Annotated in this window: 50 protein-coding genes and 1 riboswitch (2 of these 51 running past the window's edge); of the genes, 22 read left to right on the top strand and 28 right to left on the bottom strand. The window is 71.4% G+C overall.

Translation table 11 applies throughout. The features are described 5' to 3' along the window. The 3 genes in view from egtB to egtD are tightly spaced (at most 19 nt apart) and all read left to right on the top strand, a layout consistent with a single transcriptional unit that may run on beyond the window. Positions 1-455: the 3' end of an ergothioneine biosynthesis protein EgtB gene (egtB, locus tag ACFXJ8_RS13795; protein WP_379644211.1), read on the top strand. It extends 838 nt beyond the left edge of the window; only the last 455 of its 1,293 coding nucleotides appear in the window; its start codon lies beyond the left edge, outside the window; it ends in the stop codon at positions 453-455. After that, a complete protein-coding gene (gene egtC / locus ACFXJ8_RS13800) occupies positions 455-1,186 on the top strand; it encodes an ergothioneine biosynthesis protein EgtC (protein WP_379644212.1) in 732 nt (243 codons plus the stop codon). The genes egtB and egtC overlap by 1 nt, the downstream gene beginning before the upstream one ends. Positions 1,187-1,205: 19 nt before the next feature. Next, entirely contained in the window at positions 1,206-2,186 is a 981-nt protein-coding gene (egtD, locus tag ACFXJ8_RS13805; protein ID WP_379644213.1) for an L-histidine N(alpha)-methyltransferase, read from the top strand. A 78-nt stretch (positions 2,187-2,264) separates the two neighbouring features. Here the strand turns inward: egtD and ACFXJ8_RS13810 are convergent, their stop codons facing one another. Next, positions 2,265-2,972 carry a CHAP domain-containing protein gene (locus ACFXJ8_RS13810; RefSeq protein ID WP_379644214.1) on the bottom strand — a complete coding sequence of 236 codons (708 nt, stop codon included), beginning with the start codon at positions 2,970-2,972 and terminating at the stop codon, positions 2,265-2,267. A gap of 15 nt (positions 2,973-2,987) precedes the next feature. Continuing rightward, positions 2,988-3,122: riboswitch (cyclic di-AMP (ydaO/yuaA leader) on the bottom strand. A gap of 131 nt (positions 3,123-3,253) precedes the next feature. On the opposite strand from ACFXJ8_RS13810, the gene ACFXJ8_RS13815 reads away from it, so the two are divergent. Beyond that, positions 3,254-3,694 carry a tetratricopeptide repeat protein gene (locus tag ACFXJ8_RS13815; RefSeq protein ID WP_379644215.1) on the top strand — a complete coding sequence of 147 codons (441 nt, stop codon included), beginning with the start codon at positions 3,254-3,256 and terminating at the stop codon, positions 3,692-3,694. Here ACFXJ8_RS13815 and ACFXJ8_RS13820 read toward each other — a convergent pair. Together ACFXJ8_RS13820 and ACFXJ8_RS13825 are read right to left on the bottom strand one after the other, a co-directional pair. Next, positions 3,675-4,634 (bottom strand): Gfo/Idh/MocA family protein, encoded by a 960-nt coding sequence (locus tag ACFXJ8_RS13820; RefSeq protein WP_379644216.1) that lies wholly within the window; start codon positions 4,632-4,634, stop codon positions 3,675-3,677. The genes ACFXJ8_RS13815 and ACFXJ8_RS13820 overlap by 20 nt on opposite strands. 30 nt (positions 4,635-4,664) lie before the next feature. Then, on the bottom strand, positions 4,665-5,489 hold the full coding sequence (locus ACFXJ8_RS13825) for an aldo/keto reductase (protein ID WP_379644272.1): 825 nt from the start codon (positions 5,487-5,489) through the stop codon (positions 4,665-4,667). 69 nt (positions 5,490-5,558) lie between these two features. Here ACFXJ8_RS13825 and ACFXJ8_RS13830 point away from each other — a divergent pair, with 69 nt between their 5' ends. Together ACFXJ8_RS13830 and ACFXJ8_RS13835 are read left to right on the top strand one after the other, a co-directional pair. Further along, complete coding sequence (locus ACFXJ8_RS13830; RefSeq protein ID WP_379644217.1) at positions 5,559-6,527, top strand: hypothetical protein; 969 nt, start codon at positions 5,559-5,561, stop codon at positions 6,525-6,527. Positions 6,528-6,538: 11 nt separating this feature from the next. Continuing rightward, positions 6,539-7,693: a DUF6716 putative glycosyltransferase gene (locus ACFXJ8_RS13835; protein ID WP_379644218.1), complete on the top strand. Its 1,155-nt coding sequence runs from the start codon at positions 6,539-6,541 to the stop codon at positions 7,691-7,693. Positions 7,694-7,718: 25 nt separating this feature from the next. Here the strand turns inward: ACFXJ8_RS13835 and ACFXJ8_RS13840 are convergent, their stop codons facing one another. From ACFXJ8_RS13840 to ACFXJ8_RS13860, 5 genes are all read right to left on the bottom strand, one after another. Then, positions 7,719-8,987, bottom strand: coding sequence for an alpha-2,8-polysialyltransferase family protein (locus ACFXJ8_RS13840; protein ID WP_379644219.1), 1,269 nt, complete (start codon positions 8,985-8,987; stop codon positions 7,719-7,721). After that, positions 8,984-9,946, bottom strand: coding sequence for a glycosyltransferase family 2 protein (locus tag ACFXJ8_RS13845; RefSeq protein ID WP_379644220.1), 963 nt, complete (start codon positions 9,944-9,946; stop codon positions 8,984-8,986). The genes ACFXJ8_RS13840 and ACFXJ8_RS13845 overlap by 4 nt, the downstream gene beginning before the upstream one ends. A 6-nt stretch (positions 9,947-9,952) precedes the next feature. Next, positions 9,953-12,016, bottom strand: a complete 2,064-nt coding sequence (locus ACFXJ8_RS13850; RefSeq protein ID WP_379644221.1) for an N-acetylneuraminate synthase family protein — start codon at positions 12,014-12,016, stop codon at positions 9,953-9,955. An 82-nt stretch (positions 12,017-12,098) separates the two neighbouring features. Beyond that, positions 12,099-12,764, bottom strand: coding sequence for a response regulator (locus tag ACFXJ8_RS13855; protein ID WP_379644222.1), 666 nt, complete (start codon positions 12,762-12,764; stop codon positions 12,099-12,101). Continuing rightward, positions 12,761-14,485 carry an ATP-binding protein gene (locus ACFXJ8_RS13860; protein ID WP_379644223.1) on the bottom strand — a complete coding sequence of 575 codons (1,725 nt, stop codon included), beginning with the start codon at positions 14,483-14,485 and terminating at the stop codon, positions 12,761-12,763. Before ACFXJ8_RS13860 ends, ACFXJ8_RS13855 begins: the two co-directional genes overlap by 4 nt. Positions 14,486-14,591: 106 nt before the next feature. Here ACFXJ8_RS13860 and ACFXJ8_RS13865 point away from each other — a divergent pair, with 106 nt between their 5' ends. Then, positions 14,592-15,923 (top strand): cation:dicarboxylate symporter family transporter, encoded by a 1,332-nt coding sequence (locus tag ACFXJ8_RS13865; RefSeq protein ID WP_379644224.1) that lies wholly within the window; start codon positions 14,592-14,594, stop codon positions 15,921-15,923. Positions 15,924-15,952: 29 nt separating this feature from the next. On the opposite strand, the gene ACFXJ8_RS13870 is transcribed toward ACFXJ8_RS13865, so the two are convergent. The 3 genes from ACFXJ8_RS13870 to ACFXJ8_RS13880 form a co-directional block, all read right to left on the bottom strand. Next, positions 15,953-17,239, bottom strand: coding sequence for a sensor histidine kinase (locus ACFXJ8_RS13870; protein WP_379644225.1), 1,287 nt, complete (start codon positions 17,237-17,239; stop codon positions 15,953-15,955). Positions 17,240-17,582: 343 nt separating this feature from the next. Next, complete coding sequence (locus tag ACFXJ8_RS13875; protein WP_379644226.1) at positions 17,583-18,719, bottom strand: FAD-dependent oxidoreductase; 1,137 nt, start codon at positions 18,717-18,719, stop codon at positions 17,583-17,585. An 88-nt stretch (positions 18,720-18,807) separates the two neighbouring features. Then, positions 18,808-20,313 carry a glycoside hydrolase family 13 protein gene (locus ACFXJ8_RS13880; protein WP_379644227.1) on the bottom strand — a complete coding sequence of 502 codons (1,506 nt, stop codon included), beginning with the start codon at positions 20,311-20,313 and terminating at the stop codon, positions 18,808-18,810. Positions 20,314-20,590: 277 nt separating this feature from the next. Between ACFXJ8_RS13880 and ACFXJ8_RS13885 the strand changes: the two genes are divergently transcribed. The 5 genes from ACFXJ8_RS13885 to ACFXJ8_RS13905 are packed head-to-tail and all read left to right on the top strand — an operon-like array spanning position 20,591 to position 27,380. Continuing rightward, positions 20,591-21,871, top strand: coding sequence for an extracellular solute-binding protein (locus tag ACFXJ8_RS13885; protein WP_379644228.1), 1,281 nt, complete (start codon positions 20,591-20,593; stop codon positions 21,869-21,871). Between the two features lie 3 nt (positions 21,872-21,874). Next, positions 21,875-23,443 (top strand): ABC transporter permease subunit, encoded by a 1,569-nt coding sequence (locus ACFXJ8_RS13890; protein WP_379644229.1) that lies wholly within the window; start codon positions 21,875-21,877, stop codon positions 23,441-23,443. Beyond that, entirely contained in the window at positions 23,440-24,279 is an 840-nt protein-coding gene (locus ACFXJ8_RS13895; protein WP_379644230.1) for a sugar ABC transporter permease, read from the top strand. Before ACFXJ8_RS13890 ends, ACFXJ8_RS13895 begins: the two co-directional genes overlap by 4 nt. Before the next feature lie 9 nt (positions 24,280-24,288). Then, the gene (locus tag ACFXJ8_RS13900) at positions 24,289-26,079 is read left to right on the top strand and encodes a glycoside hydrolase family 13 protein (protein WP_379644231.1); all 1,791 of its coding nucleotides are present in this window, start codon (positions 24,289-24,291) and stop codon (positions 26,077-26,079) included. Positions 26,080-26,138: 59 nt separating this feature from the next. Then, positions 26,139-27,380, top strand: a complete 1,242-nt coding sequence (locus ACFXJ8_RS13905) for a hypothetical protein (protein ID WP_379644232.1) — start codon at positions 26,139-26,141, stop codon at positions 27,378-27,380. A gap of 6 nt (positions 27,381-27,386) precedes the next feature. Here ACFXJ8_RS13905 and ACFXJ8_RS13910 read toward each other — a convergent pair whose 3' ends face one another. Continuing rightward, a complete protein-coding gene (locus tag ACFXJ8_RS13910) occupies positions 27,387-28,037 on the bottom strand; it encodes an SDR family oxidoreductase (RefSeq protein ID WP_379644233.1) in 651 nt (216 codons plus the stop codon). Beyond that, positions 28,034-28,264 (bottom strand): hypothetical protein, encoded by a 231-nt coding sequence (locus ACFXJ8_RS13915; RefSeq protein WP_379644234.1) that lies wholly within the window; start codon positions 28,262-28,264, stop codon positions 28,034-28,036. The genes ACFXJ8_RS13910 and ACFXJ8_RS13915 overlap by 4 nt, the downstream gene beginning before the upstream one ends. Before the next feature lie 239 nt (positions 28,265-28,503). On the opposite strand from ACFXJ8_RS13915, the gene ACFXJ8_RS13920 reads away from it, so the two are divergent. Beyond that, positions 28,504-29,067: an amino acid-binding protein gene (locus ACFXJ8_RS13920; protein WP_379644235.1), complete on the top strand. Its 564-nt coding sequence runs from the start codon at positions 28,504-28,506 to the stop codon at positions 29,065-29,067. A 76-nt stretch (positions 29,068-29,143) separates the two neighbouring features. Here the strand turns inward: ACFXJ8_RS13920 and ACFXJ8_RS13925 are convergent, their stop codons facing one another. Then, on the bottom strand, positions 29,144-30,427 hold the full coding sequence (locus tag ACFXJ8_RS13925; RefSeq protein WP_379644236.1) for an ABC transporter ATP-binding protein: 1,284 nt from the start codon (positions 30,425-30,427) through the stop codon (positions 29,144-29,146). 369 nt (positions 30,428-30,796) lie between these two features. Between ACFXJ8_RS13925 and ACFXJ8_RS13930 the strand changes: the two genes are divergently transcribed. From ACFXJ8_RS13930 to ACFXJ8_RS13940, 3 genes are read left to right on the top strand one after another with little or no spacing between them, the layout of a single operon-like run. After that, complete coding sequence (locus ACFXJ8_RS13930; protein WP_379644237.1) at positions 30,797-32,302, top strand: glycoside hydrolase family 13 protein; 1,506 nt, start codon at positions 30,797-30,799, stop codon at positions 32,300-32,302. A 10-nt stretch (positions 32,303-32,312) separates the two neighbouring features. Next, complete coding sequence (locus ACFXJ8_RS13935; RefSeq protein ID WP_379644238.1) at positions 32,313-33,338, top strand: LacI family DNA-binding transcriptional regulator; 1,026 nt, start codon at positions 32,313-32,315, stop codon at positions 33,336-33,338. Between the two features lie 26 nt (positions 33,339-33,364). Further along, a complete protein-coding gene (locus ACFXJ8_RS13940) occupies positions 33,365-34,243 on the top strand; it encodes a carbohydrate kinase family protein (protein ID WP_379644239.1) in 879 nt (292 codons plus the stop codon). On the opposite strand, the gene ACFXJ8_RS13945 is transcribed toward ACFXJ8_RS13940, so the two are convergent. Continuing rightward, the gene (locus ACFXJ8_RS13945; RefSeq protein WP_379644240.1) at positions 34,240-36,021 is read right to left on the bottom strand and encodes a serine/threonine-protein kinase; all 1,782 of its coding nucleotides are present in this window, start codon (positions 36,019-36,021) and stop codon (positions 34,240-34,242) included. The two genes, ACFXJ8_RS13940 and ACFXJ8_RS13945, sit on opposite strands and share 4 nt — an antisense overlap. Before the next feature lie 81 nt (positions 36,022-36,102). Then, complete coding sequence (locus ACFXJ8_RS13950) at positions 36,103-36,606, bottom strand: winged helix-turn-helix transcriptional regulator (protein ID WP_379644241.1); 504 nt, start codon at positions 36,604-36,606, stop codon at positions 36,103-36,105. Positions 36,607-36,739: 133 nt separating this feature from the next. Between ACFXJ8_RS13950 and ACFXJ8_RS13955 the strand changes: the two genes are divergently transcribed. Beyond that, a complete protein-coding gene (locus ACFXJ8_RS13955) occupies positions 36,740-37,765 on the top strand; it encodes a hypothetical protein (RefSeq protein WP_379644242.1) in 1,026 nt (341 codons plus the stop codon). A gap of 12 nt (positions 37,766-37,777) precedes the next feature. On the opposite strand, the gene ACFXJ8_RS13960 is transcribed toward ACFXJ8_RS13955, so the two are convergent. Further along, on the bottom strand, positions 37,778-39,109 hold the full coding sequence (locus ACFXJ8_RS13960) for a Cpe/LpqF family protein (protein ID WP_379644243.1): 1,332 nt from the start codon (positions 39,107-39,109) through the stop codon (positions 37,778-37,780). A 110-nt stretch (positions 39,110-39,219) separates the two neighbouring features. Between ACFXJ8_RS13960 and ACFXJ8_RS13965 the strand changes: the two genes are divergently transcribed. Further along, positions 39,220-40,947 carry a sensor histidine kinase gene (locus ACFXJ8_RS13965; RefSeq protein WP_379644244.1) on the top strand — a complete coding sequence of 576 codons (1,728 nt, stop codon included), beginning with the start codon at positions 39,220-39,222 and terminating at the stop codon, positions 40,945-40,947. Further along, entirely contained in the window at positions 40,940-41,608 is a 669-nt protein-coding gene (locus tag ACFXJ8_RS13970) for a response regulator (RefSeq protein ID WP_379644245.1), read from the top strand. The genes ACFXJ8_RS13965 and ACFXJ8_RS13970 overlap by 8 nt, the downstream gene beginning before the upstream one ends. A 4-nt stretch (positions 41,609-41,612) precedes the next feature. Here the strand turns inward: ACFXJ8_RS13970 and lepB are convergent, their stop codons facing one another. The 5 genes from lepB to zwf all read right to left on the bottom strand — a co-directional run bounded on the left by lepB (position 41,613) and on the right by zwf (position 47,673). After that, positions 41,613-42,365, bottom strand: coding sequence for a signal peptidase I (lepB, locus tag ACFXJ8_RS13975; RefSeq protein ID WP_379644246.1), 753 nt, complete (start codon positions 42,363-42,365; stop codon positions 41,613-41,615). Between the two features lie 271 nt (positions 42,366-42,636). Next, positions 42,637-43,248, bottom strand: coding sequence for a bifunctional 4-hydroxy-2-oxoglutarate aldolase/2-dehydro-3-deoxy-phosphogluconate aldolase (gene eda, locus ACFXJ8_RS13980; RefSeq protein ID WP_379644247.1), 612 nt, complete (start codon positions 43,246-43,248; stop codon positions 42,637-42,639). Next, on the bottom strand, positions 43,245-44,210 hold the full coding sequence (locus tag ACFXJ8_RS13985) for a glucokinase (RefSeq protein ID WP_379644248.1): 966 nt from the start codon (positions 44,208-44,210) through the stop codon (positions 43,245-43,247). The genes eda and ACFXJ8_RS13985 overlap by 4 nt, the downstream gene beginning before the upstream one ends. A 97-nt stretch (positions 44,211-44,307) precedes the next feature. Next, positions 44,308-46,209: a phosphogluconate dehydratase gene (edd, locus tag ACFXJ8_RS13990; RefSeq protein ID WP_379644249.1), complete on the bottom strand. Its 1,902-nt coding sequence runs from the start codon at positions 46,207-46,209 to the stop codon at positions 44,308-44,310. Positions 46,210-46,212: 3 nt separating this feature from the next. Beyond that, positions 46,213-47,673, bottom strand: coding sequence for a glucose-6-phosphate dehydrogenase (gene zwf, locus ACFXJ8_RS13995; RefSeq protein ID WP_379644250.1), 1,461 nt, complete (start codon positions 47,671-47,673; stop codon positions 46,213-46,215). Positions 47,674-47,825: 152 nt separating this feature from the next. On the opposite strand from zwf, the gene ACFXJ8_RS14000 reads away from it, so the two are divergent. Further along, a complete protein-coding gene (locus ACFXJ8_RS14000) occupies positions 47,826-49,016 on the top strand; it encodes an ROK family transcriptional regulator (RefSeq protein WP_379644251.1) in 1,191 nt (396 codons plus the stop codon). Positions 49,017-49,028: 12 nt separating this feature from the next. On the opposite strand, the gene ACFXJ8_RS14005 is transcribed toward ACFXJ8_RS14000, so the two are convergent. Continuing rightward, complete coding sequence (locus ACFXJ8_RS14005) at positions 49,029-49,571, bottom strand: hypothetical protein (RefSeq protein ID WP_379644252.1); 543 nt, start codon at positions 49,569-49,571, stop codon at positions 49,029-49,031. A 60-nt stretch (positions 49,572-49,631) separates the two neighbouring features. Further along, the gene (locus ACFXJ8_RS14010) at positions 49,632-50,354 is read right to left on the bottom strand and encodes a DUF2470 domain-containing protein (protein WP_379644253.1); all 723 of its coding nucleotides are present in this window, start codon (positions 50,352-50,354) and stop codon (positions 49,632-49,634) included. A gap of 77 nt (positions 50,355-50,431) precedes the next feature. Here ACFXJ8_RS14010 and rpsD point away from each other — a divergent pair, with 77 nt between their 5' ends. Beyond that, positions 50,432-51,046 (top strand): 30S ribosomal protein S4, encoded by a 615-nt coding sequence (gene rpsD, locus ACFXJ8_RS14015; RefSeq protein WP_379644273.1) that lies wholly within the window; start codon positions 50,432-50,434, stop codon positions 51,044-51,046. A gap of 51 nt (positions 51,047-51,097) precedes the next feature. Here rpsD and ACFXJ8_RS14020 read toward each other — a convergent pair whose 3' ends face one another. The 4 genes from ACFXJ8_RS14020 to ACFXJ8_RS14035 are packed head-to-tail and all read right to left on the bottom strand — an operon-like array spanning position 51,098 to position 56,170. Next, on the bottom strand, positions 51,098-52,402 hold the full coding sequence (locus ACFXJ8_RS14020) for a cytosine permease (RefSeq protein ID WP_379644254.1): 1,305 nt from the start codon (positions 52,400-52,402) through the stop codon (positions 51,098-51,100). Beyond that, positions 52,399-53,799: a DUF1116 domain-containing protein gene (locus tag ACFXJ8_RS14025; protein ID WP_379644255.1), complete on the bottom strand. Its 1,401-nt coding sequence runs from the start codon at positions 53,797-53,799 to the stop codon at positions 52,399-52,401. Before ACFXJ8_RS14025 ends, ACFXJ8_RS14020 begins: the two co-directional genes overlap by 4 nt. After that, on the bottom strand, positions 53,796-55,322 hold the full coding sequence (gene fdrA / locus ACFXJ8_RS14030; RefSeq protein ID WP_379644256.1) for an acyl-CoA synthetase FdrA: 1,527 nt from the start codon (positions 55,320-55,322) through the stop codon (positions 53,796-53,798). The genes ACFXJ8_RS14025 and fdrA overlap by 4 nt, the downstream gene beginning before the upstream one ends. Continuing rightward, positions 55,319-56,170, bottom strand: a complete 852-nt coding sequence (locus ACFXJ8_RS14035; protein WP_379644257.1) for a DUF2877 domain-containing protein — start codon at positions 56,168-56,170, stop codon at positions 55,319-55,321. The genes fdrA and ACFXJ8_RS14035 overlap by 4 nt, the downstream gene beginning before the upstream one ends. Positions 56,171-56,242: 72 nt before the next feature. Between ACFXJ8_RS14035 and ACFXJ8_RS14040 the strand changes: the two genes are divergently transcribed. Further along, positions 56,243-56,511, top strand: partial view of a carbamate kinase gene (locus ACFXJ8_RS14040; protein ID WP_379644258.1) — the 5' end (the start) only. Its footprint extends 661 nt past the window's final position; the window shows 269 of its 930 coding nt (coding positions 1-269); its start codon is at positions 56,243-56,245; its stop codon lies beyond the right edge, outside the window.

A 56,511-nucleotide genomic window follows, 5' to 3' on the forward strand; every position in this document is an offset into this window, starting at 1 on the left:
AGGCCGACGCCTACGCCCGATGGGCGGGTAAGCGGCTGCCCACCGAGGCCGAGTGGGAGAAGGCCTGCGGCTGGGACCCCGAGGCCGGGAGGGCGCGCCGCTACCCGTGGGGCGAGCAGGCTCCCGGCCCCGATCGGGCGAACCTCGGCCACCGCGCCGCCCACCCCGCGCCGCTGGGCGCCTTCCCGGCCGGGGCCAGCGCGTACGGGGCCGAGCAGATGGTCGGAGACGTGTGGGAGTGGACCGCCTCCTGGTTCCAGCCCTACCCCGGCTTCCGCAGCTTCCCGTACAAGGAGTACAGCGAGGTGTTCTTCGGCCAGGACTACCGCGTGCTGCGCGGCGGCTCGTGGGCGGCCGACCCGGCGGCGGTGCGGACCACGTTCAGGAACTGGGACTACCCGATCCGCCGGCAGATCTTCACCGGCTTCCGCTGCGCCCGCTCGGAGCCGGTCTGATGTGCAGGCACGCGGCCTGGCTGGGCGCCGCGCGCCCGCTCACCTGGCTCATCCACGAGCCCGAGCACGGCCTGCTCAAGCAGTCGTACGCGCCGCGGCGCCAGCGCTACGGCCTGATCAACGCCGACGGGTACGGCATGGGCTGGTACGACCCCGGGCGGGCCGAGCCGGTCCGGTATCGGCGTGCCGTACCCATCTGGACCGATGCCAATCTGCCCGCGCTCGCGCAGGTCGCTCGCTCGACCTGCCTGCTGGCGGCCGTGCGCTCGGCCACCGTGGGCATGCCGATCGAGGAGAGCGCCACCGCGCCGTTCGCCGATCGGGGCTGGCTCCTCAGCCACAACGGGCGCGTCGTCAGAGACGCGCTGCGCGATCTTGTCGACGATCTGACCCACGATCTGGCCGATCGCGCGGAGAGCGCGTGCGACGCCGCCTGGGTGGCCGCCGCCGTGTTCCTGCGCGGGCGCGCCGGGCTCGGCCTGGGCGAGGCGCTGACCGAGGTCGTCGTCCGGGCGGGGGAGAAGGACCCCGCCGCCCGCCTGAACCTGCTCGCCTGCGACGGCGCGTCGATCGCCGCGACCGTCTGGGGCGACACGCTCTTCCACCACCGGCTTCACGACGGCGTGCGCGTGGCCAGCGAGCCGCTCGACGACCTGCCCGGCTGGCAGGCCGTTCCCGAGCGCAGCCTGCTGACCGTCACCCGCGACGACGTCCGCGTCCAGCCGTTGTGATCTCACCCCAGGAGGCCCTGTGTTCGTCAGCCACCCGACCGTGCATGTGATCAACCATCTCGACCGCGACTACCTGCGCCAGGCGCTCGAACACGACGTCAGGACCGGGCTGACGGCCTCGCCCAAGTGGCTGCCGCCCAAGTGGTTCTACGACGCCGAGGGCAGCGCGTTGTTCTCCCGCATCACCCGGCTGCCCGAGTACTACCCGACGCGGCGCGAACTGGCCATCCTGCGGGCCCGCGCCGCGGAAGTGGCGGCGACCTGCGGTGCGGACACGCTGGTCGAGCTGGGCTCGGGCACCAGCGAGAAGACCGTGCTGCTGCTGGACGCGCTCGCGGCGGCGGGCACGCTGCGCGCCTACACGCCGGTGGACGTGGACGCGGTCACCCTCGCGGCTGCGGCGCGGCGGCTGGCCGGCCGGTTCCCCGGGCTGGCCGTGCGGGCGGTGTGCGCCGACTTCGAGCGCCACCTGGCGTTGCTGCCGCGTGCCGGGCGGCGGATGGTGGCCTTCCTCGGCGGCACCATCGGCAACCTCGAACCGGCCGCCAGGGAGGTGTTCATGAAGGAACTGCGGGCCACGCTCCGGCCTGGGGACACCTTCCTGCTCGGGGCCGACCTGGTGAAGGACACCGGGCGGCTGGTGGCGGCATACGACGACGCGGCGGGGGTGACGGCCGCCTTCAACAGGAACGTGCTGCGGGTGATCAACCGGGAGCTGGACGCCGACTTCGAGCCGGAGGCGTTCACGCACGTGGCGCTGTACGACGCGCGCCACGACTGGATCGAGATGCGGCTGCGGGCGAGCAGGGACATGCGGGTGCGGATCGGGGGACTCGGGCTGTCGGTGGACTTCGTCCGGGGGGAGGAGATGCGTACCGAGATCAGCGCCAAGTTCCGGCCGGAGGGACTGCGGGACGAGCTCGCCGCCGCCGGGTTCGAGGTGCGCCGCCGCTACACCGACCCCGCGGGAGACTTCACCCTGGTCCTGGCCGAGGCATAAGAACCAGGACCCGGAAACGACCGCGGCCGCGCGGGGCGCGCGGCCGCTGTCGTACGCCGGGGGAAGGCGAGCGAGTCGTCAGGCGCCGTAGCTGGGGTAGCCGTAGCCGACGACCTGCGACTTCGGACGGACGCGCTGCTCGACCACGCCGTTGCCGGTGTTGCCCTCGATCGTGCTGATCGTGCCGTCGCCGTTGTCCTTCTCGACGAAACCGACGTGCCGGATGTCGTCGAGGTCCTTGCCGCCCTTCCAGGAGAAGAAGACGACCGCGCCGGGCTTGGGCTCGCTGCCCCAGCGCTTGTTGGCCTTGAACCACCTGGCGTGGGTGACGGTGTAGGCGTCCCAGCCGACCTGGGTGCGGGCGCCGGTCTGCTCACCGACCCAGGAGACGAACATCGCGCACCAGGCGGCGTTGGCGTAGGCGCGGACGTTGCCGCCGTCCCTGGCGACGGTCTCCCTGGCGCGCTGGGAGTTGACGTACCAGTCCTGGAACTTGGTGCCGCCGCCGCGGGAGTTCTCCCTGACGCCGATCTGCTTCTTGGCCTCGGCGAGGACCACGGCGGCGCTCGGCATCGCCTTGGTCTGGGCCTTGCTGGCGGTGTCGACCCTGCTGGTGTCCTCCTTGGGAGGGCTGGCGAGGGCGGCTACCCGCGGGCCGTCGGCAAGGGGGAGCTTGTCGGCCTGGGCGGCGTGGGTGGGAAGAAGGGCGCCTGCGAAGACGAGTGCGCCCAGCGCGGCATTCGCGTAGGTGAGCTTCGGGGCACGGCTACGACGGTGCTTTGCCATGAAAAGGGGGACTCCTTGCTAGCTTCCTGCCGCTTACCGGGTTAGCTGACGGGTTCGGACGTGAAGCTGCCCTACGGCACGATGTGCCGATTCACCCCAGAGAGATTGGGTCCCCGGTTCCGCGTGGTGCGGATTCAGCGGTCACAGGCGATCCTGTGATGATTGCAATGTCTGGCAATGTCCGGATTGCCCGGTTTTTGCCTCGAGTGGAGCCTAAGGTAATACACGGGGCAAGTACCTTACAAATTGATAAAGGTACGGCGATCATCTACGGTCAGGTCATGTCGCCACAGGACCTGTTCAACAGGGGGCTGCGGGAAGACGGACACCGTCCGGACGAAGCCCGGCGATGGTATCTCCTGGCGATCGAAACCGGTCATCCCGTGGCCGCCCAGCGGGCGGCCTTCAACCTGGCGCTGATCGAGGACGAGCGCGGCCGCCTCGACGAGGCCCGCCACTGGTACGGCAGAGCCGCCACCCCCAGGGCGATGTTCAACCTGGGCGTCCTGGAAGACTGCTGCGGCGACACCCAGGCGGCGCGCCGCTGCTACACCCTGGCCATCGAGTCGGGCCACACCGAGGCGGGCCCGCGCGCCATGTTCAACCTGGGCCTGCTGGAGGACAGGGAAGGCCGCCCCGAGCAGGCCCGCGCGCACTTCCTCCAGGCCGTGCGATCCGGGCACGAGGAGGCCAGCGCCCGCGCTATCTCGCGCCTAGCCTGATCCTGGCCTCCTCCAGCATCCGCATCATCGCCAGGCTCTCCTCCAGCGGCATGATCGGGCTCTCCGTCCTGCCCTCGGCCAGCGCCGCGCGCACCTCGCGCACCTCCTCGGCATAGCCGTTCATGGCCGGGTCAAGGACGATCTCCTCCGGCTCCACGCCCGGCCCCGACAGCAGGATCCGCTGCGGCGCCCAGAACGGCGCGGCGATGTCGGCCCGCAGCCCCGTGCCCACCACGGTCGCGGTGTTGGCCAGCGGGCTGAGCAGGGAGGTGTCCAGCAGCGCCCGCGCCCCGCCCTCGTAGGTCAGCAGCGCCCCCACCTCGGCGTCCACGCCCGAGGGCCCCAGCGATCCGGTGAGATAGGTCTCGGCGGGCTCGCCGAGCAGCAGCTGCGCCAGCCCGAACGGGTAGATCCCCAGATCGAGCAGGACTCCGCCGCCCAGCGCCGGATCCCACAGCCGATGCCGCTCCTCGTACGGCATGACGAACCCGAACGAGGCCTGCACCGAGCGCAGCGCCCCGAAGCGCTCCTCGGTCAGCAACCCCCTGATCAGGGGGTTGAAGCGCATCCACATCGCTTCCATCAGGAAGACGCCTGCCTGCCTGGCCAGCTCGACCATCCGCTCGGCGTCGGCCAGGCTCGCGGTGAGAGGTTTCTCGCACAGCACGGCCTTGCCCGCCGCGATGGCCGCCTCGGCCACCTCCAGATGCTGGGCGTGCGGGGTGGCCACGTAGACCACGTCGACGTTCGGATCCTCGCACAGCCGCGCGTAGGAGCCGTAGGCCGCCTCCGCGCCGAGCGTGGCCGCGAGCTCGGCCGCCCTGCCCTGGTCGCGGGAGCCCACGGCGGCCACCCGCATGCCGGGCTCGGCGGCGATCACCGCGCCGACCGTCCTGGCGATCCCGCCCGTGGCGGCGATGCCCCAACCCAAGTCACGCATGACTCGATCTTCCCATCACCGCGGGGCTGATCAGCCCATCCAGTTGAAGGTGGCGGGGTCGGGGCCGAGGCGGGTGCCGTTGTTCAGCGCGCCGATCGCCGCCATGTCCTCGGTGTCGAGGGTGAAGCCGAACACGTCGATGTTCTCCTTGATCCGCGACGGGGTGGCGGACTTGGGGATCACCACGTTGCCGACCTGGATGTGCCAGCGCAGCACGATCTGGGCGGGCGACTTGCCGTGCTTGTGGCCCAGCGTGGCCAGCGCGGGCTCGTCGAGCAGGCCCCTGCCCTGGCCGAGCGGGCTCCAGGCCTCGGTCAGGATGCCGTTGGCCTCGTGGAAGGCGCGCAGCTTGGCCTGCGGGAAGTGGGGGTGCAGCTCGATCTGGTTGATCGACGGGACGATGTCGGTCTCGTTCATGAGCCGGGTGAGGGTCTCGATCGTGAAGTTCGAGACGCCGATCGCGCGGACCCTGCCGTCCTTGTAGAGCCGCTCCAGCGACCTCCACGCCTGGACGTACTTGTCCTGCGCGGGGACCGGCCAGTGGATGAGGTAGAGGTCGAGATGGTCGAGCCCCAGCTTCGACAGGCTCGCCTCGAAGGCCGCCTCGACCCTGTCGTGCTCGTCGTTCCACAGTTTCGTGGTGATGAACAGCTTCTCGCGCCGCACGCCAGAGCCGGCGATCGCGCGGCCCACACCCTCCTCGTTGTCGTAGATCCTGGCGGTGTCGATGCTGGTGTAGCCGGCCTCGATCGCCAGAGCCACGGCCCGCTGCGCCTCGTCGCCCGACATCTGCCAGACGCCGAAGCCGAGTTGCGGTATCTGAACGCCGCCTGTGTTGAGCAGCAGCGAGTTCATGTTCATGCCTCCATTGTTCACTTCACGTTGGCTGTCACTTCGAGTGGGCGTCCTACCGTGGCGCGTGTCGTGAACGAACAGGAATCCGTGGCCTGGGTGGAGTCGCCACTACAGATGCTCTGCGCCGTCGAGGCCCACCACGCCGGGCTGCTGGGAGAGCGGACGCTGGTGGTGCCGCGCGCCGGGCTGCGCCCGCTCGCGGCGACCGGACGCGAGCTCGCCCGGCTCGACCTGCCCGAAGGCCTCGAGCTCGCCGAGTCGAGCGAGCGCATGCCCCGCAGGCTCAACGCCGTCGGCGACGCCTTCTCCGGCCGGGTCCAGCTGCGCTGGGTCACGCTCCGCCCGGGCCGCGTCGTGATCGTCGATGACGGCCTGGCCACGATCAGGCTGCTGGAGCTGCTGGCGGCCCGCCCCGTCAAGCCCCTGCTGCGGGCCCGCGCCACCCCGAGCCTGTGGCGTCACACGCTCGGCCTGCTGGCCGCCCGCAGGCTGCGCGCCACCGCCCGCAGGGGCGCGCTGTCGGTCTTCACCGCCCTTCCGGTGGACGGCGTGCTGGCCGGGGCCGTCCGGCAGGCGGGTGTCGAGCTGGCCGGCCACGACTTCGGCTGGCTGCGCGAGCAGCCGCTGAGCACCCCTGGACCCGCCGAGCGGACCGTCGTGCTCGGCACCTCCCTGGTCAGGAACGGCCTGGTGCACCGCGAGCGCTACCTGCGCTGGCTGACGGAGCTGGCCGAGCGGGAGCCGCTGGCCTACTACCCGCACCGCCGCGAGGACCCCGTCGACCTGGCCGTGATCCGCGAACGGCCCGGCATCACCGTCCACGCCCCCGGCGTACCCGCCGAGCTGACGCTGCGCGGCCTGTCCGCCGAGCAGCGCGTGGTCAGCCTCCCCTCGACCGCGATCAGCTCGCTGCGGGTGCTGCTGTCCCCGCGCGGCGTGGCCGTCGAGCCCGTGCACGTGCCGGACGACTGGTGGACCAGCCGTGCGGCCCCCTCCCTCCGATCCCACCTGCAGATGTTCACAGGAGTAACCAGTTGAAGGTCCTGGCCGTGGCCGATTCCGACTCGTACCTGAAATGGGCGGCCAGCCTCCTGGACGACCTGCCTGCCGACTGCGTGACGCGGCTGGCGGTCGTGCGCACCCCGATCACCCCCTCGCCCGAGCAGATCGCCGCCGCGGTCGCGGGCACCAGGGCAGCGGACGTTCCCGTCCTGTCGGCCAGGGCGCTCAGGCGTACGGCCGAGCGGCTGCGCCCCGACGCGATCCTCGTGGCCTGCACGGGCCCGGTAGTGGACGTGCTGGTCGCCGAGGTCCTCGACGGCCTGCGGCCCAGACCCGTCTTCGTCACAGGACTGCCCGGCATCTCGGTGCCCGCGACCGAGAAGGCCTGGCTGTTCCGCAGCGGCTGCGACCTGTTCGTCGTGCACAGCGGCAGGGAGGTCGCCGAGTTCGGTGAGCTGGCCGAGCGGCTCGGCGGCGGCGGCGCGGTCGGCATGGCCAGGCTGCCGTTCCTGCGCGACATCCCCTCCGTCGACGGCGGCGACCGGGTGGTCTTCGCCACCCAGGCCAAGGTGCCCAGGCGGCGCGAGGACCGCGAGCTGATCCTGCGCTCGCTGGCCGCGCTCGCCACCGCCCGCCCCGACCTGGACGTCGTGGTCAAGCTGCGGGCACTGGAGGACGAGCGGCAGACGCACAACGAGCGCCACCACTACCAGCGGCTGTGGCGGGAGCTCGGCCTCGCGGCACCGGTCCGCTTCGCGGCCGGGCCGATGCACGAGCACCTGGCCCAGGCCGCGGGGTTCGTCACCGTCAGCTCCACCGCGGCGCTGGAGGCGATCGCCCAGCAGGTGCCGCTGCTGGTCCTGTCCGACTTCGGGGTGAGCGCCGAGATGATCAACCTGGTGTTCGAGGGGAGCGGCGTCCTCGGCACGCTGGAGGAGGTGGCGGCCGGCACCTTCCGCACTCCCTCGCCCGCGTGGTGCGCGGACAACTACTTCCACCCGGCCGGCCGTAGCGACTGGGTGGCGCTGCTGACCGCCCTGGTCATCGGGCCGCGCACGCCCGCGCGCTCCCTGCTCGACGGGCCCGAGCACGTGGCCGCCCGGCGCCGCGCCCGCCTGCGGGTGGAGGTGCCGCCCCAGGTGCTGCGGGTCGGCTACCGCGCCAAACGCAAGGTCCGCCGCTACATCAGGTCGTTCACCTGACGTAGCGGCGGCGACCGCGGGGCTCTCAGCCGACGGTGCGTGACAGGCGGCGGCGGATGCGGCTCAGCGTGCCGGGCCGCTCAGCTTGCGGCAGCAGCCCGACCGCCCCGAGCCGCTGCCGCTTGAAGTACCGGTCGGTCCCGTGCTCGGCGACGAACGCCTCCGCGACCGGCCGCAGCTCGGGGTAGGTCTCGCTCTGCATGCAGTACCCGACCGCCCCCACCAGGTCGGAGATCTCCACCGGCGGCGGCGGGTCCAGCGCCCCGTCGGCGCCCAGCCGGGGCAGCAGCGCGTCGACGACCGTGACCGGGATCCTGTTGCTGTTCTCGTACGGCGCGAGCCGCTCCAGCACCATGGCCGTCCCGTGCGTGGCCACCTCCAGCCCGAAGTAGCGCGAAGCCGTCACCAGTGCGGTCGAGAAGCAGCCCACGACCAGCGAGGGCCGCAGCGCCGCGAAACATACCTCGGCGGGCACACTCTGGCCCGCCACGACCAGCCGTACCCCAAGCTGCTCGGCGGCGGCCCGCAGCAGCTGCGTGTGACGGTGCCCGGCGGCCGGGTGCGGCTTGAACACCACGCTGCGGTGCCCGCGCGCGACCAGCCCGCGCAGCATGGCCTCGTGCAGCCCGTGCTCCTCCTCGGGGGTGACGATGTCGAGCGACGACAGGTACTGTCCGAGGATCATCGCCTCGCCCGCCAACATGTCGGGCGCGGTGGCCGCCACCTGGCCGACCACCGAGAGGAACGACTCCGGCGGCAGGGTGGCCGCCGGCACGCCGTACTCGGACAGCAGGAGCGGCCGCAGCCCGGGAACCAGGTCCAGGTGCAGCAGGCGGGTGACGCGCCGGAAGATCTCGGCGGGCAGCGGGTCGCGGGTCGGGCCGTAGCTCATGAGCCCGTCGGAGTAGACGGTGATGGGGCAGTCGCGCACCAGCCCCGCGATCGTGCGCGCGGGCGGGACCGCGATCGACTCCAGCACCAGTTCCTCGACCGTGTCGAGGCCCAGCGAGGTGCCGATCAGCCTGCTCATCATCGGCACCTCGATGACGCGCGCCTTCCAGTCGGAAGGGTGCAGCGGCGCGATGAGCTCGTTCCACGAACGCACCTCGTCGAAGCGGGAGCGGAGCGCCGCGAACCCCGGCGTCTGGTCCAGCGGCGTCGACACCTCGGGGACGGCCGTGTTCGTGGAGACGATCAGCAGCCTGCGCCCGCCCTCGCCGAAGTGGCCCGCGTCGATCGCCGCCGCCAGCGACATCGCCCCGAACAGCGTCGAGGCGTAGAAAACCCGCGTCACGGCTCCTCCCTCCGCACCCGCGCACCGGCGGGGATCTCAGGCAGCAGCGCGCGCAGCGTCTGCTCGCGCTCCACGGACATGCGCGGCACGGCCGCGGCGACCAGGTCGGGCGGCAGCGACCGCGCCATCGCCGCGCCCCGCGTCTCGAACCGGTGCCGCAGCTCGGGCGTGAACCGGCCGGCGAGCTCCAGATGGTGGGCCAGCAGCGCGCAGAAGTTACGCACCGCCTTCGGCAGGAACTCCGCCTCCAGGTCCTCGAAGACGAGCTCGAAGGCGTCGAAGAAGTGCAGCTGCCGCTCGTCGCCGATCTGGGTCAGCGACCCCGACACGCCTCTGCGGTAGAACAGCCCGGCCAGCGACACCACTCCGAACGAGGCGGCCTGCCGGTGCAGGCGCCAGATCCACGGCCGGTCCTCGGCCGTGTGCAGCGAGCCGGGAAAACGCAGCAGGTCACCCAGCGAGCGCCGGTAGATCCCGGCCCACGCGTAGGGGTAGTCGACCATCGTCCTGACGCCCTCGGGCAGGATGGCGTCGCGCGGGTCGAGCACCAGGCCCCGGCGCGCCTCCGGAGCCCGGTGCACCACCCGCTTACGTCCCTCGACCTGCACGTGGTCGACGCGGACGAAGTCGCAGCCGAGCCCGTCGATCGCGGCGACGAGCTCGGCCAGGTAGCCGGGCGCCAGCCAGTCGTCGCCGTCCATGAACGTGACATAGGCGCCCGAGGCCAGCTTCAGGCCCGTGTTGCGCGCGTCGGCCAGCCCGACGGGGGCCGGGTTACGCACCAGGGACAGCCCCGGCACCTGCGACTCGGCGACGATGGCCGCCGTGTCGTCGGCCGAGCCGTCGTCCACGACGATGAACTCGAAGTCACGCCGGGTGTTGCGGGCCAGCGAGGCGAGCGCGTCGGGGATGAAGCGCGCGCCGTCGCGGACCGGTACGACGACAGAGAGGGTGATCACGCCTCGTCACACCGTGACCCTGCGAAGCCTGGCCTTCGGCGCCTCCTCGCCGGGGAAGACGCGCTTGACGCCGTCGCCCATGGCCTGCTCGATGATCCGGATGTCGCGCACCAGGTGCTCCAGACCGGCGGGCTCCAGCGAGGCCGCGTGGTCGGAGCCCCACATGGTGCGGTCGAGCGTGATGTGCCGCTCGACGGTGACCGCGCCCAGCGTGACCGCCGCCAGCGAGATCTGCAGGCCGCGCTCGTGACCGGAGTAGCCGACGGGCACGCCGTACCTCTCCTTGAGCGTGGTGATCGCGCGCAGGTTGGCCTCCTGCGGAGGCAGCGGGTAGGTGGAGGTGGCGTGCATCATGATCAGCTTGTCGGTGCCGAGGATCTCGACCGCCTGGTCGATCTCGCTCAGCGTGGACATGCCGGTCGACAGGATCAGCGGCTTGCCGGTCGCGGCCAGGGCGCGCAGCAGCTCGTGGTCGGCGACGCTGGCCGAGGCGATCTTGTGGACGAGGACGTCCATCTCCTCCAGGAACTCCACCGACGGCACGTCCCACGGAGAGGCGAACCAGTGCAGGCCGCGCTCGTCGCAGTACTTGGCGATCTGCGTGTACTCCTCGCGGCCGAACTCGGTGCGCTCCTTGTACTCCAGGTAGGTCATCTCGCCCCACGGCGTCTGCCTGATCTGCGAGCGCTGCTCGACCGGCACGCAGATCTCGGGCGTGCGCTTCTGGAACTTCACCGCCTGGCAGCCCGCCTCGGCCGCCACGTCGATCAGCCTGCGGGCGATGTCGAGGTCGCCGTTGTGGTTGATGCCGATCTCGCCGATCACATAGACCGGCTCGCCGTCGCCGACCAGCGCGTCACCGATCGCGACGGGCTTGGGGCTGCCCAGCCTGAGCGCGGCTTTGGGAGCGGCGGGCTCGGGGACCTCGGGCCTGGCCGCCAGTACCCGCTCGCACAGCTCCCTGACGGCTCCGTCGCCGCCCCTCCTGGTCAGCACGACGCGCGCGGCGGCCCGTACGCTCGGGTGCGCGTCCGGCACCGTGATCGGCCAGCCGACCAGCGACATCGGGCCCAGGTCGTTGACGTCGTTGCCGACGTACGCCACGCGGGCGGGGTCGAGGCCCTCGATCGTCAGCCAGTCGCGCAGCACGGTCCGCTTCTCGGCCAGGCCCTGCAGGACGGGCACGCCCAGCTTGCGGGCGCGGGCGGCCACGACCGGGTTCTGCTCGGTCGACATCACCAGCAGCTTCACCCCGGAACGGCGCAGCAGCGAGATGCCCATGCCGTCGGAGCGGCTCACCAGCACCATCTCGCGGCCCTCGGAGTCGACGTAGGCGCGGTCGTCGGTGTGCACGCCGTCGAAGTCGGTGATGACGGCGTCGACGTCGATCGGCTCGGGCAGGTCGACCAGCGGCGCGAGCGCCCTGACGATCTCCAGGTCCTCGGGGTCGTCGATCTCGACCGCGTGGCGGACCGGCACCGGCTGGACGGTGACGTCGCCGAAGAAGCGGTGGCCGTGCTCGCGCAGGCCCGCCGTACGCATGACGTAGAAGGCGCCGGTCTCGCGGAACTCGGCGGGCCGGTCCTGGCGCATCTGCCGCGTCGCGCGGTCGTGGTTGATGCCCGCGCCCTCGGGCGTCCAGAGGAAGGCGTGGTTCGGCGCGCCGGACAGCACGGCGTCGGCCTCGCCGTCCAGCACCTTGCCGACCGCCGCCGACAGGTCGGCGGGGTCGATGAACGCGCTGGTGGCCTGCACGAGCACGACGATCTCGGGGTCGGCTATCTCGGGGTCGGCGCCGAGCGCGTCGAGCGCGTGCAGCACCGCCGACTCGCTGGAGGCGCCGGCGCCGCTCAGCTCGGCGGGACGCGTGACGACCGTGGCGCCCGCCTCGCGGGCCGCCTGCGCGATCGCCTCGTGGTCGGTGCTGACCACCACCTGGTCGACCAGCTCGGCGCGCAAAGCCGCCTTGACGGCGCGCGTCACCAGCGGGACGCCGCCCACCTGGGCGAGGTTCTTCAGGGGAATGCCCGCCGAACCTCCGCGGGCGGGAATGACGGCGAGGACTCGCAACGTGGCTCCTTGGAATGCTTGAGGTGCCAAGGAAGCTAGTCAGGCCATCCGACCGGGCCGGGGATCGGAGCTGAACTCCCTGTTAACGTTGCGTGCGGATCCGGTAGAGGAGCTCAGGTCTGCCCACCCCGCCGTACTGCGGGACCCTGTCGGCCGCCCCCGTCTCCACCAGATGCTCCAGGTACCGCCGGGCGGTCACCCGCGACACGCCGATCGCCGCGCCCACGGCCTGCGCGCTCTTGGCCGCCTTGCGCAGCTCGGCCGCCACCGCGTCGAGGGTGTCCTGCGTCATCCCCTTGGGCAGGCCCGAGGGCCCGCCGCGCAGGGTCGCCAGGGCCCTGTCGACGTCGCCCTGCCCCGTCGCCTCGCCCTCACCGGCCCTGAACTCCGCGTAACGCGTCAGTTTCTCCCGCAGGGTCGCGAACGTGAACGGCTTGAGCAGGTACTGCGCGACGCCGAGCGAGACGGCGTTGCGCACCACCGCCAGGTCGCGGGCCGAGGTCACCGCGATCACGTCGCACGACAGCCCCGCCGCCCTGACCGCCCTGCACACCTCCAGCCCGTGCATGTCGGGCAGGTAGAAGTCGAGCAGGATCAGGTCGACGGGCGTGGACCTCAGGAAACGCAGCGCCTCCCCGCCCGACCTGGCCACCCCGGCCACAGTGAAGCCCGGCACCCGCTCCACGTAGACGCGGTTGGCCTCGGCGGTGATCTCCTCGTCCTCGACGACGAGCACGGTGATCGTCATCGGGGCACCGTCACGGTGAAGGTGGAGCCCGCCACCTCGATGGTGCCGCCGAGCCGCCGCACCGCCTGCCCGACCAGGGCCAGACCCAGGCCGCGGCCGTCGCCCTTGGACGTCCAGCCCTTCGCGAACGCCGCGGTGTCGGCCAGTCCTGGGCCGTCGTCGGCCACCCTGATGACGAGGCTCTCCTCGTCGGCGTGCAGGTGCACCTCGACCCTCCCTGCCGCCTCGATCGCGTTGTCGATGAGGTTGCCCACGATCGTCACCACCTGACGGGGATCGAGGCCCAGATCGTCCAGCTCGCTGTCGGGAGTGATGACCAGCTCGGCGCCCCGCTCGGCGGCCTCGGCCGACTTGCCGAGCAGCAGAGCGGCGAGCACGGGCTCGCGCACCGCGCCGACCACCCTGTCGGTGAGCTCCTGGGCGGCCTTGAGCTCGGCGGTGCCGAAGGCGACTGCCTGCTCGGTCCGGCCCAGCTCGACCAGGGTGATGACGGTGTGCAGGCGGTTGGCGGACTCGTGGGCCGCCGCCCGCAGCGAGTCGGCGAAGCCGCGTTCGGCGTCGAGCTGGCCGGTGAGAGCCTGCAGCTCGGTGCGGTCGCGCAGGGTGACGACGGTGCCGAGCCTGCTGGGGGCGGCGTTGACGACGAGCACGCGGTCGCCGACGAGGTGCACCCTGTCCTCCATGAGATTCCCAGCCGTGGACTCCGGTTCCGTCGGGCGCGGGAGTGCGGGCGGGGACTTCGGTCCTGTCTCTTGGGAGGAAGGGGACTCCGGTTCCGCTTCTTGGAGAGCAGGGGAGCCGGGGCTCTCCGGTTTCCCGGGGTGGGGGAGTGCGGGCGGGGGCTTCGGTTCTGTCCCTTGGGAGTGAGGGGAGGAGCCGGGGGTGGTCGGCCGGGGTGTTGGAGCGGGGCGGGGATCGTCGGGGAGAGAGGCGACGAGATCGGCGATGCCGAGGTCGGCGACGTGGCGGCCCTCGGCGTCGGACGGCAGGCCGAGCAGCGTACGGGCGCCGTCGTTGCACAGCGTCAGCGTGCCGTCCCTGGCCACCAGCAGCAGCCCCTCCCGCACCGCGTGCAGGATCGCGTCGTGGTGCTCGTGGATGCGTCCCAGCTCCACCGGCCCGAGCCCGTGCGTCTGGCGGCGCAGCCTGGCGCCCACCAGCCACGTGCCGCCCGCGGCCACCCCGAGCCCGAGCGCGCCCACCAGGCCCGCCCACGAGAGCTGCTCGCGCAGCCTGGCGTCGATCCGCTCGACCGTGATCCCCGCGCTGACCAGCGCCCTGATGGCGCCGGCCGGGTCCTTCACCGGCGCGACCGCCCGCACGGACGGCCCGAGCGTGCCGGTGTAGGTCTCGGTGAACGTCTCGCCCCGCAGCGCGCGGTCGATGTGGCCGAGGAACAGCCCGCCGATCCGCCCGGGGTTGGGGTGGGTGTACCGGCGGCCACGCGTGTCCATGATCGTGATGAAGTCGACGCCCGTGCCGGCGCGCACCCGCTCGGCGTACGGCTGCAGCCGTACGGACGGATTGGCCTCGCCCAGCGCCGACAGCACGTCGGGCGAGTTGGCCACGCTGACGGCCACGGCCCGTGCGCTGCCCTCGGCCTCCGCGGTGAGCAGGTCGCGGGTCTCGACCAGCATCAGCGCCACGGCACCGGTCAGCGTCACCACCACGACCGCCAGCTGGAGGACCAGCATCTGCCTGGCCAGGCTCCAGTTCCGCACAGCCGCCTTCTCTCTCCAGTGAACGAAACTTACGCAATAGTGACCTGTGTCACTCCACGGGCGCATATTCGCACAACCAGCAGCCAAGCGTTCAAGGAGATACCTCATGCGTGACCGCACACGGTACCTGTACCTGGCGGTGATCCTTGCCGCGGTGGCCGGAGTCGTCGTCGGCTTCGTCGCACCGGAGGTCGGCAAGGAGCTCAAGCCCCTCGGCACGGCGTTCGTCGCGCTGATCAAGATGATGATCAGCCCCATCATCTTCTGCACGATCGTGCTCGGTGTCGGCTCGGTCAGCCAGGCGGCCAAGGTCGGCAAGGTGGGCGGCCTCGCGATCGGCTACTTCCTGCTCATGTCGACCGTCGCGCTCGGCATCGGCCTGGTCGTCGGCAACATCCTCGACCCCGGCGCCGGGCTGCAGCTGACCGACGTGGCCAAGCAGGCCGCCGAGGCGGAGGCGGCCAAGGGCGGCGAGGCCAGCACCGTCGACTTCCTGCTCGGCGTCATCCCGACCACGCTGGTGTCCGCCTTCACCGAGGGCCAGGTGCTCCAGACGCTGCTCGTCGCGCTGCTGGTCGGCTTCGCGCTGCAGGCCATGGGGGCCAAGGGGGCGCCGATCCTCAGGGGCGTCGAGCATGTCCAGCGCCTCGTCTTCCGAGTTCTGGCCATGATCATGTGGGCCGCGCCCGTGGGCGCCTTCGGCGCGATCGCCGCCGTCGTCGGCTCCACCGGCATCAAGGCCCTGCAGTCGCTCGCCGTCATCATGGTCGGCTTCTACGCCACCTGCCTGCTGTTCGTCGCCGTCGTGCTCGGCCCGCTGCTGTGGGCGGTGGCCAGGATCAACCTGTGGTCGCTGCTGCGCTACCTGGGCAGGGAGTTCCTGCTGATCCTGTCGACATCGTCGTCGGAGTCCGCGCTGCCCAGGCTCATCGCCAAGATGGAGCACCTCGGCGTCTCCCGCCCGGTGGTGGGCATCACGGTGCCCACCGGCTACTCCTTCAACCTGGACGGCACCGCGATCTACCTGACCATGGCCACGCTCTTCGTCGCCACGGCCACCGGCGCGCCGCTGACGATCGGCGAGCAGGTCTCGCTCCTGCTCTTCATGATCATCGCTTCCAAGGGGGCGGCGGGCGTGACGGGCGCGGGCCTGGCCACGCTCGCGGGCGGCCTGCAGTCCCACCGGCCCGACCTGGTGGACGGCGTCGGCCTCATCGTCGGCATCGACCGCTTCATGTCGGAGGCCAGGGCGTTGACCAACTTCGCCGGCAACGCCGTCGCGACGGTGCTGATCGGCACCTGGACGGGCGAGTTCGACAAGGAGCGCGCCGGCGAGGTCCTGGCCGGGCGGGCTCCCTTCGATGAGGCGACGCTGCTGGACGACGAGGTGGAGCAGAAGCAGCCGCCCGCGGCCGAACGCGAGATGACGGCCGTCTGACCCGTCCCCTCCGGCAGCGTGGGCGCGCTTCATGCCAGCGGCAGCCTCAGCACGAAGCGCGCCCCGCGGGGACTGTCGTCCACCCTGATGTCCCCGCGGTGCGCCACCGCCACGTCACGCACTATCGCCAGCCCGAGCCCGGTGCCGCCCGCGTCCCTGCTGCGGGCGGCATCCAGCCTGGTGAAGCGCTCGAAGACCCGCTCGCGCTCGGCGGGCGAGATCCCCGCCCCGTCATCCTGTACGGCCAGCACCGCGAAGTCGCCGTCGCTGTGGAGCGACACGGCCACCGAGCTCTCGGCGTGGCGCTGGGCGTTGTCCAGCAGATTGGTCAGCGCGCGGCGCAGCTGCATCAGCACGCCCTCGACCACGACACCCTCGGTCATCTGCAGCCGGACGGGGATCTTGTCCTGGCGGCCGGACAGCTCCTCGCGTACCAGCTTCGTCAGGTCGATCCGCTCCTTGGCCACGTCCACCCGCGAGCCGATCCTGGCCAGGAGCAGCAGGTCCGTCATGATCGCCTCGAGCCGGTCGGTGTCGTGCAGGGCGCTGTCCACCAGCGCCTCCAGGTCGGTGTCCTCGGGGTAGAGCTGGGCGCTCTCCAACTGGGCCCGCAGCCCCGCGATGGGGGTGCGCAGCTCGTGCGAGGCGTCGGAGGCGAACTGCCGCTGCTGCTCGGCCGAGCGTTCGAGCCGGTCGAGGGTGCTGTTGATCGACCTGGCCAGCTGCGCCACCTCGTTCTTCCCCTCCGGTACGGTCACCCGCCTGCTGAGGTCGGTGGCGTTGACCGCGTCCAGTTCGGTGAGCATCGTCGCCACGGGCCGCATCGTGCGGCCGGTCACCAGCCACGTCACCCAGCCCACGAGCGCGACGACCAGGGCCACCTGGGCGGCGACGGCGATCTCCAGCGCGCGGGTGGCCAGCACGCCGGGCGTGGGCCGCGCCGCGTAGACCACCATCGAGTCGGGAGCGGTCGACAGCCTGATCGCGGTCAGGTAGACGCAGCCCGCCGCGCCGCAGTCGGACAGGTCGACGACGCGCCGGTCAGGTCGCGGCATGACGTTCGCGAGCGGCGGCAGGCGGTCGGCGGCGCTGCTCGACGCCACCACCCTGCCGCCCCTGGTGACGACCTGTAGCAGGTTCACCTGGTCGACCGTGACGGGGATCCGGCCGGTGACCAGATGCCCTTCGCGCAGCGCCGCGGTGACCGCGGAGCCGGCGTCGGCGGTGTCCTTCCACAGGCCCTTGCTCACGAGGGACCGCGTCACCAGGACACCCGTCACTCCTGCGGGAATCAGCACGAATGCCGCGACGGCCACAGCGATCAGTGTGACCCGTCCGCGGAGGGAGCTGGCCCACATGCGTGACACGCCCACGAGGGTAACCAGCGGCTACTTCCCCAAAAGCCGCAAAGAGGAAAAGATTAGGTCATCCTTCCGCCGGTCCCGTGGATGTCCGGGAGTGGTCCGGCGGGTGTCCGGGAGCGGTCCCGCGGGCGTCCGGCAGTGATTCTGTGGGTGTCCGGCAGCGGTCTTGTAGGTGTCGGGGAGCGGTCCGGCGGGTGTCTGGAAGCCGTCCTGTGGGTGGCAGGAAGTGTTCCGGTAGGTGTCCGGCAGCCGTCCCACTGTGCTCGGAAGGCGTTCGGGAAGACTGTAAGGGGGATCAGGCCTCGATGGTGTGGGCCTTGAGCGCGTAGGAGTCCGGCGCCGTGCCCTCGCCGGTGACCAGGTCCGTGAGGTAGCGCGCGACGAGTGGGACGAACTTGAATCCCTGCCCGCAGAAGCCGGTCGCGACACTGATCGGCCCCCGCCGGTCGATGACGAACGTGTCGTGCGCGGTGTTGTCGTACAGGCAGCTGATCGGCGTCGAGGCCGCGACGTCCAGCCCGGGGAACCAGTCCCTGACGTAGGCAAGCAGCGCCTGGTCGGCCCGCGACTCGGGGGTGAAGTCGCGCCGGTCGGGGTCGACGACCGGGCCGGTGCCGTGGAGCCCGACCTTGACGCCCGACCCCTGCTCGAACAGCCCGTACGCTCCTGCCGCCGACAGCGCGTCTGGCCCCTGCCGCCAGTGCACGAAGCTCGGCCATGGTCCGGCGCCTTCGCGGGGCGCGAAGAACCTGGGCTGCTCCTGGGTCGCCACGATGGCCGGCAGGTCGAGGTGCCCGCCGAGCAGTCGGGAAGCCCACGGCCCCGCCGTGACCACGACCTGGCGGGCGCGCACGGCCCCGTCCGGCGTGTCCAGCTCCACCAGGCCGTCGGCGACGCCGCCGCCGTACCTGAGGACGCGCAGCGACGTCACCGGGCAGGTGGGGCGGAACTCGGCGCCGCGCTCGCGAGCCAGCCGCTGGATCGCCGCGACGGCACGGTCGGCGAGCAGCCGCCCCGACCCCGGCTGGTACAGCACGCGGGTCTCGAAGCGCATGCCCGGCCACCGCTCGGTGGCCTGCGCCGGGTCGAGCACCTCGTGGGCGACGCCGTGGCGGGAGAACAGGGCGCGGAACCGCTCGACGGTCCGCTCGTCGACACCGTGGTCGAGGCCGCCGGTGGGTTCGAGCAGCCGCCGGCCGGACTCAGCCTCGAGCTCGGCCCACAGCAACCCGGCCTGCCGCGCCCTGAGCAGGTAGTCCTCGTCGTCGACGGCGAGCCTGAACAGCCTCGTTCCTCCGTGGGAGCCGCCCCGGTGGTGGCCGAGCTCGTACTTCTCCAGCACCACCACCTGGCGGCCCGCGGCGGCCAGGGCACGGCTCGCCGCCGAGCCCATGGCGCCCGCCCCGACCACGACGACGTCATGCGTCTCCACCGCCCGCGGCCCTCCTTCACCCCAGCCCCTTGCCTCGCGATCCTGCCACTGAGAGGGCGGGGTCGGAGGCGAGGGGGCGGGGCGGGCCTCAGCCGAGCGGGCTGTCCTCCGTGGCCACCCACACCGCCGTGTCCGTGGGGAGCGAGCCGTCGGCGGTCAGCGGGCCGCTCGACAGCAGGACGCGCCCGGTGACGGGAACGGGGTCCTCGCCGAAGTTCACCAGCACCAGCAGGCCGGGCTCGCGCCGGAAGGCCAGCACGTCCTTCGGCGAGTCGAGCCAGGCCAGCTCCCCGCCGCCGAGCGCGGGGTGCTCCTTGCGCAGCCGCAGCGCGGCCCGGTAGAAGGCGAGCGTCGAGTCAGGGTCGCCCTCCTGCGCCTCATGGCTCAGCGGCCCCCAGGTGGAGGGGATCGGCAGCCACGGCCGCTGCCAGCCGTACCCGTCGGAGGCGGTCCACGGCAGCGGCACCCTGCAGCCGTCGCGGCTCTCGCCGGTGCGCAGGAAGGCCGGGTCCTGCCTGAGCTCGTCGGGCAGGTCGAGCACCTCGGGCAGGCCGAGCTCCTCGCCGTTGTAGAGGTAGGCCGAGCCCGGCAGCGACAGCATGAGCAGGGTGGCGGCGCGGGCGCGGGTCAGGCTGCCGTGCCTGGTCACGTGGCGCGGCTTGTCGTGGTTGGACAGCACCCATGTCGTCGGCGCGCCTACCAGCTCGGCCTCGGCCAGCGCCTTGTCGATGACGTCGCGGAAGGACTTGGCCCCGTAGGCGGCCATCATGAACTCGAAGTTGAAGGCCTGGTGCAGCTCGTCGGGTCCGATGTAGCGGGCCAGCCTGGCGGGGGAGGACACCCACGCCTCGGCGACCGCCATCCGCCCTCCCGGGTAGGAGTCGAGGATGGGCCGCCACTCGCGGTAGATCTCGTGCACGCCGTCCTGGTCGAAGTACGGCACGCTCTCGTCGCCCAGCATCTCGGCCTGGCGCCCCTCCTTGGGGCCGACCGACGGCAGCCCCGCCGCCTTGACCATGCCGTGCGCCACGTCGATCCTGAACCCGTCGACGCCCCGGTCGAGCCAGAAGCGCAGCACCTGGCGGAACTCCTCACGGACGGCCGGGTGCTCCCAGTTGAGGTCGGGCTGGGTCGGGTCGAACAGGTGCAGGTACCACGGGCCGTCCTCGACCTGGGTCCAGGCGGACCCACCGAAGATCGACTCCCAGTCGTTCGGCTCGTCGCGGAAGATGTAGCGGTCGCGCAGCCCCTCCTTGAACCACGGGTGCTCGGAGGAGGTGTGGTTGGGCACGATGTCCACGATCACCCTGATGCCCAGCGCGTGGGCGTCGGCGATCATGACGTCGAAGTCGGCGAGCGTGCCGAAGCGCGGGTCGACGTCGCGGTAGTCGGCCACGTCGTAGCCGCCGTCGTTGAGTGGCGAGGTGTAGAAGGGGCTCAGCCAGATGGCGTCCACGCCGAGCTGCGACAGGTATCCCAGGCGTTCGCGCAGCCCGATCAGATCGCCGGTGCCGTCGCCGTTGCCGTCGGCGAAGCTGCGGGGGTACACCTGGTACACGACGGCGTCGCGCCACCAGTCGTCGTTGCCGAGCATGAAGCCGTCCTTCCCTGATGTCCACGATGTCGGGAGAAGGATCCCCCGTGAAGACGGTCAAGCGCAAGTTTCGGAAAGTTGCAAAAGTGTGGATCGTCTCGCGCGTCCCCCATATGCCGCTTCAGCACAGGTAGCGGTGAGGTAACTCTCCTCCGCAAGTTCTTCCAATTCTTGCAAAGACTCGCTAACGTCCCCGAAACATAAGCCGCAAAGGCGGCTGTTTCAGGATCTTTCAGCGGCGATCCCCACATGCGCCGCTTGACCTCAGGAGGGTCCCATGCGCATCCGAGCACTGGGTGTTGCCGCGCTGACGACCGTGGCGTTCGGCGCCACGGCGTGCGGCGGCTCAGAGCCCGCGCCGTCAGCGGCGCCGAGCTCGGCGACCTCGGCCACGGCCTCGGCCCCCGCCGACAAGGGCAGCGGCAAGCTCGTGATCTGGGCCGACCCCAACCGCACCAAGGCGCTCAAGCCCTTCGCCGACCAGTTCGGCACCGAGAACGGTGTCACGGTCGAGGTGAAGGAGATCAGCAAGGACAACCAGCAGACCTTCCTCACCGCCTCCCAGCAGGGCAGCGGTCCCGACATCACGGTCGGCGCCCACGACTGGATCGGCAACCTGGTGCAGAACGGCGCCATCGACCCGGTCAACCTGACCGAGGAGCAGAAGGCGAGCTTCTCGCCGATCGCGCTCAAGGCCGTCACCTTCAACGGCCAGATCTACGGCGCGCCGTACGCGATGGAGAACGTCGCGCTGATCCGCAACACCGAGCTCGCCCCCGACGCCCCCGCCACCTTCGACGACGTGATCGCCAAGGGCAAGGAGCTGAAGAAGGCCGGCAAGGTCAAGGAGGTGCTCTGCCTGCCCGTCACCGCCAAGGGCGACGCCTACCACGTCTACCCGCTCTTCTCCTCCGCGGGCGGCGCCATCTTCGGCACCACCTCGGCCGGCGACCCCGACCCCAAGCAGGTGCTGGTCGGCTCCAAGGAGTCGCAGGCCGCCTTCGAGAAGCTCGCCAAGCTCGGCGAGAAGGGCGACGCGGCGCTGAAGACCTCCCTCACCAACGAGAACAGCATCCCGACCTTCGCCGGCGGCAAGTGCGCCTTCCTCGTCTCGGGCCCGTGGGCGATGGCCGACGTCAAGAAGAGCGGCGTCGCCTACGACATCACCGCCGTGCCCGCCTTCAAGGACGGCAAGCCCGCCACCCCGTTCGTGGGGGTCCAGGCCTTCTTCGTCGCCGCCAAGGGCGCCAGCAAGACCCTGGCCCAGGAGTTCGTCACCAACTACGTGACCAACGCCGACGTCGCCAAGGCCCTCTACGACGCCGACCCGCGTCCCCCGGCCCTGACCGCCGCGCTCGACGCGGTCAAGGCGGCCGACCCCGACGCCGGCAAGTTCATCGAGGCGGGCGCCGGCGGCATCCCCATGCCCGCCATCCCCGAGATGTCGGCCATCTGGGAGCCGTTCGGCATCGCCGAGGCCGCCGTCGTCAAGGGCAGCGACCCGGTCAAGGCCGCCGAGTCGGCGCAGAAGACCATCGACGGCTCGCTGAAGAACTAGCCGATGTCCCTGGACGTGCGTGAGGCCGCGGAGGTCAGGTCCACTCCGCGGCCCCGTCGCGAGCTGACCACCGCGTTCGTGGTGAGCAGGATCGCCGTGCTGGCCGTGGCCGCCGCGATCCTGCTCTACGCCGTGCCGCCGCTGGTCGCGGCCGAGTCGTGGGTCTCGCTGACCCTGCTCGGCCTGGCCAGCGCGGTCATCGGCTACCTGTACCTGACCCGGCGCTTCGTGCCGGCCAAGTATCTCGTCCCCGGCACGGTCTTCCTGATCGCCTTCCAGGTGTTCCCCGTGCTCTACACCGTGAGCACCTCGTTCACCAACTTCGGCGACGGCCATCGCGGCGACAAGGCCGCCGCGATCACCGCCATCGAGACCGGTTCGGTACGGCAGGCGCCCGGCTCGCCCGAGTACGGCCTCAGCGCCGCGCTCAGGGGCGACGCCCTCGTCTTCCTCCTGGTCGACCCCAAGTCCAAGCAGGTGCAGGAGGGCAGCGCCGACGGCCTGGCCCCCGTCCAGGGCGCCAAGCTAGGTGTGACCGGCAAGGTCCTGGAGGCGCCCGGCTACACCGTGCTCAAGGCACCGGAGGCCGCCGCCCGCGCCAAGCAGATCGCCGAGCTGGCCGTGCCCACCTCGGGCGGCCTGATCAAGGCCAACGGCCTGAGCCGCGCGGTCGAGGGCAGGGCGGCGCTGGCCTACGACGCCGCCTGCGACTGCGTGAAGGGCGAGGGCGACCTCTGGAAGGCCGACGAGTCGCAGGGCTACTTCGTCAACGCCAAGGGCGAGCACCTGGCGCAGGGCTGGCAGGTCAACGTCGGGCTGGCCAACTTCGCCCGCGTCGTCACCGACCCGTCGCTGTCGGCCCACTTCCTCGGCATGTTCACCTGGAACGTGGCCTTCGCGCTGCTGTCGGTGCTGGGCACGTTCGCGCTCGGCATGTCCGTGGCCCTGGCGCTGCACCACCCGAAGATGCGCGGCACGAAGATCTATCGGATCGCGCTGATCCTGCCCTACGCGATGCCCGCGTTCGCGATGCTGCTGGTCTGGCGCGACATGTTCAACCGCGACTTCGGCCTGATCAACAACCTGTTCGGGCTGGACGTCGACTGGATGGGCGGGATGGTCTCGGCCAAGGTCGCGGTGATCCTGGTCAACCTGTGGCTGGGCTTCCCGTACATGTTCCTGGTCACCACCGGCGCGCTGCAGGCGATCCCGCGCGAGCTGACCGAGGCGGCCTCCATCGACGGGGCGCCGCCGTCCTACGCCTTCCGCAAGGTGACGCTGCCGCTGCTGCTGGTGGCGCTCAGCCCGCTGCTGATCTCCTCGTTCGCCTTCAACTTCAACAACTACAACGCGATCGCGCTGACCACCGACGGCGGGCCCTTCCCCGCCGAGAGCCCCACGGTGGGCGGCACCGACCTGCTGATCAGCTACACGGTCAGGCTCGCGTTCGGCACCGGTTCGGCGCAGTTCGGCCTGGCGGCGACCATGTCGGTGTTCATCTTCGCGATCGTGGCCACCATCTCGGCGATCACGTTCAGGCGGACCCGCAAGCAGGAGGACGTGTACGCATGAAGCTCGCTCTCAGGCACGCCTACGTGCTGCTGGTGTGCGCGTTCGCGCTGTTCCCCATCCTGTTCGTGGTCTCGGCGGCGATCAACCCGCTGGGCACGCTCGCCTCCTCCGACCTGCTGCCCAACGGTGCGAGCCTCGACAACTTCGTCAAGCTGTTCGGCTCGGACATCTATCCGTTCGGCCGCTGGTTCCTCAACTCGGTGTTCATCGCCCTGGCGGCCTCCTCGGCGAGCCTGCTGCTGTCGATGTTCGCCGCCTACGCCTTCAGCCGCATGCGCTTTTCCGGTCGCAGGATCGGCCTGCTGGCACTGCTGCTGATCCAGATGTTCCCGCAGTTCCTGGCCATCGTGACGATCTTCATGATCTTCACCAGGGTCACCGAGCTGTATCCGGCGTTCGGCTTCAACACCACCTGGGGCATCCTGCTGCTCTACCTGGGCGGCGCGCTGGGCGTGAACACGTGGCTGATGAAGGGCTTCCTCGACACCATCCCGAAGGAGCTCGACGAGTCGGCCACCGTCGACGGGGCCACGCACGCGCAGATCTTCTGGAAGATCATCCTGCCGCTGGTCACGCCCATCCTCGCCGTCACCGCGCTGCTGGCCTTCATCGGCACGATGAGCGAGTTCCTCATGGCCAACATCTTCCTGCGCGACCCCGAGAGCAAGACGCTGGCCGTGGGCATGTACGGGATGATCGGCGGCGACGGGCGCAACGCCAACTTCGGCATGTTCGCCGCGGCCACGCTGCTGACGGCCGTGCCGACCGTCGGCGTGTTCCTCTGGCTGCAGAAGTTCATCGTTTCCGGGCTGACCGCGGGCGCGGTCAAGGGGTAAGGACGTTCCGTGCATCTGCTCGACCAGCCGCACCACGACGGCTCGTCCCTCTACGTCTCCACCCTCACCCCCAACATGGGGGAGGAGGTGACGGTGTGGCTGCGCGTGCCGGCGGGCTTCGCGCTCGAAGCGGCGCACGTGCGCGCCGTCCACGACGGCGAGCCCCGCTACGCCGCGGCCGAGCCCGATCCGTCCAGGAAGGGCCTCGGCGGGTACGGCGCTGCCGACACCTGGTGGAAGGCGACGATCACGGCGGCCAACCCCGTCGTGCCGTACCGCTTCCTGCTCCTGACGCCGGACGGCCAGCGGTGGCTGACCGCGCGCGGCCTGGTCGCCCACGACGTGAGCGACGCGACCGACTTCAGGCTCGTCGCCCACGAGGCGCCGCCCGCCTGGATGGCCGACGCGATCGTCTACCAGATCTTCCCCGACCGGTTCGCCCGCTCGGGCCGCGAGCACGGCGAGCCGCCCGCCTGGGCGCTGCCCGCCGAGTGGGACACCGACGAGGTCATCGGGGAGGGCCCGGGCACGCCCGAGCAGTTCTACGGCGGCGACCTCGACGGCATCGTCGAGCACCTGGACCACATCCAGGCGCTCGGCGCCGACACCGTCTACCTCACGCCGATCTTCCCCGGGCGCTCCAACCACCGCTACGACGCGGCCGGCTTCGACGCCGTCGACCCGCTGCTCGGCGGCGACGAGGCACTGGAACGGCTCTCGGCGGCGCTGCACGAGCGCGGGATGCGGCTGCTCGGCGACATCACCACCAACCACACCGGCGACTCGCACGAGTGGTTCACCGCCGCCGTCTCCGACGTCAACGCGCCCGAGCGGGAGATGTACTACTTCGACGCCGACAGCGGCGACTACGAGGCGTGGTGGGGCGTCAAGACGCTGCCCAAGCTCAACTGGGCCAGCCCTCTCGTCCGCGAGCGGATGGCCGCCGCCATGACCAGGTGGCTGGGCGCCCTCGACGGCTGGCGCGTCGACGTGGCGAACATGACCGGCAGGCGCGGCGCCGACGACCACAACCACGAGGTGGCCAGGCTCCTCAGGCCGCGCGGCGCCGCCTTCATCGCCGAGCACAACCACGACGCCTCCGCCGACCTCGACGCCGACGGCTGGCACGGCACCATGAACTACGGCGGCTTCACCCGTCCGGTGTGGGCGTGGCTGCGCGGCGAGTCGCTCGATCTGACCCACTTCCTCGGCGTGCCGGGCGGCGTGCCCGCCCGCGACGGCGTCGCCACCGTCGCCACCTTCAGGGAGTTCGCCGCGCACATGTCGTGGCGCTCGCTCGTCCACTCCTGGCAGCTGCTCGACTCCCACGACTCCTCCCGCATCCGCACCGTCACCGGCTCGCCCGCACGCCACCTGGTCGCGCTCGGCCTGCAGGCCATGCTGCCGGGCACGCCGATGGTGTTCGCGGGCAGCGAGTTCGGGCTCAGGGGCGACAACGGCGAGTACTCCCGCACCCCAATGCCGTGGCAGCGGCCCGCCGACCGCGACGAGCAGACCCACGCCGCCTACCGCGCGCTGCTGGGACTGCGCAGGGCCGAGCCCGCGCTGCGCAGGGGAGGGCTGCGCTGGGCGCACGCCTCTGCCGACTGCCTGGTGTTCCTGCGGGAGACCGAGCGGGAGTCGCTGCTGGTGTGCGCGCGCAGGGCGCCGGGCGAGCCGCTGGCACTGCCGCTGGAGGGCACCGCACGCGGCCTGTACGGCGCCGACGACCTTGACTCCATGGTCCTACCCGGAGATGGGCCGTCATTCAAGGTCTGGCGTCTCGCCGTACGGCCATGATCCCGCTACGGTATTGCACCTGACGATCCCTTTTTCAACTAGATAGGTGTGGTGCGCCGATGAAGTCGCTGGTCGTGGCCCTGCTGCTGTTGCCCGCCGGACCTCTGGAGAGCGGCACCGCCGGGACGACGTACTACGTCGACTCCAGGGCGGGCGACGACGCGGCCGCCGGCACCAGCGCGGCCACGGCGTGGAAGAGCCTGGCCACGCTCAACGCCGCCACCCTCAAGCCGGGCGACACGGTCAACCTCAAGCGGGGCGGCAGCTGGAGCGAGACGCTTACCCTGGCCGCCAAGGGCAGCGCGGCCAGGCCGATCGTGCTCCAGCCGTACGGCAAGGGCGCCGCACCCAAGCTCGGCGGCCAGGAGCAGCCCTGCGTTGTGATCAGCGGCAACTACTGGCGGGTCACGGGCATCAGGGCCAGCAACTGCCAGTGGTCCGGGTTCGAGATCAACGGTGACGGCAACGAGCTCGTCGGCGTGGCGGCCGACCGCAACATCGCCGGCGTCCACATCGGCCCCGGCGGCAGCCGCAACACCGTCAAGGACAGCACGCTCGCCGGCAACAACCGGATGAGCGTCGACGACGACGGCGGCGACAACGACTCCGGCGCCTTCGGCGTCCTGGTCAACGGCGACGACAACCTCATCACCGGCAACACGATCACCGGCAGCTACGCCACCAGCAAGGACTACGGCTTCGACGGCGCGGCCGTCGAGATCTTCAACGGCGACCGCAACCGGATCACGCACAACCTGTCCCGCGACAACGTCACCTTCACCGAGCTCGGCGCGCAGAAGGGCAAGACGGCCACGGGCAACGTGTTCGCCTTCAACGTGGTGACCTCCAGCCGCAAGCTCGGCTCGTTCCTGGTCACGCGCGGCGCGCGACACATCGTCGGCCCGGTGAAGGGCACCATCGCCGTGCACAACTCGGTGTACCTGCCCGCGTCCAAGACCCTCGGCTGGTCGTGCCACGACGGGTGCTCGCCCAGCATCCTCAAGCTGCGCAACAACGTGATCGCGGTCGGCGGCGAGATGGGCTTCGAGGACGGCAAGGGCGCCGACGAGGCGGGCAGCGTCTACCTGGGCAGGAAGAAGCGCTTCACCCTCGGCCCGCGCTCGGTCGTCGCCGACCCGCGCTTCGTCTCCAGGACCGACCTGCGCCTGCGTCCGGGCTCGCCCGCCCTGGGCCGCGCCGCCGTGCTGAGCCCCGCCTGGTACGGCGGCGCCGCCATCACCAAGGACTTCGCGGGCAAGGCCCTCGGCGCCGCGCCCGACGCCGGGGCCTACCAGCGCTGAGCCGCCTCAGGAGGGCGGCTGCGAGAGGGCGGCCTTGGCGTTCCTGCTCAGCTCGTCGACCAGCACCTCGGTCAGGCCCGCTGCGACGCCGTCCAGCGTCGCCGCGACCACCTCGGCGGTGGTGAGCTTGGGCGCCGTGACGCGGGCCGCCATGTCGGTGTCGATGTAGGCGGCGTGGACGCCCGTCACGAGCGTGCCCTGCTCCCGCAGCTCCATCCGCAGCGCGTTCGTCAGCGACCACGCGGCGGCCTTCGAGGCCGCGTACGTGGCCACCTGGGGGAAGGTCATGAACGACAGCACCGACAGGATGTTGACCAGCGCGCCGCCGCCGTTGCGGGCCAGCACGGGGGCGAAGGCGCGGCTCACCGCCCTCACCCCCAGGTAGTTCGTCGCCATCTCCACCGCGGGCAGGCCGAGCGCGCCCGCGTTGTTGATCAGCAGGTCGACGTCGCCGCACCGCTCGGCGGCCGCGGCGGCCTGGGCGGGGTCGGTGACGTCCAGCTGTACGACGACCAGGCGCGGGTCGGTCACCGTCGAGGGGTCGCGGACGGCCGCGTAGACGGTCTTCGCCCCGCGATCGAGGAGGGCGTGGGCGAAGGCCGCGCCGAGCCCGCGGTTGGCGCCCGTGACGAGGGCGACGCTGTCGTCGATCTTCATTGGATCCGCTCCAGGATGGTGGCGTTGGCGAGGCCGCCCGCCTCGCACATGGTCTGCAGCGCGTAGCGGGAGCCCCGCTGCCGCATGGCGTGGACCAGGGTGGTCATGATGCGCGCGCGCAGGGTGTGGGCCAGCAGCTCGACCGGGTGGACGTGCGCCAGCGCGCCGCCGGGTTTGCCCCTGCCGATCGGCGACCGTACGGCCTGCACGATCACGGCATCACGCATCGCGCCTCCTAGTAGGTTGGAAAACTGGATGCACCATATCATTTGGTTTTCCAACGCACTGGAGGGCCGACCGCCACGGGACTGTCGACAAAACGGGTGATGGGGCATCATTCTGGACATAGCCCGGAAACGCGCGCGAAATCTCCCTGCGGCACTGTGTTGAGCCTCCGAAAGGGGGAGATGCGATGTTGCTGAGACTCAGGGTTTCATTGCCGGACCGCCCGGGCGGTCTGGGTCAGGTGGCAAGGGCACTCGGGGTGCTCGGAGCCGACATCCTGCAGGTGACCGTGCTCGAACGCGAGACGGGCAGAGCGGTGGACGAGTTCATCGTCTCGTGGCCCGGCGCCGCGACCCCCGCCTCGGTGCGTGACAGGCTGTCGGCCGTTCCAGGGACGCGGGTCGAAGGCGTCTGGCCGACCAGGGAGGTCCCGGGCTCAGCGCCCGACCACGACCTCCTCCTGCACGTCGCCACCGACCCCGCACGGGGTCTTGCCACCATGGTCGACGCGCTGCCGTCGCTGTGCGGAGGGGAATGGGCGCTCGCCCTGGCCGACGGCGTCGTACGCCACTCCAGCCCCGCCGCGCCCCTCGCCTTCGACCTGGAGGAGCTCCCGCCCAGAGCGACCTCCCTCGTGAAAGGCGAACACCGCCTGATGGTCCTCCCCGTCACCAGCGGGGCCACGCACGTCGTCGTCGCCCGCTGCGACGGACCGCCCTTCCACCGGGCCGAGCTCGACCGCACGGCCCGCATCGTCGAGATCGTCTCCCGCATGACCGCCCGCTTCGAGCCGGTCGCCGACTGACAGCCGCCAGCCGCCCGCGCGGGTCTCAGGGCAGCGGCCGCCACCCGCGCGGGCCCCACAGGACCACCCCGGCAGGTCAGCGGCGGGGTGGGTCGATGCGCGCGCCGTCCAGCTTGAACAGCATGAGCCTGCTGATGTCCACACCGATCTTGGCCGGGTCGCCGGTCCGCCACGCGGGCCGCACGCCGAGCCGTACGATCAGGTCGGCCCTGCGGTGGTGGCCGTCGCGCAGGTGCTGGCCGACCTGCTCCTGCGCCGCGTGCTCCTCAACGGGCGGTGCGAACAGCCGCCGCACCATTCCCCGCAGCCCGCCGTTGCCGTGGTCGTGACCGTTGGCGTTGCGCCGGGGGTCGGGCGGCTCGGGCACCGCGACCCCGGGCACCCCGCACTCGACGTAGGCCAGCCACTCGTGCCCGTGGTACTCCAGCGCCCTGACCCTGCCGTAGAAGCTCGGCCCCTCGTACGACTCCTGGACGGGAGCGAGCCCGTCGGGCCGTAGCCCCACGATGATCTGGCCGCCGGTGTGCTGGGAGATCGCGTACGCCCTGGGATCGCTCCACGGGATCACCAACTGGTGTGGGCCGAAGTCGAGGAGCACGTACTGGTTCTGCGGGGTGCGCACGGTCGCCGGCAGCAGGTTGAGCTGCTGGGAGCTGAGGAAGGCGGCCACGAAGGCGGTCGCGGGGTCGTTGTAGATCTGGCCGGGGGTGCCGACGTCCTGCAGCACGCCCCTGTTCATGATGGCGATGCGGTCGGCCAGCGTCAGCGCCTCGACCTGGTCGTGCGTGACGTAGACGGTGGTGACGCCGAGCGAGCGGACCAGCGAGGAGATCTCCATGCGCAGCTCGGTGCGCATGCCGGCGTCGAGGTTGGACAGCGGCTCGTCCATCAGGAAGATCTTCGGCTGGCGGACGATGGCGCGGCCCATGGCCACCCGCTGGCGCTGGCCGCCGGACAGCGTGCCGGGCCTGCGGTCCAGGGTCTCCTCGATGTGCAGGGCCTTGGACAGCTCCGTCACGCGTTCCCTGACCATCGCGGGATCGGACTTGGCGATCTCCAGCGGGAAGGCCATGTTGCCGCGCACGGTGCGGTGGGGATAGAGCGCGCCGTTCTGGAAGACCATCGCGACGTCACGGTCGCGCGGGGGCAGGTGGTTGGCGAGCTGGCCGTCCAGCCAGAGGTCACCGTCGGTGACCTCCTCCAGGCCTGCGATCATCCTCAGCAATGTCGACTTGCCGCAACCCGACGGCCCGAGCAGGACGAGGAACTCCCCGTCGGCGGCGCGCAGGCTCATCCGGTCGACCGCCAGGTACCCCCCGGGGTAGACCTTGGTTACCTTGTCCAGGACGACCGTGCTCATGGTCTGCTCCACGCTTGTCGATACCCATCAGGCTCCCGGGGCTGAGGGAGTCATCGCTGCTTGGCGGGCATGAGACGTCACCTGTGACGGGGCTGAATGTTGAGGTAGTACATCGCGTGTTCACCCCCGGTGTCCATACTTGACATGGAAAATCGGCAACCGTCGGGTTTCCGGTTCGAGGACCCCGCGTTCCACCGCCTTCTGTCCCTTCCTGACCGGGTTTTGGTATGCCCGCAACCATCCCCAGCCTCGACTTATTGCGAAAAATCCCACTTTGGAAAGGCTTGCGTAAACTTGCGGCAAGCCCTTTCAATAGGGAGTGGTCCCGTCGCGTGGCGGGACCTGTCCGTTGTATCCGGGGGATGTCACATGACCCACTCTTCGACGCCGACCCGCTGGTGGCGGGACGCGGTGATCTACCAGGTGTACGTGCGCAGCTTCGCCGACGGCGACGGCGACGGCGTCGGCGACCTGCGGGGCGTGCGCGACCACCTGGGATACCTCGCCGACCTCGGCGTCGACGCCATCTGGCTGACGCCCTTCTACACCTCGCCGATGGCCGACTTCGGCTACGACGTGGCCGACTACCGCGACGTCGACCCGCTGTTCGGCACGCTGGCCGACGCCAAGGCGCTCATCGACGAGGCGCACGGCCTGGGCATCAGGGTGATCGTGGACGTGGTGCCCAACCACACCTCCTCCGCCCACGCGTGGTTCCAGGAGGCGCTGCGCGGCCACAACCGCGACCGCTACATCTTCCGCGACGAGCCGAACGACTGGGAGTCGATCTTCGGGGGGTCCGCCTGGACCCAGGTCGAGGACGGCCAGTGGTACCTGCACCTGTTCGACTCCTCGCAGCCCGACCTCAACTGGGACAACCCCGAGGTGCGCGCGGAGTTCGAGTCGATCCTGCGCTTCTGGCTCGACCTGGGCGTCGACGGGTTCCGCGTCGACGTCGCCCACGGCATGGTCAAGCCCGAGGGGCTGCCCGACATCGGCCACGCCGACCAGGTGCGCCTCATCGGCAACGACGTCGTGCCGTACTTCGACAACGACGCCGTCCACGACATCCACCGCTCCTGGCGCAGGATCCTCGACTCCTACCCCGGTGAGCGCATCGGCGTCGCCGAGGCGTGGGCGCCGACACCGGCCAGGCTGGCCCGCTACGTCCGCGACGACGAGCTCCACCAGGCCTTCAACTTCCACTACCTCAACGCGCCCTGGGACGCCGCCGCGCTGCGCGAGGTGATCACCGAGTCGCTGGAGACCGCGAACTCCGTCGGCGCCCCCTCCACCTGGGTGCTGTCGAACCACGACGTCAAGCGGCACGTCACCCGCTACGGCAGCCTGCGAAGGGCCCGCGCCGCCGCGCTGCTCATGCTCGCGCTGCCCGGCTCGGCCTACGTCTACAACGGCGAGGAGCTCGGCCTGCCCGAGGTGCTCGACCTGCCCGCCGAGGTCTGCCTCGACCCCCAGCGGCTGCGCGACCCCGACAGCGGCCGCGACGGCTGCAGGGTGCCGCTGCCGTGGACCTCCTCCGACGGGTACGGCTGGCGCCGGCCGTGGCTGCCGGTCCCCGGCGACTGGGCCGGCCTGTCGGTCGAGGCCCAGACCGGCGACCCCGGCTCGATGCTCTCCCTCTACCGCGACGCGATGCGGCTGCGCCGTACCGTGTCGGGAGACCTGCGCTGGCACGACTCGCCCGCCGGCACGCTGGTCTTCAGCCGCGACGACGGCTTCGTGTGCACGGTCAACCTCACCGCCGAGAAGATCGCCTGCCCCGTCGAGGGGACGCCCGTGCTGTCCAGCGGCCCCGTCGAGGAGGGCTGGCTCGCTCCCGATTCCGCCACGTGGTGGCGGGCCAAGGTTGCGTAAAGTGTCCACCATGAACGGTCACGCCCGTCTCGCCGACATCGCCGCCCAGGCAGGGGTGAGCGAGGCCACCGTCAGCCGGGTGCTCAACGGCAAGCCGGGGGTCTCCTCCGCGACCCGCCAGGCCGTCATGACCGCGCTCGACCTGATGGGGTACGAGCGTCCGCAGCGGCTGCGCCAGCGCAGCAACGGGCTCATCGGGCTGGTCACCCCCGAGCTGGACAACCCGATCTTCCCGGCCTTCGCGCAGGCCATCGAGAAGGCGCTGACCCACCACGGCTACACGCCGGTGCTGTGCACCCAGCTGCCCGGCGGCGCGCCCGAGGACGAGTTCACCGAGCTGCTGGTCGACAGGGGCGTCAGCGGCATCGTCTTCGTCTCGGGCCTGCACGCCGACACCACCGCGCGGATGGACCGCTACACCAGGCTGACCGACCGCGGGCTGCCGATCGTGCTGGTCGACGGCTACAACGCCGACGTCGCCGCGCCGTTCATCTCGCCCGACGACCGGCTCGCCTCGCGGCTGGCCGTACAACACCTGGTCGACCTCGGGCACGAGCGCATCGGCCTGGCCGTCGGGCCGCGCAGGTTCGTGCCGGTGATCAGGAAGATCGAGGGCTACCAGCAGGCGATGGCGCAGCTGCTGGGCGTCCACGACGTCGACGACCTGATCACCCACTCGCTGTTCTCCGTCGAGGGCGGGCAGGCCGCCGCCGCGCAGCTGCTGGCCCGCGGCTGCACCGGCATCGTGTGCGCCAGCGACCTCATGGCGCTGGGCGCGATCAGGGCGTGCAGGGAGCGGGGCAAGTCGGTGCCGGGGGAGGTGTCCGTGGTCGGGTTCGACGACTCGCCGCTGATCGCCTTCACCGACCCGCCGCTGACCACCGTCCGCAAGCCGATCGGGGCCATGGCGTCGGCGGCCGTGCAGACGCTGCTGGAGGAGGTCAACGGGACGCCAGGGCGGCATCTCGAGCTGATCTTCCAGCCCGAGCTGGTGGTCCGCGGCTCGACGGGCTCGGGTCCGCTGGTCAATCGCTGAGGCGTTCGTTCGTGGAAGGGCGAGGAATGTACGACGTGCTGGTCATCGGCGGTGCCGGGGTCGACTCCACCGCCTACGTGCCCGAGCTGCCGCTGCCGTACGCCGACACCTACCAGGTGCCCCCGGTCGTCGACCGCATCGGCAACACCGGCTCCGGCGTTGCGCTGGGCTGCACCGCGCTCGGGCTGCGCACCAGGTTCGCCGACCTGATCGGCGAGGACCCCCAGGGCAGGCTCATCAGGGAGCACCTGGCCGCCAAGGGCGTCGACTTCGCGTGGGCGGAGTCGGCCGCGGGCACCAGGCGCAGCCTCCTGCTCGTCGGTCCCGACGGCCGCCGCACCTCGCTCTACGACGCGCGCGGCGTGGCGGGCGAGCGGCTGCCGCGCGAGCTCTACCTGCACCCCGCCCGCCACGTGCACGTCTCGATCACCGACTTCGCCCGGCACGTCTACGCCGACCTCGACGGTGTCCCGATCTCCACGGACCTGCACGACTGGGACGGCGCCGCCGACTACCACAAGGACTTCGCCTACGGCTCCGACCTGGTCTTCCTGTCGGCCACCAAGCTGGAGGACCCGCGCGCCGTCATGCGCCACATCAGGCGCCACGGACGCGCCCACACCGTCGTCTGCACCGACGGCGCGCGCGGCTGCCTCGTGCTGACCGGGGACGACGACGTGCGGGCCGTGCCCGCCGCGCCGCTGCCCGCGCCGGTCGCCGACTCCAACGGCGCGGGCGACGCCTTCGTCTCCGGCTTCCTGTACGGCATGCTGCGCGGCGAGCCCGCGGACGCGTGCGCGCGCCTCGGCGCCATCGCGGGCGCCCACGCCTGCGTCTCGGAGGGCACGCACGAGAACCCGATCACCGAGGCCACGCTCCTCGCGCGGGCGGCTGAGGACGCCTAGCCCAAGGTCACCCTGATGCCGCGGCTCAGCCCCGAGTCGTGCAGCTCCACCTCGGCCGCGTCGGCCGCCTTGGGCAGCTCGAACACCAGCCCGCCGGTGAACGACTCGCCGGGGCCGATCCTGATCGGCTGGATCTGCTTGCCGTCCTCGTCCAGCAACTGGGCCGCGGCGTGCGGGACGTCGTCGCCGTCGAGCAGCTTCTGCTGGCCGGGGTAGAGGACCCTGCCCTCCTGGCCGATGTTGCTGACCTTCAGCGTGACCCTGCACTGGCGCACGGTCGCGGCCTTCGCCGCCTTCGCGCACTTGTGCCCGACCACGGTGAAGCGCAGCTTGCCGTCCTGCACCGGACCCTCCGCCCCGATGGCGGGCGGCTTGAAGATCCACGTGATGGCGATGATCAGCAGCAGCGCGATGGCCACCACGATGGCCGCCGCGACCACGCAGCCGGTGAGCACCCCGCCCCTGCGCGCGGGCGGCCGGGGCAGCGGGCCCTGACCCGTCGTGTGGTACGGCGGGCGCGGCCCCTGCCCGGTGCCGTGGTAGGCGGCCAGCGAGCCGGGGCCCGTGGTCTCCGCGGGGTTGGCGCCATGGGGGACCGGCCCACGCCGGGTGGGCGGAATCGTCGTCTCGGCCGGCGGCACCTGCGGCACCTGCGGACCCGGCGGAGGCGCGGTCGGCCGGGGCCGACGGTCGGCAGGCCCGGGCTGGCGGTCCGGCGGTGGGGGCGCGACGGGGTGCGGTCCCGGCTGGCGGTCCTGGGGCCGGGGCTGGTGGTCGGGGGCGGGGTGCGGCCCGCGAGGGGGCGGGGCCTGCTGGGCGCGCGGACGCGGCCCGTGCGGCGCGCCGGAGGGGCGGGGGTCGGGCGGCGGCGTCCAGCCGGGAGGGGGCGGCGGCTGCCGTACCCCGAAGTCGGCGGGGTTCCACGAGTTCGTCAGGTGACGGGTGGCGGCCAGCTGCGCCCCCGCCACGTCGGGCGCGCCCACCAGCTCCAGCAGCAGCTCCCTGGCCTGCGGACGGCGCGCGGGGTCGGGATGGATCGCGGCGGCCACCAGCCGGTCCAGCGGTGCGGGCAGCCCCCGCAGGTCGGGGGGCGCGGTGCGGGCGCGCGCCGCCATCACATAGGCGTCGCCCGAGCCGAAGGGATGCCCGCCGAGCCCCGCGTAGGCGATCAGCGAGCCCCACGCGAACACGTCGGCCGCCGGGCTGGTGCGCCCCTCGAAGACCTGCTCGGGGGCGATCCATCCGGGCGTGCCCATGACCAGGCCGACGTTGGTGTGCCGCGAGCCCACCTGGGTGGAACGCGCCAGACCGAAGTCGATCACGCGCGGCCCGGCGAGCGTCAGCATCACGTTGGCGGGCTTGAGGTCGCGGTGGACCAGCCCGGCCGCGTGGATCGCCGTGAGCGCCGCCGCCACCCCGACCGCCGCCGAATGCAGCACCGAGGGCGACAGCGCGCCGTGCTCGATGAGATGGTCCTCCAGCGAGACGCCGTCGATGTACTCGGTGACCAGGTAGAGCAGGCCGTCGTCGTCGCCGTGGTCCAGCACGCGGGCGGTGCAGAAGGAGGCCACCCGCCTGGCGTTGGACACCTCCTCGTGGAAGCGCGCCCGGTAGACGGGGTCGGCGGCGAAGTCGCGCCTGATCGACTTCACCGCGACCTTGGCCCCGTCGGGCGCCAGTGCGAGGAAGACCGTGCCCATCCCGCCTGAGCCCAGACGGGACTCCAGCCGGTAGGGCCCGATCGAGACCGGGTCGTCAGGAGCCAGCGGCGATCCCACCGTCGCTGCCCCCTCGCCTTCGTGCTCCCGCCGTCCCAACCGACCGTCCTTCGCCCGGCATGACCGTATTCACCCGGAACTCTAACCGAGAACGGCCTGCGAAGGGCTCGACTGCGCTCCAGCAGCCGATTCGGCGGGGCGTTCGCCCGCCAGGCCCCAGCCCTCCACCTGGAAGTGGGCGGTCTGCGACCCGGGCCTGACCACCTCGCCGCAGGAGGCGCATGTCACCACGGGGTCGAGGGCCGCGCCGCACGCGTGCTCGAACACGACGGGCGGCGCCTCGGCCAGGTGCCTGTCGCCCCACTGCCGCAGCAGGTGGAGCACGCCCTGCAGGTCGAGCCCGGCCTCCGTGGGCACGTACTCGTACCTGCGCGGCCGGTCGCTGTAGGCGACCTTCTCCAGCACCCCCGCCTCGACCAGCCTGCGCAGCCGGGCCGCCAGGATGTCGCGGGGCGCGCCGATGTTGCGCACCATCGCCTCGAAGCGCCGCACCCCGAAGAACACCTCGCGCAGCACCAGCAGCGAGTACTTCTCGCCCACCACGGCGAGGGTGTCCGCGATCGAGCAGGGGCGAGCCTTCGTCATGACCTCAGACTACTGCGTTGGACATCCGGACCGACCCTCCTCGCCCGCGGGTGAGCGGCTTCCCCCCTGCGGGGGAGCGGGATGGCCCCGCGGAGGGAGGTCGTCCGGCCCCGCGTCCACGACCCTGGACGGCATGAACGCGCTGATGATCTGGGCCTGCGTGTACGCGGTCACGCAGGTGGGGTGGATCCTGACGGGAACCCCGGTGGTGTGGGCGATGCAGGAGACCTACCCGCCAGTGGTCCACCTGCTGCTGGCCGCGCTCGCCGTACTGGCCGCCCTGGCGGGCCGGGCGAGGCAGGGTGGCAGGGTCGTGATGGCGACGTTCGCGGTGGCCCTGGCCGCCTTCGCCACCGGAACGGCGGGCGCACCGATGATCTTCGTCACGCTGATGTCGCTGGAGGGGGTGGCGAGCGTCCCTGAGCTGGCGCAGGTGGTGCTGAACGCCGTGGGCGCGGTCCTGCTGCTGAGAGCCGCCGTGCCGTACGGCAGGCGGCTGCGCGGCCGCTGTCCGGCGTGCGGCGGCCGGCACGAGGGCGAGGGGCCGCTGACCCACCCCGTGCCGACGCGCGCCTCCGCACGGACACGGGTGGCGGTCTACGCACTGATGTGCGGCCTGCTGCCATGGGCGGGGGTCAAGACGATCTGGCTGCTGGGCGGCGACGCGCTCGGGGTGTCCAGCGCGGCGTGGCAGCGCGTGATGGCCGCCGAGAAGGAGGGCGTGTCGGCGGCGCTGGCCTCGGCGGGAATCGACGTGACCGTGCTGGCCGCGCTGCTCGGCGTCTTCCTGCTGACCGGGCTGATGTACCGGTGGGGGCAGGTCTTCCCCCGCTGGACGCCGGTGCTGGCCGGACGGCGGGTGCCGCGCCTGCTGCCGTTGATCCCCGCCTGGCTGACGGCCGGCACCCTGTCGGTGTACGGCGTGCTGCTCATCTGCTACACCGCGCTCACCGCGATCGGCGTCCTGCCGGGGGTGGCCGCCGTGCCGCCCTTCAGCGTCGAGAGCCTGACCTGGATGATGCTGTTCGGCGGTCTCGCCTTCGCGGGCCTCGGGATCGGGCTCATCGTGGCCGCTGTCTCCTACGCCCGCCGCTCCCTGCCGTTCTGCGCCCCGCATCATGTTCTCCAAGGACCGGCGCCCGCTCCGACTACCGGGTGACCGGCCTGTCTGTCAGCCCTTCTGCATGAGCGTGAAAGCGCCCTTGGTCAGGGCGATCAGCTCGCTGGCGACGTTGCCCTCGTCGAGCGGGGCCTTGGTGTCGGAGGCCATGGCCGTGACGAAGAACGTGCGCCCGTCCTTCGTCCTGGCCGAGAAGCCGAGGTCAAGGACCCCTTGCTCGGAGCCGCCCTTGAACCACACCGACCGCCACGTCTTCCGGTCGAGGCCGAGCCCCGCGTCGGTCTGGGTCATGACCTCCTCCACGCGCCGGTCCTTGAGCCCGCGCAGTTCGGCGTGCGCCGCGCAGACGTCGGCGGGGGAGCCGAACCACTCGATGGTGTCGAGCTCGCGCGGCGCGGACCAGGCCTTGATCGAGCCGAGCGGCACCTTGGCGATCACCTTGTCCAGGTAGGCCCGCTGCTTCTTCTTGCCGAGCGACAGGTACTTCTTGGCATGCGTGGGGTAGTCGGCGCCCTTCAGCGCGAACAGCTCCCGCGTGGTGAGCAAGGGGACGTTGCGCGACTGCGTGGCCTCGACCGCCTTCCTGCCCACCTTGTGGAGCAGCAGGTCGGCCGCGGTGTTGTCGCTGATGGCGATCATCAGCTTGGCGGCCTCCATGACCGACACCTTGCTGTTGTCCGGCCGGTCCTGCAACTGACCGGCGGGCAGGCTCTTCAGCTCCGGCCGGATCGTGAGCTTGGTGTTCCAGTCGGGGATCTTCTCGGCGGCGGCCCGCAGGACATACAGCTTGTACATCGAGCCGAGCGGCCTGGCCGTACGGGGGGCGAGGGAGCGGACGGGGCGGCAGTCACCGCGGGGGGTGATCTCGGCGGCCATGAACCCGATCCTTGGAGCCGCCTTCCTGATCCGCTCGTCGAGCTCCTTCCAGCTCGCGGGCGTCGGCTTGGGGGTGACGGGGGTGGTCAGCCGCAGCCCGCCGATCTTGCCGTCGCGGTCGACGACGAGCTCCATCCAGAAGGTCCTGCCGCCCGTCGTCACCTCGGACATGATCACGGTGGGCTCGGCGTGGAGGATCTTGACGAGGGTGAGGTCCTTCATGGCGACCAGTTGCGCGTTGAGCTGGGCGGGCGGCACAGCGGCGAGCATCGCGGCCGTGAAGTGCTCGGTGAGCTGCTCCTCGGGCAGCGGCGCGTCCGGCACCGCGGCCATGAACCAGCGCAGCTGCCTGCCCGCGGGCGTGTCGGGGATCGGGACGTCGCGCACGGCCGCCGTCCCGGCCGCTGGGGCCGCGGCGGAAGCCGCCGCGCCCGGCGAGGTGACGGTGACGCCGTACGCCGTCAGCAGGAGGGAGGACGTGGTCACAGCGATGGCAACAGGTCTCATGCCTCCAGCCAAGCGAGCCGGGCCACGGAAGCCCACCAGGCCAGCCTCATCATCAAATATGCGGATAACCTCATAGACGCTCTCCGGCTGGTTCACGACGATGGGTGCTTATGGGTTCGAGGCTGATTGCCGGGTTCCTCGCGGCGATCGCCGCCGTGGGCGTGGTCGCGGGAGCACTGCTGGAGTCGGGGCTGCCCGCTCCGTGGACGCAGTGGGTCTTCATCGTCCTGGCCCTGCTCTCTCCCGCGCTGGGCTGGCTGCTGGCCGTCCGGCGCCCCCGGATCCCGTACGGCTGGCTGCTGCTGGCCACGGCGGTGTGCCTGGGCCTCGGCATCCTCGGCGCCGGCCTCTGGGTCAGAACCGGGCACGCCGCCGGGTTCGCGCTCGTGATCAGCGGCTCGATGTACGCCCTCTACTACGGGGCCAACTCGATCTTCGTTCCCTTGCTGTTCCCCGAGGGGCGGCTCCCGTCACGGCGCTGGCGGCCTGTCGCGTGGATCGGTGCCGCCGCGGTCGTCACGCACGCCACCGGCAACGCCCTGCTCGGCCCCCTGCTGCTGGGGGAGCCGACGACACTCACGGTGGTCGGCGGCGCGATGTCCACCTTCGGCCAGTTCGCCGCGTGGATCGTGGCCCTGGTCGTGCTCGTGGGCCTGGTCGTGCGATGGCGGCGCAGCGAGCCTTCCGAACGCGGGCAGTACGCGTGGATGGTGGCCGGCGCCACGGCCAACGTGGCGGGCTTCGTCGCGCTGGCCGTCTTCCTCTTCGGTGGGCACACGAGCTGGGGCGTGGTCGGGCTGACCGGCAGCCTGGGTTCGCTGCCCGCCGCCATCGCCGTCGCCCTCATCCGCCACCAGCTCCTCGACATCAGGATCGGCATCCGGGGCTCCAGGCTGCTCATGGTCTTCGACGTGCGGCCCACGGTCGGCGAGGTGCTCTCCCGCTTCGGCTCCGTCCTGGACGAGAGCCCCGAGCCGGTGGAACTGCTCGGCAGGCTGGCCGCCGCCGTCCGCGGGGCGCTGAACACCACCTGGGCGGCGGTACGGCTGGCCGACGGCGCCCGCGTCGTGGCCGGGCGCGAGGACGGGCCCGCCGCGCTCGTCGTGCCCGTCAGGGGCGGGCTCGGCCAGCTGGAGTGCGGCCCGAGAGAGTACGGCGGGCTCACCGCCGAGGACCGCCGCTTCCTCGAGGCGCTCGCCGTACCGGCGGGGCTGGCCATCCAGAGCGAGGGCCTGGCCGCGCGCCTGGTCAACGCGCAGGAGGCCGAGCGGCGGCGCATCGAGCGCAACATCCACGACGGCGTCCAGCAGCAGCTCGTCGCCCTCATCGCGGGCCTCGAACTGGCCAGGGCCACCGGCGGCGGCCCGCAGCTGCTGGCCGAGCTGCGCGAGCAGGCCCGCCAGACCCTCGCCGACCTGCGCGAGCTGGCCGCCGGCATCCACCCGTCGGCGCTCGGCCAGGGCGGCCTCGTCGAGGCCGTCGAGGAACGCTGCGCGCGGCTGCCCGTGCCCGTCAGGGTGAACGCGGGCGAGGGCATGCGCGCCGCCCGCTTCTCCGACGAGGTGGAGGGCGCGATGTACTTCACCGTCAGCGAGGCGGTGGCCAACGCGCTCAAGCACGCCGCCGCCGCCACGATAGAGATACGGCTGGCCCGCGAGGGCAACAGGCTGCTGGCCACCGTCACCGACGACGGCAGGGGCTTCGACCCCGCGACGACGGCCAGGACGGGCCTGTCCCCGTTGTCCGATCGGCTCAACGCCCTCGGCGGCAGACTCGAGATTCTCAGCGAGGTAGGAAAGGGAACACGGATGACAGCGTGGGTGCCGGTCGATGCCTGAGCCGTTGCGGACGGTCGTCGCCGACGACCACTACCTGGTGCGCGAAGGCACCAGACGGCTGCTGGAGCTGTCAGGCGAGATCGTCGTCGTCAGTGCGGTCGGCAACGCCGACGAGCTGCTCGACGCCGTGCGCAGGCTGACGCCCGACGTGGTGATCACTGACATCAGGATGCCGGGAGGGGGGTGGCGGGCCGGTTTCGAGGGCATCGACGCCGCGCACCGCGTCCACGCCGAGCATCCGGGGGTCGGCGTGGTGGTGCTGTCGCAGTACTCCGACGCATTGTTCGCCTTCGAGCTGTTCAAGCACGGCACCGAGGGGTTCGCCTACCTGCTGAAGGACAGGGTGGGCGACCTTGAGGAGCTGCTCGGCGCGATCAGGGCCGTCGCCTCGGGCGGCTCGGTGATCGACCCCAAGGTGGTGGAGGGCCTGCTGGCCCGTAGGGACATGAGGGGCGAGCAGGAGGAGCTGACTCCGCGCGAACGGGACGTGCTGCGGGAGATGGCCAGGGGACGCTCGAACGGCGGCATCGCGCGGGCCCTGCACCTGTCGATTTCGTCGGTGGAGAAGAACGTCAACGCCATCTTCACCAAGCTGGGGCTGGAGAACAGCGCCGACGTGCACCGCCGCGTCGCCGCCGTTCTCGCCTACCTCGGCCCCTGAACCGCTACTTCTTCAGGCCCGGCTGGGCGAAGGTCTCGGGGATGTCCAGGGAGCTCCACCGCGACACCGGCCACATGATCACGAACGCCCTGCCCAGCACGTTCTCGACCGGGATCGTGCCGCCGCCCTCGTCGCCGATGTGGCCGCGGGAGTCGTAGGACACCGACCTGTGGTCGCCCATGACCCACAGCCTGCCCTCGGGCACCGTGATCTTGAACTGCTTGTCGGACGGCACGTCACCCGGATACAGGTAGCTCTTCTCGTCGAGCGGCACCCCGTTGACCGTGATGCGGCCCTTGGCGTCGCAGCACTCGACCCGGTCGCCCGCCACGCCGATGACGCGCTTGATGTAGTCCTTCTCGCCCGGCACCAGCCCGAACAGCTCGCCGGCCCAGCGCAGCGCGCCGGTCACCGGGTTGCTGGGCTCCTCGGTCACCACCTCGGGATCCCACGAGTCCTCGCCGTTGAAGACGATGACGTCGCCGCGCTCGATGTCACGCGTGTGGTAGACGAGCTTGTTCACCAGCACCCTGTCGTTGATCAGCAGGGTGTTCTCCATCGACTCCGAGGGGATGTAGAACGGCTGCACGATGAAGGTCTTGATGAGCAGGGCGAGGCCGAGAGCCACGACGATGAGGATCGGCAGCTCCTTCCACGAGGAGCCCTTCTTCTTGCTCTTGCCGTCATCGGCGCGTCGCTGCGACTCCTTGGCCGTCACGTCCACCTCGTCCCCCCGGAAGGCGCCTCTCCGCGCCATGGTCACTTGCTCCATCATCGCTGATGGGACAGCTCAGCTTGCTGATCTCGGTCCCAACAGTCAATTCGTATCTTCTCGTGTCCCGTGTCAAGCCGACATACAGGGCGCTGAATCATGAGCCAATGCTCAGCTACCGCAGGCGATGGCAAGGGAAAGGCCCGTGGGCGCGGGTTCGCCCCCACGGGCCTGTTCCATGAGCCCGACGCCGGGTCACGGCGACTCATGGCCGCGGCGGGCGAGGGAGGTTGTCCCGCCGGCGAGTCTGTGATCGTCAGCGCAGCGCCGCCGCCTCGGCGGCGAGCTTCTCCACGCGCGCCCAGTCACCCGAGGCCAGCGCGTCGGCCGGGGTGAGCCAGGTGCCGCCGACGCAGCCGACGTTCGGCAGCGCCAGGTAGTCGCGGGCCGTGTCCGGCCTGATCCCGCCCGTCGGGCAGAACCTGACCCCGGGCAGCGGCCCGGCCAGCGACTTCAGGTACGGCAGGCCGCCCGCGGCCTCGGCGGGGAAGAACTTCAGCTCCTCGAGCCCCCGCTCGGCCAGGGCCATGACCTCCGAAGCGGTCGCCGCACCAGGCAGGAAGGGTACCCCGGCGGCCTGCAAGGCGTCCAACAGCGTCGGGGTCGTCCCCGGCGAGACCAGGAATCGCGCCCCTGACTCCACCGCGGCCGCGACGTCGGCCGCCGTCCTGACCGTGCCCGCGCCGACCACCGCGCCGGGGACCTCGGCCGCGATGCGCGCGATCGCCTCCAGCGCGCCCGCGGTGCGCAGCGTGACCTCGATGGCTGGCAGCCCGCCCGCCACCAGGGCGCGCGCCATCGGCACGGCGGTCTCCACGTCGTCGACGACGACGACGGGGATCACGGGGGCCAGGTCGAGCAGACTCATGGGACGAGCTCCTTCAGCGATTGCTGCGCCAGCCACGCGGCGGCGCCGGTGAGCGCCGGTTGCGGCGCGACGATCAGGGTGGTGGCGATGGCCGACAGGTAGTCGACGAGGTGGGGCGTGGCCTCGAACCGGCGGCGGAAGTCGCTGGCGCGGACCCTGTCCACGATACGCGGCAGCACGCCGCCGCCGAGGAAGACCCCGCCCCGCGCGCCGAGCGTGAGTGCCACGTTGCCGGCGAAGCTGCCGAGCATGCCGCAGAACACCTCGACGGTCTCCGCGCACAGCGAGTCGTCCAGCCGGGCCACGATGTCCGAGGCGGCCAGCGTGGGCGCCTGGACGCCGTTCACCACGGCCAGCGCGCCGTGCAGGCGCGTCAGGCCGGGGCCCGACAGCAGGTGCTCGGCCACCACGTGCGGCATGCCGCCCGCGCGCAGCACCCTGACGATCTCCAGCTCGCGGTCGTCGAGGATCGGCACGGTGACGTGGCCGCCCTCGCCGGGGACCGGCACCCAGCCGCGCTCGGCCGGCACCAGCCCCGCCACGCCGAGGCCCGTGCCGGGCCCGAGAACGGCCTTGACGCCGTCCGCGGGCGCAGGTCCGCCCAGCGAGGCGAGCTCGTCGCCCGCCAGGTGCGGCAGCGAGACCGCTAGCGCCTCGAAGTCGTTCAACAGCGTCGCGTACGGCAGGCCGAGCTCGCGCACCGAGCCCGTCCACGGCAGATTGGTCAGCCGGTAGGTGTCGCCGTCGATCGGGCCCGCGACCGCCAGGCACGCCGCTCCCGGCCGAACTCCGCCCGCATGGTCTGCGAGGTATGCGGCTACGGCTTCGGGAAGCGTGGCGTGGACGGCGCCGGCCAGCACGGCGACCTCGGTCGGCGCGCCGCCGGGCTCGGTGACCAGGCCGAACCTGGCGTTGGTCCCCCCGATGTCGGCCACCAGCCACGGCAGCTCGAACATCCTCATACGGCACCCCCTCCCACGACGGCGTCGAGGCGAGGTCTCCGGCCGAGCGGGGGGCGGGCGGTGGCGCGGGTCTTCCGGGATCCGCGTGCTCTCTGGGTCACTCGGCGACCTCGGAGTGGGCGAACCCGGCGGGGGCCGCGAAACCCAGTCCGGGCCCGTGGGTGGGCGACTCGGCCCCGTTGACGCCGAAGACGCTCGCCCCATGCTCGGCGTGCCCCGCCATCCGGCGGAAGGCGGAGAACAGCTCCCGCCCCGTCCCCACCCATTCGGCGTCGCTCAGCGCGCGCCCCTCGGGCGTGCGGCCCGACAGGTCGGCCAGCACGTCCAGGGTGCCCGCCGCCGAGTCGAGCCTGATCGGGTCGCCGTCGCGGACCAGCGCGATGGGCCCGCCGTCGGCCGCCTCGGGCGACAGGTGGATGGCCGCGGGCACCTTGCCCGACGCGCCCGACATCCGGCCGTCGGTCACGATCGCCACCCGCTGCCCACGGTCGAGCAGCACCGCCATCGGCGGGGTCAGCTTGTGCAGCTCGGGCATGCCGTTCGCGCTCGGCCCCTGGTAGCGGATGACCGCCACGAAGTCCTGCCCGTCCAGCTCGCCCGCCTCGAAGGCGCGCAGCAGCTCCAGCTGGTCGTCGAAGACGCGGGCGGGCGCCTCGATCACCAGGTGCTCGGGCTTGACCGCGGAGACCTTGCTGACGGCGCAGCCCAGGCTGCCGTTCAGCATGTGGATGCCGCCGTCGGCGGAAAACGGCGCCGAGACCGGCCGCAGCACGTCGAGGTCGGCGCTGCCTGAGGTGTGCTCCTCCCAGACCAGCGCGTCCTCCTTCAGGGTCGGCGCGGACCGGTAGTGGTCCAGCCCCCTGCCCGCGATCGTCAGGACGTCGCCGTGCAGCAGGCCGTTGTCGAGCAGGTCGCCGATCAGCGCCTGCATGCCGCCCGCGTCGCGGAAGTGGTTCACGTCGGCCTGGCCGTTGGGGTACATCTTGGTCAGCGAGGGCACCACCTTGGACAGCGCGGCCAGGTCGTCCCAGGTCAGCACGATGCCCGCGGCGGCCGCGATGGCCACCAGGTGCAGGGTGTGGTTGGTGGAGCCGCCGGTGGCCAGCAGCGCGACGCAGGCGTTGACGATCGCCTTCTCGTCGACGACCTCGCCCACGGGCGCGTACTCGCCGCCGTGCGCGGTGATCTCGACCGCCCGCGCGCCGGCCGCCTCGGTGAGGGCGTGCCGTAGCGGGGTGTGCGGGTTGACGAAGGTCGAGCCGGGCAGGTGCAGGCCCATGACCTCGACCATCACCTGGTTGGAGTTGGCGGTGCCGTAGAAGGTGCAGGTGCCGGGGGAGTGGTAGGACTTCGACTCGGCGTCGAGCAGTTCGTCCCTGCCGACCTTGCCCTCGGCGAACAGCTGGCGGGTGCGCGCCTTGACCTTGTTCGGCAGCCCCGACGTCATCGGCCCGGCGGGCACGAACACGGCGGGCAGGTGCCCGAAGTGCAGCGCGCCGATCAGCAGGCCCGGCACGATCTTGTCGCAGACGCCCAGCATGAGCGAGGCGTCGAACATGTCGTGCGACAGCGCGATCGCCGTCGCCATCGCGATCACGTCGCGGCTGTACAGCGACAGCTCCATGCCCGCCCGGCCCTGGGTGATGCCGTCGCACATGGCGGGCACGCCGCCCGCGACCTGCGCGACGCCGCCGGCCCTGCGCACGGCGGCCTTCAGCTCGGCGGGGTAGCTCTCGTACGGCTGGTGCGCGCTCAGCATGTCGTTGTAGCTGGTCACGATCGCCACACCGGGCTTGGCCGTACCCCTCAGCAGGGGCTTGTCCTCGGGTGAGGCGGCGGCGAAGCCGTGCGCCAGGTTCGCGCACCCGAGGTGCGCGCGGGCGGGGCCGCGGGAGCGGGCCAGCTCGCCCTCGCGCCTGATCCGCTCCAGATAGACGGTACGGCTGGCGAGGGAGCGCTCAGCCACCCGGTCGGTCACCTGCTGGATAGTCGGATTCACTGTTTACGCCTCCTCGTCGTGCCAGGCCCGGCCGCTGCGGCCGAGCAGTTCGTGGGCGCCCGCGGGACCGGTCGTCCCCGCGGGGTAGGGCTCGGGCAGTTCGGCCGACGACTCCCACGCGGCGAGGATCGGGTCGATCCACCGCCACGCGGCCTCCACCTCGTCGCGCCGCATGAACAGGGTCGGGTTGCCGCCGAGCACGTCGGACAGCAGCCGCTCGTAGGCCTCGGGCACCCGCGTGGCGAACGTCTTGCCGAAGCTGAGCGACAGCGGCACCGGCTTCAGCAGCGTCTCGCCCGCGCCCGGCTCCTTGGCCATGATGTGCAGCTCGATGCCCTCCTCGGGCTGCAGCCGCAGCACCAGGCGGTTGGGCGTGCCGCCGGGGAAGATGGAGTGCGGCACGTCCTTGAACTGGATGACGATCTCCGAGCGCCGGTACGGCATGCGCTTGCCGGTCCGCAGGTAGAACGGCACGCCCGCCCAGCGCCAGTTCTTGACCTCGGCGCGGATCGCAGTGAACGTCTCGACCCTGCGGGAGGCCTCGGTCGGCGGGGTGGAGGCGGGCTCGTCGAGGTAGGAGGGCATCTCGCCGGCGCCGGTGTACTGCCCGCGCACGGTGAACCTGTCGACCTCGGAGCCGACGATGGGCCGCAGCGACTGCAGCACCTTCACCTTCTCGTCGCGGATGGCCTCGCGGTCGTTGCGCGCGGGCGGCTCCATGGCCACCAGCGTCAGCAGCTGCAGCAGGTGGTTCTGCACCATGTCGCGCAGCGCGCCGGCGTGGTCGTAGTAGCCGCGGCGTCCCGGCGTGCCGACGGTCTCGGCCGCGGTGATCTGCACGTGGTCGATCCAGAGGGAGTTCCAGATCGGCTCGAGGAAGGCGTTGGCGAAGCGCAGGACCAGCAGGTTCTGCACCGTCTCCTTGCCCAGGTAGTGGTCGATGCGGAAGATCTGCCGCTCGTCGAAGATCTCGCCGACCTCGTCGTTGATGCGCTGGGCGCTGACCAGGTCGCGGCCGAGCGGCTTCTCCAGCACCACCCGGGACAGCGGCGTGACCAGCCCGGCCTGCTGGAGCTCCCGGCAGAACGGGCCGAACGTCATGGGCGGGCTGGCCAGATAGAAGACCCTGTCCCTGTCCTCGTGCCCGGCCAGCATCTTCACCACGGCGGACCAGCCGCTGCCGTCCTCACCGCCCACGTCGACCGACACGTGGTGAAGGCGGCCGAGGAAGCGCTGCCATGCGTCGGCGTCATCGGGGACGGCGGAGCGCACCTCGGCGTCGACCTTGCCGCGGAAGTCGGCGTCCGTCAGCCCGCCGCGCGACATCGCGATGATCCGCGTCTCTGGGGCGAGCCTGCCCTCCAGGTCGGAGTGGAACAAGGCGGGCAGCAGTTTGCGCATCGACAGGTCGCCGGTGCCGCCGAAGACGACCAGATCGGCGGTGTGACAGGTGGGGGACAGCACGGCTCGACTCCGATGATCTACCAAGTGATCTACCAAGGAAGGACAGAACGGACATTAGCCATAGTTCGGAGAGCACACAAGCGGGCTTTTGCTATTTGAAATGAGAAAGTCATGACTTTTCATTACCTAACCGGCTGTGATTCACTTAGCCGATGCCCAGACGTACCGCAGCCACGCTCGCCACCAGCGGGGAGGTCCTCGACCTGATCCGCACGGGTGAAGCCGTCACGCGAGCGGACCTCGGGCGGGTGACGGGCCTGTCACGACCGGCGGTGTCCCTGCGCGTGGGTGAACTGCTCGAGCGCGGCCTGGTCGTCGAGCGGACCGACGCGCCCTCCACGGGCGGACGCCCTCCCGTGCGGCTGGAGTTCAACGCCTCGGGCGGCGTCGTGCTGGTGGCCGCGCTGGGCGCGAGCCGTACGAGAGTGGCCGTGTGCGACCTGGCCGGGCACGAGCTGGCGGGCCGCGAGTTCGTCATCGACGTGGAGCAGGGGCCCGACGTGGTGCTGCCGCTGCTCATGGACACCTGGGACGAACTGCTCGACGGCCGCTGCCCCGGCGCCAGGGTCAAGGGCGTGGGCATGGGTGTGCCCGCCACCGTCGAGTTCGCCGCCGGCCGTACGGAGTCGGCCAGGGTCATGGCGAGCTGGACGGGCGTGGAGATCCCGCCACTGGTGCGCGCGCGCTTCCCGGTGCCCGTCTTCGTCGACAACGACGTCAACGTGCTGGCCATCGGCGAGCACCGCGGCGTCTACGCCGAGGAGACCGGCGACCTGATGTTCGTGAAGATCTCCACCAGGATCGGCGCGGGCGTCATCGCCGGCGGCGAGATCCTGCGCGGCGCGCTCGGCGCGGCGGGCGAGATCGGCCACATCCCCGTGCGCGACGGCGGCGGCGTGCTGTGCAGGTGCGGCAACGTCGACTGTGTCGACTCGGTGGCCAGCGGCACCGCGCTGCTGCGCGACCTGCGCGCCGCGGGCCGCGACGTGAAGACCATCGCGGACGTGACCGCGCTGGTGCGCGCGGGCGACGCCGAGACGATGGCGATCGTGCGCGAGGCGGGCCGCAGGATCGGCGAGGTCGTCGCCGGCGCGGTCAACATCCTCAACCCCGCCGTGGTCGTGCTCGGCGGCGACATGGCCGAGGCGTTCGGGCCGCTGGTGTCGAGCATCCGCGAGGTCGTCTACCGCCGCTCGACCGCGCTGGCCACCCGCCGGCTGCGGATCGAGGCCAGCAGGCTGGGCGCGGCGGCGGGCATCAGCGGGTGCGCGGTGATGGTGCTGGACCACGTCCTGTCACCGGACGCCGTGGACGAGGCGCTGACCAGCCGCCCCACCCGCTGAGGGTCACCGCCCTCAGAAGCCGCCGCCCCGCTCGTGGTCGGAATGGGTGACGTCCTTGAGTTCGGTGTCGTGGCGGAGGGCCTTCTTCGGCCGCTTCGGCTTCTTGGTACGGCGCGGCGGCTCGGGCGTCGAGGAGGTCGCCTCGATCAGCCCAGGCGCGGACGGCCTGGACGCCGCCGAGATGTCGGCGTTGTCGCGGGGGGTGGCGGGAGGCACCAGGCCGGGGGTGCGCGACGGCTCGCTGAACGGCGACGACAGGGGCGGCGACGTCGGCGGCGGCGAGGCATGGGCCCGCGGGCGGTTGTCGCGGGTCGCGAGCGGCACGGCCCCTTCCGGTCGGCCGGAGGGCTGCCCGGTCGAGCGGGGGGTGCTGGTGACCGAGTGCGCGGCGGGGCGCTCGGCGGGCGAGGGTGGTTCGGCCTCGCCCTGAGCCCGCCACGGCCCTGGTGAGGGCAGCGATCCGCCGATGAGGATCGCCGAGAACGCCAGCATCAGCGTGCCGGCGAGAGCCGCGATGGTCATCATGGCGCGTTCGCGCCGCCCGGTGTCGCTCACGACATGCATGGTAGGTGAGTCACCGACCGGGTGGATCAAGCACACCCGCCGCCGGGGTGTTCAGCAGGTGCAGAGGATGGCCCTGAGGGCGGTCTCCAGGCACAGTCCCGACCCGGCGGGCACCGGCCACGGGAAGCGCACCAGCGCGGGATCCTCGTCGCCGAGCCTGACCGTCGCGCCGTACCTGTCGAGCTCCCACAGCCACACCGACTCGGCCGGCAGTCCGAGCAACCGTCCGACGCCCGCCGTGAGCTGCGGCCGGTGCGAGCCGTTGACGTGGGCGAGCACCTGCTCGGCCACCTCGGCCAGCGGATCGGGGGCGGCCTCCAGGTATTCGTCGGCGTCCAGCACGCCCGACTCCTCGCCCGTCAGGTAGACCACCTGGCCGACGTCGAGGCGCAGCAGGTGGGGCGCGTCCGGCGCGCCGTACCGCTCCAGGGCCTCGAACAGGCCCTCGTCGGCGGCGTGCGCCGAGATCGCCACCGCCGCCTCCCGCGCGTCGCGCTCGGGCACGGCCTCGGCCCAGCCCTGGACCTCGATCAGCCCACGGGGGTAGTCCACCTCGCCCAGCCGCCGCATCGCGGACAGGTTGACCGACACGACCGCGTCGCCGCGCAGCCCATGCAGCGGCTCGCCCGGCCGGACGAGGAGGACCGGACGGCCGCGCGAGTCGACGGCGCCGCTCACGGGGCACCGGGTGCCGTCGACGATCAGCTGCGCGGCCCGTGAGGTCGCGGCCAGGGTCCGGACGCGTTCGGGCAGCGGAGGGGCGGCCAGAGGCATGGCGTCTCCTTGAGTTCTACATCAAATATAGGTTAGGCTTCCCTTAGTAAGGATTACCTAACCACATTGAGGTGAACGTGCGCTACACCGGCCCGAAGGTGCGACTGTCCCGACGCGCGGGCGTCCCGCTGACCAGGAAAGCCGTCCGCTACTTCGAGCAGCGCCCCTATCCGCCGGGCGAGCACGGCCGCAAGACAAACCGCCGCACCACCGGTGACTACGGCCTGCGGCTCATGGAGAAGCAGAAGCTGCGCTGGTACTACGACGTCTCCGAGCGCCAGCTGCGCCGCTACTGGGACCTGGCGGTGCGCAAGTCGGGCGCCTCGGGCGCCGAGCTGGTCGTGCTGCTGGAGAGCCGCCTGGCCTCCCTGGTGCTGCGCGCCGGCCTCGCCCCCTCGATCTACGCGGCCAGGCAGTACGTCGCCCACGGCCACATCAGCGTCGACGGCCGCAAGGTCGACATCCCCAGCTACCTGGTCAAGCCCGGCCAGGTCGTCTCCGTGCGCGAGCGCTCGCGCGGGATGCAGCCGTTCGTGGCCGCGGCCGAGGGCGTCTACGCCGACGAGCGGATCGCGAGCTACCTGAGCGTCGACCACAAGGCCCTGACCTTCACGCTGGCCGCCAGGCCCGAGCGCGAGCAGATCGTGGTGCCGGTCGACGAGCAGCTCGTGGTCGAGTTCTACTCCCGCTAGCAATGGTGATGTTCCGGCCCCGGGTGGGGGCCGGAACTTTTGGAGACCGGGCTACCGCGCCAGGCCGGAGGTGCGTGGCGCGGCCGTCCGCTCGATCACGACGTAGACGATCAGCGCGACCACCAGGCCGCTCACCGCGTCGGAGAACTGCGGCGCCAGCCAGTGCACCAGCCCGCCCACGGCGGCCCCCGCCGCCCATGCGACGAACGCGGTCGGCCGCACCGCGGGAGCGGGACCGTCACTCTCCTTGCGGCGCAGCAGGACCTGGTCGGCGATGAGCACCCCGCCGAGCGGCGGGACGAACACGCTGAGGATGACCAGCCAGTCGAGGAAGTGGTTCCAGACGCCGGCCAGGGCCGCGACGGTGCCGATGACGCCGAGCACGAGCGTCATCACGCGCATCCGGGTGCCGGTCAGGTGCGACCAGCTCAGCGCGCCGTTGTAGAGGCAGTGGCTGCACACCGAGCCGAGGTTGACGATGACGAACACCGCGGCCAGCGCGCTGAGCAGGAATCCGTGACCGTCGGTCAGGATCGGCAGGAAGTTGCCGCCGACGGTCTCGGCCGAGGCGATCGCCCCGGCGGCGACGACCACCCCGCCGGTGATCTGGGCGACGAGGCTGGCCACGGGGAAGGCGGTGACGGTGGCGAGGACGGCCTGCCTGCCGTTCTTCGACCAGCGGGTGAAGTCGGCCGTCATCGTGCCGGAGTCGGCGAAGGTGGCCATGATGAGGGAGACGGCCGCGCCGAAGGTGAGCGCGCTGCTTCCGGCCACTCCCTGGTAGGAGAAGATCGCCCCGAGGTCGTGCTCCATGGACACGATGACGATGGCGATCAGGCCGGCCACGATGAACAGCGGCGCGGCGACCATGCCCAGCCATGACAGGGCGCGGATGCCGAGGTAGGTGACCGCGATGAAGGCCGCCCCCGCCAGGACCGCGACGGCCTGCTCGTGCCAGCCGAAGGCCTGGTTGAGCGTGGCGCCGGTGGCTCCCGTGTTGAAGGCGAACCAGCCGACGACGATCGTGGCAAGGAACCCGGAGGCGATGATGTAGCCGACCCTGCCGAAGGTCCTGGTGGCCTGCAGGGAGAAGCTCTCACCGGTGCTGCCCGCCCGGTGGCTCAGCAGCCCGACGTAGACCAGCATGACGAGGTTGGCAGCCAGGATGGCCGCCATTCCGCGCCAGAAGCCCAGCGCCGCGACCACCACGCCGCCGGGGACGGCGTTGGTGAGGATCATGGGGAACCCGAACCAGACCGCCGACACCGTCAGCAGGGACTTGCGGTGCTCCAGGGGGACGGGTGTGTGCTCGTACTCCGAGTCCTCCGCCGGCACGCCGGTCGCCTGGGCGCTCATGAGAGCTCTCCTGCGAGGGCGGTGATCGCCTTGTCGAAGGCCTCGACCGGCGGGTGGGTGATTCCGGCGCCGATCATTCCGATGCCTGCCTCCTTGTGGGCGATCGCGGTGTTGATGACCGGCAGGATGCCGGTGGCCAGGACCTTGCGGACGTCGATCCCCGTGGGGATGCCCTGGAAGCCGAGGCTGGGGATGGTGACGTTCGGGTTGTGCGTCGTGGTGATCTCGCCCATGTCCCTGGTGAAGCCGACGGCCTCCGCCACGGTCCCGCCGACGAGCGCGACGATGGCCGGGGCGGTCGCCATGGCGAACCCGCCGAAGCCGTACGTCTCGGTGATCGCGCTGTCGCCGATGTCCAGCCCGGAGTCCTCCGGCTTGTACCCGGCGAACATCGGCCCGACGACCTTCTGGGCCGGGCCGGTGAACCACTGGTTGCCTGCCAGGCCGCTGACCCTGATGCCGAACTCGACGCCGTTGCGCGCCATCGTCGTGACGATCGTCGAGCCCTCGATGCCGTGCGCGGCGTCCAGCGCGGCCTTGGCCGTCGCCATCCAGGTGGGCCCGGAGAAGTAGTCCGAGCTGGCGATGAAGTCGAAGACCTCCTTCTTCTGCTCGGTGGAGAAGCTCGTCTGCAGCAGCGACGGCGCCAGCGCCTGCATGAGCAGCAGGGTGCCGGCGTTGTTGCGGTTGTGGCACTCGTCGCCCATGTGCAGCGCCTGGGACAGCAGCAGCCGCAGGTCGATCGGACCGCCGATCTCCATGGCCTCCTTGAGCATGGGGCCGAGCACGTCGCGCATCCAGTCCAGCCGCTCGATGACCGACTCGTCGTTGGCGCCCATGCGCAGGATCTTGGCCATCTGCTCGGACAGGTTGGTGTAGGCGGTGTTGCCGTAGGTCTCGTTGCGCACCACGTGCATGTACATCGAGGCAGAGGTGACCCCGGCCATGGAGCCCACGCAGTCGTGCTCGTGGCACGGCGAGAAGGTGATCTCGCCCGAGGCGGCCAGCCTGGCGGCCTCGTCCAGGTCCGCGGCCAGGCGCTCGAAGACGAGCGCGCCGGTGATGGCGCCCTTCATCGCGCCGTTCATGCGCTCCCAGGTGATGGGCGGGCCCGCGTGCAGGATCGTGGTGGGCGTCATGCCGGGCACGACGTCGATGGCTTTGCCGTACCCGACCAGCATCGGCCGGGAGTTGACGATGCGCTCGACGGCCAGGGCGTTGGCCGCCTCGACCTCGGGACGCTCCAGGGCGTCGAGGGCGGCGAGGATCTCGGGCCTGCCGCCGCCGGGCGGCGTCCAGTCGAGGGTGGTGACCTTCGCGCCCTGGGCGGCGATGTCCTCCTCGAACATGGTCAGTCCGACGTTGACGACCTCGAGGTCGCTTTCAAACAGGTTCATGCCTTCCGTGCCTCTCGGATGATGCGGACGAGCTCACGGGCGTAGCGGCCCGTCTCGGTGCTGCTGCGGGTGACGGTGACCCCCGCGGCCTCCAGTGCCGCGACCTGGCCGGCCAGGCTCGGGGTGTCGAGATCGGTGCCGAGCACGTAGCCCACGATCTCCAGGTGCCTGCCGTCCTCGGTGGCGATGCGCTTGGCCTCCTCGATCGCCGGGAGCGTGACCCCGACCGGGTCCTCGTGCGCGCCGAAACCGAGGATGAAGTCCATGACGATGGCCGCGACCTGCGGGTCCTTGGCCTCCTCGACCAGCCGGGCCAGGCGCAGCGAGGGGTCGATCATCGGGTGCGGGCGGCCGTTGGTGAAGTCGTCGTCGCCGAAGTCGAGGAAGGTGTGCCCGACACTGGGGCTGCCGGCCGGAAGGCGCCGCTCGGGGTTCTTCTGGATGTTGCTCCAGACGTCCTCACCGGCGTCGAGCAGCGCGTACATCGACTCGTCGCACAGCGTCCCGCCGCAGAACAGGCCGCGGACGAACCGCTGGTCGGGGGTGAGATCGATGCTCGGGGCCCGGAGGGGCTCGACCTCGGCCCGGGGATCCACCGCCAGCCGTACGGCCCGCAGCGCCGCCTCCTGGCTGGACGGCGCGAAGTGTCCCCCCGCGGCGCTGACCGCCTCCTCGGAGCCGCCGATGAAGTACACGACGACCGGCTTGCCCGCGGTCGCGATCTCGGCGAGCACCTTGCGTTCCACCGAGGCGGCCGGGGGCTTGGACACCAGGATGATCACCTCGGTGCGCGGGTCGGCGGCCAGCGCGCGGATCCCGTCGATCATCATGATGCCGCCGACCTCCTCGCTGAGGTCGCGCCCGCCCGTGCCGACGAGCTGGGAGATCCCGCCGCCCAGGGCGTGGACGCGGACGCTGACCTCCTGCGCCCCGGTGCCCGAGGCCGCGACGATGCCTACCGTGCCGGGGCGTACGGCGTTGCCGAAACACAGGGCGACGTTGTTGATGATCGCGGTGCCGCAGTCGGGGCCCATCATGAGCAGCCCCTTGTCGTGGGCCAGGCGCTTGAGCGCGACCTCCTGCTCGACCGGCACGTTGTCGCTGAAGAGCATCACGTGCAGGCCGCTCTCCAGCGCCTTGCGCGCCTCGCGCCCGGCGTAGGCGCCGTTGACCGCGATCACCGCCAGGTTCGCGGCCGGGTTGCCCTCCTTGGCGGCGGCGATCGTCCGGTAGGTGAGCGAGCTCTCGCCCGCGGCCGGAGCCTTGCGCACCAGGAGCGCCTCGATCTCCTCCAGCACCGATCCGGAGTCGGCCTCGACCACGATCATGAGGTCGCCGTTCCCTGCGGCCTGGAGCTCGGGGACCAGGAGCCCGAGGTTGTTCAGCACCTCCTTGTTCATCTCGGTGCCCATGGCCACGAAGGCCTGCTTCACCCCGTCCAGGCCGTTGGCCTTGGTGGAGATGGACATCAACGACACCGAGTCGAAATAGGTGTTCTTCTTGACGACTGCTGTGATGCTCACAGCGAACCTCGCAGTTCTCTTTCTAGGTGGAGTCCGGTCACCAGGCCCGACAGGGTGTCGGTGCCGGAGGTGTGGCCGATGGCCAGGACACGGTGGGCGGGGGCCAGGTCGTGGCGGGCCATGGCGCTCAGGAGGTCGAGCAGCGAAGCGCGGACGCGCCCGTCGAGCGCCTCGGCGAGCGTGGTCGAGCTCAGCAGCGTCGTCCGCCCCGCGTGTACGGCGAGCACCTCGCGCAGCCCCCCGGCGAACAACCCGAGCCGGCTGCCGCTCAGCGAGGACAGCAGGGCCAGGCCGGTGAGGAAGTCGTCTCCGGCCGGGGTGAGGCCGGGGCCGAGCCCCAGCAGCCCGAGGACGCCCCGCCGTACCCCATCGGGGTCGGCGGCCAGTACCGCGCGCACCAGCGCGTCGCGCCCGTCACGCAGGGCGGCCTCCATGGGGGACGGCCGCGCGGCGGCGACCATCCCCCCTGGCGTGCCTTGGGTGCGCACGAGACGGTCGAGGGCGGCGGTCGCCGGGCCGAGCTCGTCGACGGAGACGGAGAGCGGCGGGGGATCCCAGTCGCCGGCGCCGGTGGTGTCGATGCTCAGGCCGGCGGTGGCGAGCGCGCCAGGAGCGAACTCCACCGCCTGCCCCGGCTCGACCGCTGCACTTGTCCAGTCCGGGACGTCCACGACCAGGGTCCATGGCGCGTTGTCGGCCTGCCGGGAGGCGAGCGCCATGAGGCGCCCGCCGGGCAGCAGCAGGTTGAGGACGTGCCTGAACGCCGTGTCGACCCGTCCCGTTCCGGTCAGATCGCGCAGGTGCGACAGGAGCACCGCGTCGCCGCACCGCGCACGCGCTGTCTTCACGCTGCACTCCCCTTATTGGTATACCGTTAAATGTTCGCATTCTGTATACCACTGTTTTCTAGGGAGATGTCCATGCGCATCGTCGTGGCCCTCGGGGGCAACGCACTGGCCCGCAGGGGAGAGCCGATGACGGCCGACCGGCTGCGGGCCAACGTCAGGGCATCCTGCGGAGCGCTCGCCGGTCTCGCCCGCGAGCAGGAACTCGTCATCACTCACGGCAACGGCCCGCAGGTCGGCCTGCTGGCGCTGCAGAACCTCGCCTACCGCGACGTCGCGGCCTACCCCCTCGACATCCTCGGCGCCGAGACCCAGGGCATGATCGGCTACGTCATCCAGCAGGA

The organism is Nonomuraea sp. NPDC059194 (genome assembly GCF_042754765.1).
In the GTDB taxonomy this organism is placed as follows: domain Bacteria; phylum Actinomycetota; class Actinomycetes; order Streptosporangiales; family Streptosporangiaceae; genus Nonomuraea.

Bases quoted from the DNA above. Each gene is read 5' to 3' on its own strand.
- egtC (WP_379644212.1), top strand. From the start codon at position 455: ATGTGCAGGCACGCGGCCTGGCTGGGCGCCGCGCGCCCGCTCACCTGG.
- ACFXJ8_RS13810 (WP_379644214.1), bottom strand. From the start codon at position 2,972: ATGGCAAAGCACCGTCGTAGCCGTGCCCCGAAGCTCACCTACGCGAAT.
- ACFXJ8_RS13815 (WP_379644215.1), top strand. From the start codon at position 3,254: ATGTCGCCACAGGACCTGTTCAACAGGGGGCTGCGGGAAGACGGACAC.
- ACFXJ8_RS13820 (WP_379644216.1), bottom strand. From the start codon at position 4,634: ATGCGTGACTTGGGTTGGGGCATCGCCGCCACGGGCGGGATCGCCAGG.
- ACFXJ8_RS13825 (WP_379644272.1), bottom strand. From the start codon at position 5,489: ATGAACTCGCTGCTGCTCAACACAGGCGGCGTTCAGATACCGCAACTC.
- ACFXJ8_RS13855 (WP_379644222.1), bottom strand. From the start codon at position 12,764: ATGACGATCACCGTGCTCGTCGTCGAGGACGAGGAGATCACCGCCGAG.
- ACFXJ8_RS13865 (WP_379644224.1), top strand. From the start codon at position 14,592: ATGCGTGACCGCACACGGTACCTGTACCTGGCGGTGATCCTTGCCGCG.
- ACFXJ8_RS13880 (WP_379644227.1), bottom strand. From the start codon at position 20,313: ATGCTCGGCAACGACGACTGGTGGCGCGACGCCGTCGTGTACCAGGTG.
- ACFXJ8_RS13885 (WP_379644228.1), top strand. From the start codon at position 20,591: ATGCGCATCCGAGCACTGGGTGTTGCCGCGCTGACGACCGTGGCGTTC.
- ACFXJ8_RS13890 (WP_379644229.1), top strand. From the start codon at position 21,875: ATGTCCCTGGACGTGCGTGAGGCCGCGGAGGTCAGGTCCACTCCGCGG.
- ACFXJ8_RS13895 (WP_379644230.1), top strand. From the start codon at position 23,440: ATGAAGCTCGCTCTCAGGCACGCCTACGTGCTGCTGGTGTGCGCGTTC.
- ACFXJ8_RS13905 (WP_379644232.1), top strand. From the start codon at position 26,139: ATGAAGTCGCTGGTCGTGGCCCTGCTGCTGTTGCCCGCCGGACCTCTG.
- ACFXJ8_RS13910 (WP_379644233.1), bottom strand. From the start codon at position 28,037: ATGAAGATCGACGACAGCGTCGCCCTCGTCACGGGCGCCAACCGCGGG.
- ACFXJ8_RS13915 (WP_379644234.1), bottom strand. From the start codon at position 28,264: ATGCGTGATGCCGTGATCGTGCAGGCCGTACGGTCGCCGATCGGCAGG.
- ACFXJ8_RS13925 (WP_379644236.1), bottom strand. From the start codon at position 30,427: ATGAGCACGGTCGTCCTGGACAAGGTAACCAAGGTCTACCCCGGGGGG.
- ACFXJ8_RS13930 (WP_379644237.1), top strand. From the start codon at position 30,797: ATGACCCACTCTTCGACGCCGACCCGCTGGTGGCGGGACGCGGTGATC.
- ACFXJ8_RS13935 (WP_379644238.1), top strand. From the start codon at position 32,313: ATGAACGGTCACGCCCGTCTCGCCGACATCGCCGCCCAGGCAGGGGTG.
- ACFXJ8_RS13940 (WP_379644239.1), top strand. From the start codon at position 33,365: ATGTACGACGTGCTGGTCATCGGCGGTGCCGGGGTCGACTCCACCGCC.
- ACFXJ8_RS13950 (WP_379644241.1), bottom strand. From the start codon at position 36,606: ATGACGAAGGCTCGCCCCTGCTCGATCGCGGACACCCTCGCCGTGGTG.
- ACFXJ8_RS13955 (WP_379644242.1), top strand. From the start codon at position 36,740: ATGAACGCGCTGATGATCTGGGCCTGCGTGTACGCGGTCACGCAGGTG.
- ACFXJ8_RS13960 (WP_379644243.1), bottom strand. From the start codon at position 39,109: ATGAGACCTGTTGCCATCGCTGTGACCACGTCCTCCCTCCTGCTGACG.
- ACFXJ8_RS13965 (WP_379644244.1), top strand. From the start codon at position 39,220: ATGGGTTCGAGGCTGATTGCCGGGTTCCTCGCGGCGATCGCCGCCGTG.
- ACFXJ8_RS13970 (WP_379644245.1), top strand. From the start codon at position 40,940: ATGCCTGAGCCGTTGCGGACGGTCGTCGCCGACGACCACTACCTGGTG.
- lepB (WP_379644246.1), bottom strand. From the start codon at position 42,365: ATGGCGCGGAGAGGCGCCTTCCGGGGGGACGAGGTGGACGTGACGGCC.
- eda (WP_379644247.1), bottom strand. From the start codon at position 43,248: ATGAGTCTGCTCGACCTGGCCCCCGTGATCCCCGTCGTCGTCGTCGAC.
- ACFXJ8_RS13985 (WP_379644248.1), bottom strand. From the start codon at position 44,210: ATGAGGATGTTCGAGCTGCCGTGGCTGGTGGCCGACATCGGGGGGACC.
- ACFXJ8_RS14000 (WP_379644251.1), top strand. From the start codon at position 47,826: ATGCCCAGACGTACCGCAGCCACGCTCGCCACCAGCGGGGAGGTCCTC.
- ACFXJ8_RS14010 (WP_379644253.1), bottom strand. From the start codon at position 50,354: ATGCCTCTGGCCGCCCCTCCGCTGCCCGAACGCGTCCGGACCCTGGCC.
- ACFXJ8_RS14020 (WP_379644254.1), bottom strand. From the start codon at position 52,402: ATGAGCGCCCAGGCGACCGGCGTGCCGGCGGAGGACTCGGAGTACGAG.
- ACFXJ8_RS14025 (WP_379644255.1), bottom strand. From the start codon at position 53,799: ATGAACCTGTTTGAAAGCGACCTCGAGGTCGTCAACGTCGGACTGACC.